At 63.6% G+C, this 49,901-nt stretch carries 55 protein-coding genes and 2 tRNA genes; 37 read left to right on the forward strand and 20 right to left on the reverse strand.

Annotation, left to right across the window (positions count from 1 at the left end):
• The 7 genes from hpf to ACKUUH_RS05230 form a co-directional block, all read right to left on the reverse strand.
• On the reverse strand, positions 1-256 hold a 256-nt coding region (hpf, locus tag ACKUUH_RS05200; RefSeq protein ID WP_407948812.1), incomplete at its 3' end, for a ribosome hibernation-promoting factor, HPF/YfiA family.
• A 331-nt stretch (positions 257-587) separates the two neighbouring features.
• Positions 588-2,123 carry an RNA polymerase factor sigma-54 gene (gene rpoN / locus ACKUUH_RS05205; protein ID WP_407948813.1) on the reverse strand — a complete coding sequence of 512 codons (1,536 nt, stop codon included), beginning with the start codon at positions 2,121-2,123 and terminating at the stop codon, positions 588-590.
• Positions 2,124-2,151: 28 nt separating this feature from the next.
• On the reverse strand, positions 2,152-2,955 hold the full coding sequence (gene lptB / locus ACKUUH_RS05210) for an LPS export ABC transporter ATP-binding protein (protein ID WP_407948814.1): 804 nt from the start codon (positions 2,953-2,955) through the stop codon (positions 2,152-2,154).
• A 92-nt stretch (positions 2,956-3,047) separates the two neighbouring features.
• Positions 3,048-3,617, reverse strand: coding sequence for a lipopolysaccharide transport periplasmic protein LptA (gene lptA, locus ACKUUH_RS05215; protein WP_407948815.1), 570 nt, complete (start codon positions 3,615-3,617; stop codon positions 3,048-3,050).
• Positions 3,614-4,330 carry an LPS export ABC transporter periplasmic protein LptC gene (lptC, locus tag ACKUUH_RS05220; protein WP_407948816.1) on the reverse strand — a complete coding sequence of 239 codons (717 nt, stop codon included), beginning with the start codon at positions 4,328-4,330 and terminating at the stop codon, positions 3,614-3,616. Before lptC ends, lptA begins: the two co-directional genes overlap by 4 nt.
• Positions 4,331-4,451: 121 nt before the next feature.
• Complete coding sequence (locus ACKUUH_RS05225) at positions 4,452-5,063, reverse strand: ribonuclease D (RefSeq protein WP_407948817.1); 612 nt, start codon at positions 5,061-5,063, stop codon at positions 4,452-4,454.
• A gap of 67 nt (positions 5,064-5,130) precedes the next feature.
• Positions 5,131-5,217 (reverse strand) — tRNA-Leu (locus ACKUUH_RS05230).
• Between the two features lie 174 nt (positions 5,218-5,391).
• On the opposite strand from ACKUUH_RS05230, the gene ACKUUH_RS05235 reads away from it, so the two are divergent.
• The 4 genes from ACKUUH_RS05235 to queG are packed head-to-tail and all read left to right on the forward strand — an operon-like array spanning position 5,392 to position 8,642.
• Entirely contained in the window at positions 5,392-6,399 is a 1,008-nt protein-coding gene (locus ACKUUH_RS05235; protein ID WP_407948818.1) for a complex I NDUFA9 subunit family protein, read from the forward strand.
• Positions 6,400-6,404: 5 nt separating this feature from the next.
• A complete protein-coding gene (gene cueR / locus ACKUUH_RS05240) occupies positions 6,405-6,818 on the forward strand; it encodes a Cu(I)-responsive transcriptional regulator (protein WP_407948819.1) in 414 nt (137 codons plus the stop codon).
• Positions 6,819-6,838: 20 nt separating this feature from the next.
• Complete coding sequence (locus ACKUUH_RS05245; RefSeq protein ID WP_407948820.1) at positions 6,839-7,516, forward strand: glutathione S-transferase family protein; 678 nt, start codon at positions 6,839-6,841, stop codon at positions 7,514-7,516.
• Positions 7,497-8,642, forward strand: a complete 1,146-nt coding sequence (gene queG / locus ACKUUH_RS05250; RefSeq protein WP_407948821.1) for a tRNA epoxyqueuosine(34) reductase QueG — start codon at positions 7,497-7,499, stop codon at positions 8,640-8,642. The genes ACKUUH_RS05245 and queG overlap by 20 nt, the downstream gene beginning before the upstream one ends.
• Here the strand turns inward: queG and ACKUUH_RS05255 are convergent.
• Complete coding sequence (locus ACKUUH_RS05255) at positions 8,627-9,388, reverse strand: hypothetical protein (RefSeq protein ID WP_407948822.1); 762 nt, start codon at positions 9,386-9,388, stop codon at positions 8,627-8,629. The genes queG and ACKUUH_RS05255 overlap by 16 nt on opposite strands.
• Before the next feature lie 60 nt (positions 9,389-9,448).
• On the opposite strand from ACKUUH_RS05255, the gene ACKUUH_RS05260 reads away from it, so the two are divergent.
• Positions 9,449-10,327, forward strand: a complete 879-nt coding sequence (locus tag ACKUUH_RS05260; protein ID WP_407948865.1) for an SDR family oxidoreductase — start codon at positions 9,449-9,451, stop codon at positions 10,325-10,327.
• Positions 10,328-10,414: 87 nt separating this feature from the next.
• Positions 10,415-10,813, forward strand: coding sequence for a hypothetical protein (locus ACKUUH_RS05265; protein ID WP_407948823.1), 399 nt, complete (start codon positions 10,415-10,417; stop codon positions 10,811-10,813).
• A gap of 135 nt (positions 10,814-10,948) precedes the next feature.
• On the opposite strand, the gene ACKUUH_RS05270 is transcribed toward ACKUUH_RS05265, so the two are convergent.
• Positions 10,949-11,740: an alpha/beta hydrolase gene (locus ACKUUH_RS05270; protein WP_407948824.1), complete on the reverse strand. Its 792-nt coding sequence runs from the start codon at positions 11,738-11,740 to the stop codon at positions 10,949-10,951.
• A gap of 53 nt (positions 11,741-11,793) precedes the next feature.
• Here ACKUUH_RS05270 and ACKUUH_RS05275 point away from each other — a divergent pair, with 53 nt between their 5' ends.
• The 3 genes from ACKUUH_RS05275 (at position 11,794) to infC (ending at position 14,051) form a co-directional block, all read left to right on the forward strand.
• Positions 11,794-12,984 (forward strand): glycosyltransferase family 4 protein, encoded by a 1,191-nt coding sequence (locus ACKUUH_RS05275; RefSeq protein ID WP_407948825.1) that lies wholly within the window; start codon positions 11,794-11,796, stop codon positions 12,982-12,984.
• On the forward strand, positions 12,981-13,340 hold the full coding sequence (locus ACKUUH_RS05280; RefSeq protein WP_407948826.1) for a hypothetical protein: 360 nt from the start codon (positions 12,981-12,983) through the stop codon (positions 13,338-13,340). The genes ACKUUH_RS05275 and ACKUUH_RS05280 overlap by 4 nt, the downstream gene beginning before the upstream one ends.
• A 189-nt stretch (positions 13,341-13,529) precedes the next feature.
• Positions 13,530-14,051, forward strand: a complete 522-nt coding sequence (infC, locus tag ACKUUH_RS05285; RefSeq protein WP_407948866.1) for a translation initiation factor IF-3 — start codon at positions 13,530-13,532, stop codon at positions 14,049-14,051.
• A 58-nt stretch (positions 14,052-14,109) separates the two neighbouring features.
• Here infC and ACKUUH_RS05290 read toward each other — a convergent pair whose 3' ends face one another.
• On the reverse strand, positions 14,110-15,063 hold the full coding sequence (locus ACKUUH_RS05290) for a glycerophosphodiester phosphodiesterase family protein (protein ID WP_407948827.1): 954 nt from the start codon (positions 15,061-15,063) through the stop codon (positions 14,110-14,112).
• 246 nt (positions 15,064-15,309) lie between these two features.
• On the opposite strand from ACKUUH_RS05290, the gene ACKUUH_RS05295 reads away from it, so the two are divergent.
• The 3 genes from ACKUUH_RS05295 (at position 15,310) to ACKUUH_RS05305 (ending at position 17,612) form a co-directional block, all read left to right on the forward strand.
• On the forward strand, positions 15,310-15,573 hold the full coding sequence (locus tag ACKUUH_RS05295; protein ID WP_407948828.1) for a hypothetical protein: 264 nt from the start codon (positions 15,310-15,312) through the stop codon (positions 15,571-15,573).
• Positions 15,574-15,743: 170 nt separating this feature from the next.
• A complete protein-coding gene (locus ACKUUH_RS05300; protein WP_407948829.1) occupies positions 15,744-16,994 on the forward strand; it encodes an LLM class flavin-dependent oxidoreductase in 1,251 nt (416 codons plus the stop codon).
• Between the two features lie 183 nt (positions 16,995-17,177).
• On the forward strand, positions 17,178-17,612 hold the full coding sequence (locus ACKUUH_RS05305) for a MarR family winged helix-turn-helix transcriptional regulator (protein WP_407948830.1): 435 nt from the start codon (positions 17,178-17,180) through the stop codon (positions 17,610-17,612).
• Here the strand turns inward: ACKUUH_RS05305 and ACKUUH_RS05310 are convergent.
• Positions 17,609-18,964 carry a 4Fe-4S ferredoxin gene (locus ACKUUH_RS05310; protein ID WP_407948831.1) on the reverse strand — a complete coding sequence of 452 codons (1,356 nt, stop codon included), beginning with the start codon at positions 18,962-18,964 and terminating at the stop codon, positions 17,609-17,611. The genes ACKUUH_RS05305 and ACKUUH_RS05310 overlap by 4 nt on opposite strands.
• Before the next feature lie 222 nt (positions 18,965-19,186).
• Here ACKUUH_RS05310 and ACKUUH_RS05315 point away from each other — a divergent pair, with 222 nt between their 5' ends.
• Entirely contained in the window at positions 19,187-19,702 is a 516-nt protein-coding gene (locus ACKUUH_RS05315; RefSeq protein ID WP_407948833.1) for an I78 family peptidase inhibitor, read from the forward strand.
• A gap of 4 nt (positions 19,703-19,706) precedes the next feature.
• Here ACKUUH_RS05315 and ACKUUH_RS05320 read toward each other — a convergent pair whose 3' ends face one another.
• The 3 genes from ACKUUH_RS05320 to ACKUUH_RS05330 are packed head-to-tail and all read right to left on the reverse strand — an operon-like array spanning position 19,707 to position 20,795.
• Positions 19,707-20,234 carry a VOC family protein gene (locus tag ACKUUH_RS05320; protein ID WP_407948834.1) on the reverse strand — a complete coding sequence of 176 codons (528 nt, stop codon included), beginning with the start codon at positions 20,232-20,234 and terminating at the stop codon, positions 19,707-19,709.
• An 11-nt stretch (positions 20,235-20,245) separates the two neighbouring features.
• Positions 20,246-20,563 carry a CcdB family protein gene (locus ACKUUH_RS05325; RefSeq protein WP_407948835.1) on the reverse strand — a complete coding sequence of 106 codons (318 nt, stop codon included), beginning with the start codon at positions 20,561-20,563 and terminating at the stop codon, positions 20,246-20,248.
• A gap of 10 nt (positions 20,564-20,573) precedes the next feature.
• Positions 20,574-20,795: a type II toxin-antitoxin system CcdA family antitoxin gene (locus ACKUUH_RS05330; protein ID WP_407948836.1), complete on the reverse strand. Its 222-nt coding sequence runs from the start codon at positions 20,793-20,795 to the stop codon at positions 20,574-20,576.
• 233 nt (positions 20,796-21,028) lie between these two features.
• Here ACKUUH_RS05330 and rpmI point away from each other — a divergent pair, with 233 nt between their 5' ends.
• The 8 genes from rpmI (at position 21,029) to lepA (ending at position 29,763) form a co-directional block, all read left to right on the forward strand.
• Complete coding sequence (gene rpmI, locus ACKUUH_RS05335) at positions 21,029-21,229, forward strand: 50S ribosomal protein L35 (RefSeq protein ID WP_322314159.1); 201 nt, start codon at positions 21,029-21,031, stop codon at positions 21,227-21,229.
• A gap of 29 nt (positions 21,230-21,258) precedes the next feature.
• Entirely contained in the window at positions 21,259-21,615 is a 357-nt protein-coding gene (gene rplT, locus ACKUUH_RS05340) for a 50S ribosomal protein L20 (RefSeq protein WP_322314160.1), read from the forward strand.
• Between the two features lie 211 nt (positions 21,616-21,826).
• On the forward strand, positions 21,827-22,918 hold the full coding sequence (gene pheS / locus ACKUUH_RS05345) for a phenylalanine--tRNA ligase subunit alpha (protein ID WP_407948837.1): 1,092 nt from the start codon (positions 21,827-21,829) through the stop codon (positions 22,916-22,918).
• Entirely contained in the window at positions 22,915-25,350 is a 2,436-nt protein-coding gene (gene pheT, locus ACKUUH_RS05350) for a phenylalanine--tRNA ligase subunit beta (RefSeq protein WP_407948838.1), read from the forward strand. The genes pheS and pheT overlap by 4 nt, the downstream gene beginning before the upstream one ends.
• A 30-nt stretch (positions 25,351-25,380) precedes the next feature.
• A complete protein-coding gene (locus ACKUUH_RS05355; RefSeq protein ID WP_407948839.1) occupies positions 25,381-26,193 on the forward strand; it encodes an ion transporter in 813 nt (270 codons plus the stop codon).
• A gap of 65 nt (positions 26,194-26,258) precedes the next feature.
• Complete coding sequence (locus tag ACKUUH_RS05360; protein WP_407948840.1) at positions 26,259-27,059, forward strand: alpha/beta fold hydrolase; 801 nt, start codon at positions 26,259-26,261, stop codon at positions 27,057-27,059.
• A gap of 4 nt (positions 27,060-27,063) precedes the next feature.
• A complete protein-coding gene (locus tag ACKUUH_RS05365; protein WP_407948841.1) occupies positions 27,064-27,888 on the forward strand; it encodes an enoyl-CoA hydratase-related protein in 825 nt (274 codons plus the stop codon).
• Positions 27,889-27,960: 72 nt separating this feature from the next.
• Positions 27,961-29,763, forward strand: coding sequence for a translation elongation factor 4 (gene lepA / locus ACKUUH_RS05370; protein WP_407948842.1), 1,803 nt, complete (start codon positions 27,961-27,963; stop codon positions 29,761-29,763).
• Between the two features lie 74 nt (positions 29,764-29,837).
• Here lepA and ACKUUH_RS05375 read toward each other — a convergent pair whose 3' ends face one another.
• Positions 29,838-30,134: a hypothetical protein gene (locus ACKUUH_RS05375; RefSeq protein WP_407948843.1), complete on the reverse strand. Its 297-nt coding sequence runs from the start codon at positions 30,132-30,134 to the stop codon at positions 29,838-29,840.
• Positions 30,135-30,326: 192 nt separating this feature from the next.
• Between ACKUUH_RS05375 and ACKUUH_RS05380 the strand changes: the two genes are divergently transcribed.
• Positions 30,327-30,416 (forward strand) — tRNA-Ser (locus ACKUUH_RS05380).
• Between the two features lie 207 nt (positions 30,417-30,623).
• Here ACKUUH_RS05380 and ACKUUH_RS05385 read toward each other — a convergent pair.
• Positions 30,624-31,193 carry a TadE/TadG family type IV pilus assembly protein gene (locus ACKUUH_RS05385; protein WP_407948844.1) on the reverse strand — a complete coding sequence of 190 codons (570 nt, stop codon included), beginning with the start codon at positions 31,191-31,193 and terminating at the stop codon, positions 30,624-30,626.
• Between the two features lie 10 nt (positions 31,194-31,203).
• A complete protein-coding gene (locus ACKUUH_RS05390; protein ID WP_407948845.1) occupies positions 31,204-31,779 on the reverse strand; it encodes a TadE/TadG family type IV pilus assembly protein in 576 nt (191 codons plus the stop codon).
• 195 nt (positions 31,780-31,974) lie between these two features.
• On the opposite strand from ACKUUH_RS05390, the gene ACKUUH_RS05395 reads away from it, so the two are divergent.
• Positions 31,975-33,216 (forward strand): vWA domain-containing protein, encoded by a 1,242-nt coding sequence (locus ACKUUH_RS05395; protein WP_407948846.1) that lies wholly within the window; start codon positions 31,975-31,977, stop codon positions 33,214-33,216.
• Between the two features lie 70 nt (positions 33,217-33,286).
• Here the strand turns inward: ACKUUH_RS05395 and ACKUUH_RS05400 are convergent, their stop codons facing one another.
• Positions 33,287-33,769, reverse strand: a complete 483-nt coding sequence (locus ACKUUH_RS05400; protein ID WP_407948848.1) for a pilus assembly protein N-terminal domain-containing protein — start codon at positions 33,767-33,769, stop codon at positions 33,287-33,289.
• Between the two features lie 205 nt (positions 33,770-33,974).
• Here ACKUUH_RS05400 and ACKUUH_RS05405 point away from each other — a divergent pair, with 205 nt between their 5' ends.
• From ACKUUH_RS05405 to ACKUUH_RS05450, 10 genes are all read left to right on the forward strand, one after another.
• Positions 33,975-34,724 carry a Crp/Fnr family transcriptional regulator gene (locus ACKUUH_RS05405; RefSeq protein ID WP_407948850.1) on the forward strand — a complete coding sequence of 250 codons (750 nt, stop codon included), beginning with the start codon at positions 33,975-33,977 and terminating at the stop codon, positions 34,722-34,724.
• Positions 34,725-35,105: 381 nt separating this feature from the next.
• Positions 35,106-35,279 carry a Flp family type IVb pilin gene (locus ACKUUH_RS05410; RefSeq protein ID WP_407948851.1) on the forward strand — a complete coding sequence of 58 codons (174 nt, stop codon included), beginning with the start codon at positions 35,106-35,108 and terminating at the stop codon, positions 35,277-35,279.
• Positions 35,280-35,577: 298 nt separating this feature from the next.
• Complete coding sequence (locus ACKUUH_RS05415) at positions 35,578-36,084, forward strand: prepilin peptidase (protein WP_407948852.1); 507 nt, start codon at positions 35,578-35,580, stop codon at positions 36,082-36,084.
• A gap of 70 nt (positions 36,085-36,154) precedes the next feature.
• Positions 36,155-36,910 carry a Flp pilus assembly protein CpaB gene (cpaB, locus tag ACKUUH_RS05420; protein ID WP_407948853.1) on the forward strand — a complete coding sequence of 252 codons (756 nt, stop codon included), beginning with the start codon at positions 36,155-36,157 and terminating at the stop codon, positions 36,908-36,910.
• Between the two features lie 14 nt (positions 36,911-36,924).
• Complete coding sequence (locus tag ACKUUH_RS05425; protein ID WP_407948854.1) at positions 36,925-38,397, forward strand: type II and III secretion system protein family protein; 1,473 nt, start codon at positions 36,925-36,927, stop codon at positions 38,395-38,397.
• A gap of 18 nt (positions 38,398-38,415) precedes the next feature.
• Positions 38,416-39,105: a CpaD family pilus assembly protein gene (locus tag ACKUUH_RS05430; RefSeq protein WP_407948855.1), complete on the forward strand. Its 690-nt coding sequence runs from the start codon at positions 38,416-38,418 to the stop codon at positions 39,103-39,105.
• Positions 39,105-40,430 carry a CpaE family protein gene (locus tag ACKUUH_RS05435; RefSeq protein WP_407948856.1) on the forward strand — a complete coding sequence of 442 codons (1,326 nt, stop codon included), beginning with the start codon at positions 39,105-39,107 and terminating at the stop codon, positions 40,428-40,430. The genes ACKUUH_RS05430 and ACKUUH_RS05435 overlap by 1 nt, the downstream gene beginning before the upstream one ends.
• Before the next feature lie 16 nt (positions 40,431-40,446).
• The gene (locus tag ACKUUH_RS05440) at positions 40,447-41,907 is read left to right on the forward strand and encodes a CpaF family protein (protein WP_407948857.1); all 1,461 of its coding nucleotides are present in this window, start codon (positions 40,447-40,449) and stop codon (positions 41,905-41,907) included.
• Positions 41,908-41,916: 9 nt separating this feature from the next.
• Positions 41,917-42,903, forward strand: coding sequence for a type II secretion system F family protein (locus tag ACKUUH_RS05445; RefSeq protein WP_407948858.1), 987 nt, complete (start codon positions 41,917-41,919; stop codon positions 42,901-42,903).
• Positions 42,904-42,941: 38 nt separating this feature from the next.
• A complete protein-coding gene (locus ACKUUH_RS05450) occupies positions 42,942-43,892 on the forward strand; it encodes a type II secretion system F family protein (protein ID WP_407948867.1) in 951 nt (316 codons plus the stop codon).
• 76 nt (positions 43,893-43,968) lie between these two features.
• On the opposite strand, the gene ACKUUH_RS05455 is transcribed toward ACKUUH_RS05450, so the two are convergent.
• A complete protein-coding gene (locus tag ACKUUH_RS05455; protein WP_407948859.1) occupies positions 43,969-44,928 on the reverse strand; it encodes a tetratricopeptide repeat protein in 960 nt (319 codons plus the stop codon).
• Positions 44,929-45,137: 209 nt separating this feature from the next.
• On the opposite strand from ACKUUH_RS05455, the gene ACKUUH_RS05460 reads away from it, so the two are divergent.
• The gene (locus ACKUUH_RS05460) at positions 45,138-46,250 is read left to right on the forward strand and encodes a TAXI family TRAP transporter solute-binding subunit (RefSeq protein ID WP_407948860.1); all 1,113 of its coding nucleotides are present in this window, start codon (positions 45,138-45,140) and stop codon (positions 46,248-46,250) included.
• 25 nt (positions 46,251-46,275) lie between these two features.
• On the opposite strand, the gene ACKUUH_RS05465 is transcribed toward ACKUUH_RS05460, so the two are convergent.
• Complete coding sequence (locus tag ACKUUH_RS05465; protein WP_407948861.1) at positions 46,276-46,956, reverse strand: glutathione S-transferase family protein; 681 nt, start codon at positions 46,954-46,956, stop codon at positions 46,276-46,278.
• 101 nt (positions 46,957-47,057) lie between these two features.
• Here ACKUUH_RS05465 and ACKUUH_RS05470 point away from each other — a divergent pair, with 101 nt between their 5' ends.
• From ACKUUH_RS05470 to ACKUUH_RS05480, 3 genes are all read left to right on the forward strand, one after another.
• Positions 47,058-48,434 carry a leucyl aminopeptidase family protein gene (locus tag ACKUUH_RS05470; RefSeq protein WP_407948862.1) on the forward strand — a complete coding sequence of 459 codons (1,377 nt, stop codon included), beginning with the start codon at positions 47,058-47,060 and terminating at the stop codon, positions 48,432-48,434.
• Between the two features lie 88 nt (positions 48,435-48,522).
• Positions 48,523-48,894, forward strand: a complete 372-nt coding sequence (locus ACKUUH_RS05475) for a MarR family winged helix-turn-helix transcriptional regulator (protein WP_407948863.1) — start codon at positions 48,523-48,525, stop codon at positions 48,892-48,894.
• The gene (locus ACKUUH_RS05480; RefSeq protein WP_407948864.1) at positions 48,891-49,760 is read left to right on the forward strand and encodes an NlpC/P60 family protein; all 870 of its coding nucleotides are present in this window, start codon (positions 48,891-48,893) and stop codon (positions 49,758-49,760) included. Before ACKUUH_RS05475 ends, ACKUUH_RS05480 begins: the two co-directional genes overlap by 4 nt.
• Positions 49,761-49,901 lie beyond the last annotated feature (141 nt).

Genomic DNA, 49,901 nt, shown 5'->3' on the forward strand with positions numbered 1-49,901 from the left:
GTTTTTCAAGCCGTTCCAGCGCGGCATCGAAAGAGGCATAGACCTCCGTCGCAACGCCCTGCGCATTGACGCGCAGGCCCGAGCTCAGATGCGCCGAACAATCGGCGCGGAACTCGTAGCCCTGCTTGGTGAACGTAACCGTGCCGTCGACAGGCCGGTCGAAATACTTCGTGATGGCGGCCTCGAGACGTTCGACCGCGTGGTTGCGGAGTGCATCTCCCACGTCGAGATGATGACCGCTTACCTGAACTTGCATGAAAGACCTTCCTGGGCCCACTACGCTACAACAGACGGTTGCCGAAACGGTTCGGCCTGACTTTCGCCCCTCTTGCGGGACGACCGCATTTTCAACGCAGCCCATACTCTACGTCGGATATGGGCGTTCGAATTTGCCATTGTACATGCCGCCGGAGCGGCTCAACCCACCGCCTCACCACCGGGTACGAGAGCCCCGGGGGCGCTTGAGCGCGTGGAAACTAGTTGGCCCTATCATGGGTGTCAACCGCATGCCTGAGAAAGCGTTAAAACCCTTATCTTTCAAGAAGATATAGGTCGCAGGCAGGGCCCGGAAAGGGGCCCGGCAAGACTCAGGCGTAGGCCTTCTTCTCGCGCCGGCGCTGCACCGAAGAGGGAATATTGAGTGCTTCCCGGTACTTGGCGACCGTGCGCCGCGCGATGTCCACGCCCTGGCCTTTCAGGATGTCGACAATGTTGTCGTCGGAGAGGACCGCGTCGGGCCGTTCGACGTCGATCAGCTCCTTGATGCGGTGGCGGACGGCTTCGGCCGAATGCGCCGCGCCACCCGACGAGGAAGCGATGGAGGAGGTGAAGAAATACTTCATCTCGAAGATGCCGCGCGGCGTCGCGATGTATTTGTTCGCGGTGACGCGGCTGACCGTCGACTCGTGCATCGAGATCGCCTCGGCGATCGTCTTGAGATTGAGCGGCTTCAGATGCTGGATGCCGTGCACGAGGAAGGCATCCTGCTGGCGCACGATTTCGGAAGCGACTTTCAGGATGGTGCGGGCGCGCTGATCGAGGCTCTTCACCAGCCAGTTCGCATTGTTGAGGCATTCCGAAATATAGGCCTTGGCGCTCGCATCGCCCGAAAGCTTCGAGACTTCCGCATAGTATTGCTGGTTGACCAGCACGCGCGGCAGCGTTTCGGAGTTGATTTCGACGGCCCAGCTGCCATCGGCGCGCGCGCGAACGAAAACATCCGGCACGACGGGGACGACAGGCTCGCCGCCAAAGGCGAGGCCCGGCTTCGGATTGCACAGGCGGATGTCCTCCACCATGCAGGCGATGTCTTCGCGGTCGGCGCCGGTGATCTTCATGAGCTGGTCGAAGTCGCGCCGGGCGAAAAGTTCGAGATGGTCGAGAAAGAGCTGCATCGCGGGATCGAGCCGGTCGCGCTCGGCAAGCTGCAGCGCAAGGCACTCCTTCAGGTTGCGCGCGCAGACGCCTGTCGGCTCGAAGGTCTGCAGCACCTGCAGCACCGCCTCGACATCCTCGACATCCGTCCCCAGACGCTCGGCGACTTCGGCGACATCCACGACGATGTAGCCCGCCTCGTTCACCTGGTCGATCAGATAGGCGCCGATCATGCGGTCGCCCGCCGTCTTGAGCGCCATGTTCATCTGTTCGGTGAGATGCTCGGTAAGGGTCGCTTCGCGCGTCAGCGTCGCTTCGAGGCTGAATTCGCCGTCGGAGCCTGCGCCGCCGCTGCCGCGCACGCTCTGCCAGTCGGATGACGTCTGGCCGGGCGTTGCCGCCGCCGCATCGTTCTGCGCGTCGCTGCGGCTTTCATCGGCATAGACGTTGTCGTAGTCGGTATCGAGGTCGCCGTCGCGGCCGGGCAGCGGTCCGTCGTCGCTGAGCGTGAGCGAGGTTTCGGCGGAGATGACTTGTTCGCGTTCGCCCTCATGGGCGTCGCGCTCCTCGCTGCGTTCGGCGGGCTCGGCGGCGCCGGGCTCGAGCAGCGGATTGCGCTCGAGTTCCTGTTCGACATATTCGGCAAGTTCGAGATTCGACAGCTGCAGCAGTTTGATTGCCTGCTGGAGTTGGGGCGTCATGACCAGGGATTGCCCCTGGCGAAGCTCGAGTCTCGGTGCTAGTGCCATGCCTCTGTCAGCCCCCTACACTCACTCACTACAGGCTGAACCGTTCGCCGAGATAAAGCCGCCGCACATCCTCGTTGCCGACGATGTCGGAGGGATCGCCCTCCATCAGCACCGTGCCGTCATGGATGATGACGGCGTGGTCGATGAGTTCGAGCGTCTCGCGCACGTTGTGGTCGGTGATGAGCACGCCGATGCCGCGATCCTTCAGATGAGCGACGAGGTCGCGGATGTCGCCGATCGCGATCGGATCGATGCCGGCAAAGGGTTCGTCGAGCAGCATGAAGGAAGGCTGCGTCGCGAGCGCACGCGCGATCTCGACGCGGCGGCGTTCGCCGCCGGAAAGCGCGATGGCGGGCGTGCGGCGAAGATGGGTGATCGAGAATTCGGCGAGCAGGTCGTCGAGTTCGGCTTCGCGGCGATCGCGGTCGGGTTCGACGACCTCGAGCACGGCGCGGATGTTCTGTTCGACCGTGAGACCCCGGAAGATCGAGGCTTCCTGCGGCAGATAGCCGACGCCACGGCGCGCGCGGCGATACATCGGAAGATCGGTCACGTCGTGCCCGTCGAGCAGGATCGTGCCGTAGTCGGGCGAAATCAGCCCGGTGATCATGTAGAAGACGGTGGTCTTGCCTGCGCCGTTCGGCCCCAGAAGACCGACCGCCTCGCCGCGCTGGACATGGAAGCTGACGCCACGGACGACGGGACGCCCCTTGAAGCTCTTGCCGATTTTCTCGACCCAGAGCCCCGGATTGTCGGCAACGAGATGCGGTCCGCCCTGGCTTTCAGCCGCTGCGGTCTCGCCTCTTCCGATTGTCCCCGTTTCGCCCGTCATCAGGACCCCATCACTTCATTAATGCCATGAAACGTCACTTGGCATTAAAATTGTATGAAGTGAAAGGATTAACCAAGACTTCTTTCGAAAAATCACTCCGCCGGGGACTGGGAGCGGGGCTGGAAGAGCCCCTTGACCCGCCCGGTTCCGCCATTTTCGCTGCCGGTGACGCGGGCCTGACCGCTGTCGAGATTGACGGAAAGGCGCGAGCCGCGGATGACATTTTCACCCTGCCGGAGCACGACCGAATTGCCCATTTCGATCTGGCGCGTGGCGACCATGTAGTTCGCCCATTCGCCGCTCGCGGTCTGGTTGTCGGGCGCGGAGACGAGGACATTGCCGGAGGCGGCGATCTTCTGGATGCGCGCGCCGCCCGATTGCCCGCTGGCGTAATGGACGGTGATCCGGTCGGCCTTCATCCGGATATCGCCCTGAACGACGCGGACATTGCCGGTGAAGGTCGCGGTCTGGTTCGTGTCCTGGACTTCGAGCGCATCGGCCTCGACCTCGATCGGCTTGTCGGGCTCGTTGCGGAAGCCGCCCAGCGCGCCGCCTTCCTGCGCCGTGGCGGGCTGGCCGAAGAGCAGGCCCGTGAGAAGAAGCGCGAACGCCGCCGCCGCATATCCGGTTTTCGGCTGGCCGGTTTTTGAATGGGCTCTCACTCTTCTTCCCCCTGGCTCGGCTGATCCGGCAGGATCAGCATTTTCACATTGCCGTCGAAGCGAAGCACCTGCATCGCATGGTCGGCGCGCATGCGGTCGGCGCGCAGCGTACCGAGGGGGCCGTGCCCCTGCACCTCGGTCTCGCTTTTGAGCGTTCCCTCGCTGAAATCGATCGTCGCCTCTTCGCCATGCATTTCGTAGCCCCAGGTCGTGAAGATATCGATCTTCTGCGTGAGGTCGAGCATCTGCGTTTCGGAATTGTACCGGCCCCGGGAGGCGGTCAGCGACAGCCAGTCCGTCTCGCCTTCCATCTTCACATCGGCCTGAATGTTCTCGAAGGTGACAAAACCGGGCTCCGAGGGGTCCTGCGTCGCATTGTCGGCGGTGACGAGATAGGGCGAGCCGTCGCCCGTCACGCCCGCGACGCGGGGGCTGACCATGCGCAGGTCACTCGGCTGCGTGTCGATTTCGCGGAAGGCGACGTCGAGATCGCCCTTGCGGTCGAAAACGCCCGAATAGAAGAGGATGAGGCCGAGAAGAAGCAGCGCGCCAAGCGGCAGCACGATCTTCATCAGCGAGACGAAACGGCTATAGCGCCCTTCGCGGCGCTCGGTGCGCCCGCGCGCGGGGGGCACCTGTCCGGCGGATGGCGGCGCTGGCCTTCTGCGGGCCGTTCCGGCGCCGGCTGTCTCGTCGCCGGGTCGCTCGCTCATATTCTGTCGCTCCAGGGTCGATGAACCCGCCGCTGCGGGCCGCCAGTATGCGCGTATACGCCATAATACGTCAACGAAACTGCCGGAAAACCGCCGGGGCTGCGCCGCGCAGGAGGAGGGGTCAATGGGCGAAGATGTCTTCTTCCGGCCAGCCGGCGAGGTCGAGGGCGGCGCGGACGGGCAGGAAGGCGAAGCAGGCCTTGGCGAGCTCCATGCGGCCCTCGCGGGCGAGCATTCCGTCGAGCACGGATTTTACCTCGTGGAGGTAGAGAACGTCGGACGCGGCATAGGCAAGCTGGGCTTCCGTGAGGTCGCGGGCGCCCCAGTCCGAGCTCTGCTGCTGCTTCGACAGGTCGACATTCGCCAGTTCCTTCACCAGGTCCTTGAGCCCGTGGCGGTCGGTATAGGTGCGCACGAGCCTGGAGGCGACCTTGGTGCAGTAGACGGGCGAGGTGACGACGCCGAGATAGCGCTGCAGCATGGCGACGTCGAAGCGCGCGAAGTGGAAGATCTTGAGGACGTTCTGGTTGGCCATCAGCGCGCGGAGATTGGGCGCGTTGTAGGTGCCCCGGTCGAGCTGCACGACATGGGCATTGCCGTCGCCCGCCGAAAGCTGAACCACACAGAGCTGGTCGCGCTCGGGGTTGAGCCCCATCGTCTCGGTATCGACCGCGACGCTCGCACCGAAGTCGAGGTCTGCCGGAAGATCGCCCCTGTGCAGCGTGACCGCCATGTTCGGGCTCCGCTTGGTCCCCTGACGGGGATTGGGAGCGGCGGGCGGAACCGCCGCGGGAAAGGAATGGTGCCCAGGAGAAGACTCGAACTTCCACGCCCTTGCGAGCGCCAGCACCTGAAGCTGGTGCGTCTACCAATTCCGCCACCTGGGCACGTGCGCAGTTGCTTAAATAGGGGGCGAGGCAATGTCAATGGAGGAGGCGCGCGCCAAGCGTGTTCGCCCGCTCTTTGCCGCGCCGCCCGCATAGGCTATCAAGGGAGGGATTTCAGGGCTCCGGCGGAAAAGAGGAGCCCGGCGGGGCGTTGAGAGCGAAAGGCGAGGCCAGATGAGCGTGGATAGCGCGGACCGGGAAATGATGAAAAGCGCGCGGCCGGCGGGCGGCATGGTGACGGTCTTCGGCGGTTCCGGCTTTCTCGGCCGCCACATCGTTCACGCGCTGGCGCGGCGCGGCTACCGGGTGCGCGTGGCGGTCCGCCGCCCGAACGATGCGCATTATCTGCGCCCGATGGGCGTGGTGGGCCAGGTGGAACCCGTGCAGGCGAATATCCGCGACGAGGCTTCCGTGCAGGCGGCGGTCGCGGGTGCGGTCGCCGTTGTGAACCTCGTCGGCATCATGAACGAGAGCGGCAAGCAGACCTTCGAGGCGGTGATGTCGGAAGGCGCGGGCCGCATCGCGCGCGCCGCCGCTGCGGCCGGCGTGCCGGCACTCGTCCACATCTCGGCGATCGGCGCGGACGAGGAAGGCGCGTCCGAATATGCGCGCGCCAAGGCGGCGGGCGAGAAGGCGGTGCGCGCGGCTTTCCCGGATGCGGCGATCGTGCGGCCTTCGATCGTCTTCGGGCCCGAAGACAGCTTCTTCAACCGCTTTGCCGGCATGGCCCGGCTTTCTCCCGTGCTGCCGCTGATCGGCGGCGGGACGATGCGCATGCAGCCCGTCTATGTGAAGGACCTTGCCGAGGGCGTGGCGCGGATCGTCGAACGCGACGGCACGGGCGGCATGGTGTACGAATTCGGCGGGCCGGAAAGGAAGACCTTCCGTGAACTGATGGAACTGCTGCTGGTGAATATCGCCCGCAAGCGCGTCCTGCTGCCGATCCCGGTATTCGCGGCGAAGGCAATGGCCTTCTTCACGCAGTTCATTCCCAATCCGCCGCTGACGCCCGACCAGGTGCGGCTTCTCGGCATCGACAATGTGGTGAGCGAGGCGGCGGAGGCGGAAGGCCGCACGCTCGCCGGACTTGGCGTCCGGGCGACGGCGATGGAAATCGTGCTGCCGACCTATCTTTACCGCTTCCGTCGTGGCGGACAGTTCGAGCGCATCAACGCGAGCTGAGAGACATGAATATCGGAGAGGCGGCAGCCCGCTCCGGCGTGCCTGCCAAGACCATTCGCTATTACGAGGACATCGCGCTGATCGAGAGCGCGGATCGCACGGCGAACGGTTACCGCGCCTATTCGCAGGAAGACGTGCATACGCTGCGCTTCATCGCCAGCGCCCGCTCGCTCGGCTTCACGGTGGCGCAGTGCCGCGACCTGCTCGCGCTCTATCGCGACCGCGAGCGTTCCAGCGCCGATGTGAAGGCGATTGCCGCGAACCATGTGGCGGAGATCGACGACAAGATCGAGGGCCTGCGCGCCATGCGGGCGACGCTCTCGACACTCATGCGCAAATGCCACGGGGACGATCGTCCCGAATGCCCGATCATCGAGGAACTCGCCGCAGGAAGCGCCCCCGAAACCGACAAGAAATAACAAGCAAACCCCGCGAGCCCATGCGCCAGCTTTACCATCTGCCGATTTCCCCCGCCTGCCGCAAGGTGCGCCTGGTCCTGGCCGAAAAGGGCCTCGACTTCGAACTCGTGGAAGAGCGCGACTGGGAACGCCGCGACGACTTCCTGATGCTGAACCCGGCGGGCGAGGTGCCCGTGCTGGTGGAGGAGGGCGAGCCCATTTCGGGTGCAACGCCCATTGCGGAATATCTGGAAGAGACGGCGCCCGACGTGAAGCTTCTGCCGGAAGAGCCGCTGGCGCGCGCGGAAGTGCGGCGCCTCGTCGACTGGTTCGACCGGAAATTCGCCGCGGAAGTGTCGGACGGTCTCATCTTCGAGAAGGTGACGCGGCGCTTTCTCAGCGCGGCGGATGGCGGCGGCGCGCCGGACATGATCGTGGTGCGCGCCGCGCTTCACAACCTGCGCTACCATCTCGACTACATCTGCTACCTGATGGAGGAGCGGAACTGGCTTGCGGGCGAGACGCTGACGCTTGCCGATCTCACGGCGGCCGCGCATCTCTCCTGCCTCGACTATGTGGGCGATGTGCCCTGGGCGCAGTATCCAGGCGCGAAGGACTGGTATGTCCGCATCAAGTCGCGCCCCGGCTTCAGGGGGATCCTCGCCGATCATGTGGCCGGCATGCCGCCGCCGAAACTCTATGCCAATCTCGACTTCTGATCCGAAAGACCTGACGGCACTGCGCGGCGATCTCGTCACGCGCGCGAGGGAAGCGGGCTTCGACGATATCGGCATCGCGCGTGCCGATGCCCGCGCCGACCTTCCGGAACGATTGCAGCACTGGCTCGGCCTCGGGCGTCATGGCGGCATGGGCTGGATGGCGGAGACGGCGGAACGCCGAGCGGCCCCGAAGACGCTCTGGCCCGACGCAAAATCGGTCGTGATGCTGGCGATGAATTACGCGCCGGAGAGCGATCCCCTGGAGGCGCTTGAGCGGCGCGACCGCGCGGCGATCTCGGTCTATGCGCAGAACCGCGACTACCACGACCTCGTGAAAAAGAGGCTGAAGCAGGTCGCGCGATGGCTCGCGGAGACGAGCGGCGCGGAGGTGAAGGTCTTTGTCGATACGGCGCCCGTGATGGAAAAGCCGTTCGCGCAGGCGGCTGGTCTCGGCTGGCAGGGCAAGCACACCAATCTCGTGTCGCGAAAACTCGGCTCCTGGTTCTTCCTCGGCGCGATCTTCACGACGCTCGATCTTGCCGCGGACGAGCCCCATGCCGACCGCTGCGGCGAGTGCCGCCGCTGCCTCGACATCTGCCCGACAAGGGCCTTCCCCGCGCCCTATGAACTCGATGCGCGGCGCTGCATTTCCTACCTCACCATCGAGCACAAGGGGCATATCGCACGCGAATTCCGCGAACCCATGGGCAATCGCATCTATGGCTGCGACGACTGCCTCGCCGTCTGCCCCTGGAACAAGTTCGCACATCGCACGCGCGAGGACGCATTCCATGCGCGCGAGGAATTGCGCGCACCGCTTCTCGCCGAACTGGCGCGCTTCGACGATCCCTCGTTTCGCGCGTTCTTTTCAGGGTCGCCCGTCAAGCGGATCGGCCGCGACCGCTTTGTGCGGAACGTGCTGATTGCGATCGGGAATTCCGGGCAAGCCGCGCTCGCGGAAGAGGTGCGTGCGCTGCTCGGCGATCCCTCGCCGCTGGTGCGCGCCATGGCGGTCTGGGCGTTCGGGCGGCTGGCACCCGATGAGGTGCGCAGCATTGCGGGGGCGGCGCTCGAAAAGGAAGAAGATGAAGACGTGCGCGGCGAGTGGCGCTACTGGCTCAGATAATGCGCGGCAGCAAGCGCCGCCGGATCGTCCGCGCGGCCCGTTTCCTTGGCGTATTTCACTGCATTCGACCAGTCGCCCCAGGCGCTTGCCTTGTCGCCGAGCGCCTTGTGCACGAGGCCGCGCTCGAGCAACGCATCGAGACTGTGGGGATTGAGTTCGACCGCGTGGTTCGCATCGACCAGCGCGGCGCGCGGGTAGCCTAGGGTGCGGTTCGCCGCCGAGCGAATGAGCATGGCGGCGGTGAAATTCGGATCGAGCGCCAGCGCTTCGGCCGCATCGTCGCGCGCACCTTCCCATTTCCCCGCAAGCGCCTTCACCCGTGCACGTCCCTCGTAGAAGTCCGGCTTGTCCGGCGTGCGCGCGATGGCGTTGTCATAGGCGCGGATCGCGGGTTCGTATTCGCCGCCAAGCACCCAGGCATCGCCGGCCTGTGCATAAATGTCGGAGCGCATCGCATCGCCGGCGCGCAGTAGCCGCTCGGCGAGATTGAAAAACGCATCGCCCGCTTCCGCCGGGCGCCCGAGCTGCATCAGGGCGAGCGCTTCGCAATGCGTGCCGCCGGCTTCCGTCTCGCCGCGCTGGCGTTTCAGCGTCTTCGCCATGTCGAGCGCCGCCGCCGCATCGCTCTCGACAAGGGCGACGCAGGCTTCATAGCTCGCGGGGTCTGCGGGCGTCTCTTGCGCCGACGCCATGACCGGTGCAAGAACGAAAGGGAGGATAAGAAGAAGGGCGGACGGGTTTTTCATGGCGCACAGCCTCGCCCCGGCGCATCCTTCTTGCAAGTATTAAAGAAAGGCAAGGAAGCGATGGCGGGTGCCGGAAAACTCTTCTGCTTCGGTTGCGGCTACAGCGCGAAGATTTTTGCGCGGCGGCTCGCTGCGCGCGGCTTCGCCGTGGCGGGCACCTGCCGGACGGAGGAGGGAGCCGGGCGGTTGAGGGCGGCGGGGATCGAACCGTTTGTCTTCGCCGACGGAAAGCCGCTGGAGGCCCCCGAAACGGCGCTTCAGGGCACGACGCATCTTCTGGTTTCCACCCCGCCGACGGAGGCGGGCGATCCCGTTCTCGCCGCGCATCGGGGCGCGCTTGCCGCGCTCGCGCCGGAAATTCGCTGGGCCGCCTATCTTTCGACCACGGGTGTTTACGGCGACCGGAAAGGGGAGTGGGTGACGGAAGAAACACCGCTCGACCCGAATGTGACGCGCAGCGACCGGCGCGCCTCGGCCGAGCGCGAATGGCAGGCGCTTGCGCGCGAAAGCGGGCTGCCGCTGCACATCTTCCGGCTTGCGGGCATCTACGGGCCTGGCCGAAACCAGCTTCAGGGCGTGCTCGACGGCACGGCGAAGCGCATCGTGAAGGAAGGGCAGATTTTCTCGCGCATCCATGTGGAGGATATCGCCAATGTGCTCGAAGCGTCGATGGCGAAGCCCCGCCCCGGCGCGATCTATAATGTCTGCGACGACGAGCCCGCCCCCGCGACGGATGTCGTTGCCTATGCGGCGGAACTGCTGGGACGGACGCCACCACCCGAAATTCCCTTCGAGGAGGCCGCGCTGTCGCCCATGGCGCGGAGCTTCTACATGGCCTCGCGGCGCGTTTCCAACGCGCTTGTTCACGACGAGCTTGGCGTCGCGCTTGCCTATCCGACCTACCGCGAAGGATTGAAGGCGCTTTTGAAGACGCCATGACTTGAAGACGCTATGACGCAGGCCATTCTGCCGCAGCGCGGCAGGCCCGCACCTCGTTATAATCGCTGAAATTTTCGGGAGGCATCCATGACCCAACACTACCACGCCGTCGTCTGGATCGATCACCACGAGGCGCGCATCCTCGATTTCAACGCGGATGAGGCCGAGGCCGGCAAGGTGACGCCAAAGAACAAGGCGACGCGCAAACATGCGCAGTTCACCGGACGCGCGAGCTGGCGTCAGTCGGAAGATGCGGACTTCTTCGACGAGGTCGCGGACAAACTTGCCGGCGCGGGTGAAATCCTGATCGTGGGTCCGGCCAATGCGAAGTTCGGTTTCCTGAAGCGGTTGCAGGCAAAGCACGGCGCCGTCGCCGGGCATGTCGTCGGCATCGAGACGGTCGACCATCCCTCCAACACCGAACTTCTCGATTACGCACGGGCTTATTTCCGCAAGGCCGACCGCATGCTGCCTCAGGTGGATTGAGGCGGTAACAATGCTGTTCTCTTCATCGTCATGACCCGCTTTATGCGGGTCATCCACGTCTTTGCGGCATGTGCCCTTAAGAAAGACGTGGATGGCCCGGACGAGCCGGGCCATGACGTCCTTGTTTGGGTGCTCCTACCCCTCCACCTCCTCCAGCAGCGCCTCGACCGTCCGGATGAGGCGGGCGAGGTCCGCCGGTGTCGAGAGGCGGTGATCGCCTGACTTCGAAAGATCGATCGTCACGTCCTCGCTCGAGAGCGTCTCGACGAGGCGCATGGCGTGCTGCCACGGCACGTCGGCATCCTTCATGCCCTGCAGGATGCGAACGGGGCAGGCAAGCGGGATCTGTTTGCCGAGGATGAGGTGCCGACGTCCTTCCTCGATGAGCCTCATCGTGATCTCGTAAGGTTCGTCCGCATAGTCAGACGGCTCGCGATAGAGCCCGTCGCGCGAGAGTGTGTCCCTCACTTCCTGCGAAAACGACTTCCACATCAGTTCTTCGGTGAAGTCGGGCGCGGGCGCGATGAGGACGAGACCCTTCACGCGTTCGGGACGGGCGAGCGCGCAGAGCAGCGCCACCCAGCCGCCCATGCTGGAGCCGATCAGCACCTGCGGGCCTTCCGCCAGCGTATCGATGGCGGCGAGTGCGTCGTCGAGCCAGCGGCCGACGGTCGCTTTCGCGAAATCGCCGGTGGAGGCCCCATGCGCGTAATAGTCGAAGCGCAGGAAGTGCCGCTGCGCGGTCCTCGCCCATTCGGCGAGCGCGCTCGCCTTCGTGCCCGTCATGTCCGACTTGAAGCCGCCGAGCCAGGTGAGGCCGGTGGGCAGGGGAGATGCGGGGCTCTCGATCAGCCAGGCGATTTCCTCGCCCGTGCTGCCGTCATGGCCGGGGCGCGCGAGCTTGCGGGGAGAAGGGCTGTCGGTCATTGTCTGATACTTCGTTTTCAAATCCGACACGCATCCAACAGGGATTCCCCGGCTTGGCCAACCCTTTCGAAAACCTGGACCCGCGCCCTGTCATCCTTCAGGTCGTGCCCGCGCTCGAAACCGGCGGCGCGGAGCGCACCACGGTCGATGTCGCGCGCGCGGTCGTGGCGGCGGGCGGGCGCGCCATCGTTGCGAGCCGGGGTGGGCGCATGGTGCCTGAGCTTGCCGTTTGCGGCGCCGAACATGCCGACATGGCGGTGCATTCGAAGAACCCGGTGGTGATGGGGCTCAATGTCGAGCGCCTTGCGCGGCTCATCGAGCGCGAGGGCATCGGCCTCGTTCACGCGCGGTCGCGGGCGCCGGCCTGGAGCGCGCTCGCGGCGGCGCGGCGGGCGAACGTGCCATTCGTCACCACCTATCATTCGCGCGTGCATGAAAAGCCGCGCCTCAAGGTCTTCTACAATTCGGTGATGGTGCGCGGCGATGCCGTGATCGCGAATTCGAACTATACGGCCGCGAACATTCGCAGGGTCCATGCGCCGGAGGACGGCCGCATCTTCACCGTGCCGCGCGGCATCGACATCGAGGCCTATGCAACCGTGACGCCGTCGCGGATCGAGGCGCTGGCGCGGCGCTGGGGCATCGGCGAAAATCCGGGCACGGTCTTCGTGCATGCGGCGCGGCTCACGCGCTGGAAGGGGCAGACGGTCGCGATCGAGGCGGCGCGGCTGCTCGTTGCGCGCGGCATGGAGGATTTCATGCTGCTCATCGTGGGCGATGCGCAGGGCCGCGATGCCTATGCGGGCGAACTCGAAGCGGCGATTGCCGAGGCGGGGCTCGGGGCCCGCGTGCGTCTCGCCGGCCATGGCGAGGACATGGCGGCCGCCTATGCGCTTTGCGATGCCGTGCTCTCACCTTCCATCGAACCGGAGCCCTTCGGGCGGACGGCGGTGGAGGCGCAAGCCGCATCCCGCCCCGTCATCGTGTCGGATGCGGGCGGGCAGCAGGAGACCGTGATCGAGGGGCGGACGGGCTTCCGCGTACCCCCCGGGGATGCGGAGGCGCTCGCCGACGCCATGGCGAAGCTGATGGCGATGGGGCGGGAGGCGCGCGCGGCCATGGGCGCGGCGGGGCATGAAAACGCCAGGACGCATTACTCGGTCGAGGCGATGTGCGGCGCGACGCTCGAGATTTATGCCCGGCTGATCGCGCGGAACCGGGCCGGCGGGCCGGGGACGAGGTGAGCGAAACCGTCATCGCGATCTGGCTGGGCGGCAGCGGCGTCTCCCATGCGCGCGACGAAATCGCGGCGATCCGTGAGGGCCACCCCGCCGCCAGCCTCATCCTGCTGACGACGCCCGAAGGCCGCCGCGCGCTCGGGAGCTTCGCCGGAACATGCTGGGAGGATGGCGCGGCGAAGGGCGCTTCGGCCTTTCTCGCCCGGGCGCGGCGCTTGTCATGGGCGTCGGCGGCCCATATCTACGATCTCGAAGTGAGCCGTGTGACGCGCTTTCTGCGTTTCTGTGTGTGGCCGAGGCCACAATGGCATGAAAGAGCGCCTCCGGGCGTGCCTGGAGAAGGAACGCTGCCCCTTTCTTGACTTGCGGCAGGCGGCCTTCAAATCTATAGCTGTGGCTCAATTGTCTGGAGGGTGTCCGGGTGGACACCGTCGGGAAGCAGGCGAGGGAACGCAAATGCCGCTGGAGCGTGCTTGCGTCACCGCCCTTTTCCCGAGCGCGATCAGGCGGCCGGACCGGCAGAAGGAGAAGTGTTCATAGCTCGCAGACCGATGCAGGCGCCGCCCACGAAAGAGGGCCCGCGCATAAACGACATGATCGATGAGCCGACCGTGTTGCTCATTGACGCCGAGGGCGAAAAGCGCGGCGTTATTCCCACCGACGAAGCGATCCGCATGGCTGAAGAGGCCGGGCTGGATCTGGTTGAGGTATCGCCCAACGCGAAGCCTCCCGTGTGCAAGCTTCTCGATTACGGGAAATTCAAATATCAGGCCCAGAAGAAGGCCAACGAGGCGCGCAAGAAGCAGAAGACCGTCGAGGTCAAGGAAATCAAAATGCGCCCCAACATCGACGTGCATGACTACGACGTGAAGATGCGCTCGATGCTTCGCTTCTTCGAGGAAGGCGACAAGGTAAAGGTCACGCTTCGCTTCCGTGGCCGCGAAATGGCGCATCAGGAACTCGGCATGCAGCTCCTGAACAAGGTCAAGGAGCAGGTGGAGGAGATCGCGAAAGTCGAACTCTATCCCCGCCTCGAAGGCCGTCAGATGATCATGGTGCTGGCGCCGAAATGAGGCAGCCGCATCGAGGATGAGGAAAGGCCCGGCTCTGCCGGGCCTTTTTCGTTTCCGGTCAGGCAAGCGCCTTCGCGAGCCTGTCCGGCCGGTCGGTGAGGATCGCCTCGACGCCAAGTGCGGCCAGCCGCTTCATCTCCGCTTCCTCGTCGACCGTCCAGCAGGAGACGGCAAGACCGAGTTCCCTCGCAAGCGCCGCATTCGCGGGCGTCACGTCGCCATGCCAGGCAAACCAGCCATCGGCCGGACCGGCGGCGATGGCGCGCAGCATGCGCTCGGCGAAGGTTGCGCCCGTCTGCAGGCGCCAGTCATAGCCGTTCGCCCATGGCGCGCCCGCGGCGGAGGCCTTGCGGATGAGATCGTCCTCCGAGCCCGGCTCGTCGCGCTGGGCGGAAGCATCCTCCGGATCGACCTGAAAGAAGGGCAGCGTCGTGAAGGCATTGAGGATCGACGGTGCGATCTCCTTCGCACGGGCGAGCGCACGCCAGTCGAAGGAGACGAAGGTGACCGTTTCCTCGAGACCGTGTTCGCGGGTGAGCGCGACGGCGGCGTCCGCGAGTTCGCGCGGATCGGCGGACTGCGAAAGATCGAGCAGCGCCGTCTTCAATTCGACATAGAGACGGAAGTCCGGCTTCGCCTTCTCCTTCACCAGCGCATAGACCTCGGCGAGAAGCGGAATGCGCTCGCCGTCGGCCGGCACCTGATCGGGATAGCGCGCGCCATAGCGCGCACCCGGCCGCAACCGGCCGATGTCGTAAGCCCGCATCTCGTCATGGGTGAGGTTCTTGAGGAGCGGCGTCGGCCGCGTGAGCCACGCGCCGTCGGGCCCGCGCGCGATTGCCGGTTTCAGGCTTTCGTCGTGATGCACGACGAGTTTGCGATCCTTCGAGAGATGTATGTCGAGTTCGATGCCGTCCGCGCCTGCGGCAATTGCGCGCGTGAACGCGGCCATGGTGTTTTCCGACCAGAGCCCCGCGCCGCCGCGATGGGCCACATGTAGTGGCGTCCGCATTGATCTCCTCCATTAAAACCGGTCCGGAATGGTGCCGCGCGGGCCGCGCAGGCGCAACGGGCGTCACTATTGTTTTGCAGAGCCTTTGTAGCTTGTGTGTATCGTCTGGCACATCCCTGTTTCGTGATGTAGTCTCGTTTTCAGACACAAGATCGACGGGAAGTGCCGTTCTCAAGAGCGCTTCCGGAGGGGATCGAAACGCTGAAGCCGAAGGCACTTGAGTGTCCGCGAAAGGCCGGTGAGCGAATGTCTGTTTTTGAATTCTGGCGGCGTCTTACGGGCCGCACACGCCACAAACGCTCATTCTACGAGTCGCAGGAGGTGATGCGCCGTGCCGTCGAGCTGACCGGCCCGGTCGATATTCGCCTGCATTCGGACGAGGAACTGCGCTGCATTCTCGAAACGGATGACAGCGCGGTGCGCTGCGAGGCCGCCAAACGGGAGCTGGAACTCCGCGCCGCACGCCGCAGTCATCACCCTGACGGTGCGGTGCCGAGCGGCTTTCATTGATCGAGCATCTGCGGCCAACCCAAGGCTGACGCGACGGCAAGTGCGCCCGGTGTCGGCAATATTCGCCGCGCGCCGCTTTGCCGATTACACTCTCCCATCGAAAAACGAAACAGGCGTCCCGCGGAAGTTTGCTTTCGCGCAAGGACGCCGGAAAACGGGGAGAGCGATCCATGAAATTCGGAGTGTTCTACGAACTGCAATTGCCGAAACCCTGGAACGAGGGCGACGAGCATCGTCTGTTCCATGAAGCGCTTGAGCAGATCGTGCTGGCCGACCGTCTGGGCTACGACCACGCCTGGGAGGTGGAGCATCACTTCCTCGACGAATATTCGCATTCGTCGTCGCCGGAAGTTTTCCTCGCGGCGGCCGCTTCCGTGACGAAGAACATTCGCCTCGGCCACGGCATTCGTCAGGTGATCCCGAACTACAATCATCCCGCCCGCACGGCGGAAGGTCTCGCAACGCTCGACATCATGTCGAACGGGCGCGTGGAATTCGGCATCGGCGAGGGCGCGACGCGCCTCGAACTTGGCGGCTTCAATATTCCCGCGAAGGAAAAGCGCGCCATGGCGATCGAGGCGGGCGAGCAGATCGCGAACATGATGGTGCTCGATCCCTATCCGGGCTTCGAGGGTCAGTATTTCTCCATGCCTTGCCGCAATGTGCTGCCGAAGCCGGTGCAGCGCCCGCATCCGCCGATGTGGATGGCCTGCACGAACCGCGACACGATCCGCGTGGCGGCATCGCTCGGCGTGGGCGCGCTCGCTTTCTCCTTCGTCGATCCGGAAGAGGCGAGGAACTGGTCGGAGATCTATTACGGCATCATCAAGTCTGAGGAGTGCCGCCCCATCGGTCACACGGTGAACGCGAACATCGCCATGGTCTCGAACTTCTCGTTGCACGAGGACCGTGAGGAAGCGATCCGCCGCGGCCATGAGGGCTTCGAGTTCTTCGGCTATGCGCTGAACGCGCTCGTCGCGCATGACACGGTGCCCGGCCGCACCGACATGTGGGGCGACTACATCAAGGCGCGCGGCAACCGCACGCAGGAAGTGATCGACGCGGCAAAGCGCGCCGAGGCGATCGCAACCGGCATCGGCACGCCCGACGATATGCGCGCGCATTTGCGCGCCTTCCAGAATGCGGGCGTCGACCAGGTGATCTTCATGCAGCAGGCCGGCCGCAACAAGCACGAGCATATTTGCCAGTCGCTCGAACTTTTCGCCAAGGAAGTCATGCCGGAGTTCAAGGCAGAGCTTGCGGCGCGCGAAGCGAAGAAACAGGCCGAGCTCGCGCCCTATATCGAGGCGGCGCTGAAGCGCAAGAACTGGATGAAACCGCTCGAGGACCATGAGATCCCCCTGGTCCAGGCGTCGGTGAAAAAGGCCCAGGTGAACCAGAGCACCAGCGCAGCGGAGTAGGAACGGGGCCGGCCGCGCCTTGCGCGGCCAGATGCATATGAAACCCGGCCGCGTCTTGCGCGGCCAGATGCATATGAAACCCGGTCGCGTCTTGCGCGGCCAGATGCATATGAAACCTGGCCGCGTCTTGCGCGGCCGGGGCTGCCCGCATAACGTGTATCTACACATGAAGCGGGTGCAGGCATGAGCGAGACGGTCACCGAACAGGAAGTGCGCGAGAATTGCGCCGCGCTCCGCACGCGCATGGCGGCGCGGAAGCTGACGCGGACCTATGACAAGGCGCTGCGCCCCGTCGGCCTCAAGATCACCCAGTTCACGCTGCTGATCGCGGTGGAGGAAGGCAGCGCGAAGTCGCTCACCGCGCTTGCCGACATGCTGGCGCTCGAGCGCTCGAGCCTCGTGCGCAATGTGAAGCTGCTGGAAGAGGACGGGTTCCTCGAATCGGCGCCGAGCGGCGAGGGCCGCTCGCTCGGGCTCCGCCTCACAAAGGCGGGACGGAAGAAACTCACCCAGGCGCTGCCGCTCTGGCGCGAGGCACAGACGCAGGTGGAGGACGCGCTGGGAGCGAACTGGCCCTCGGTGAAGAAATCGCTGCACCAGTTGATCGCGAAAACCTAATCCACCCTGTAGACAGGGAAGCAATCGCGGATGGCCTGCGCCTTGGCGATGTCGCCTGTCAGCGTCGCGCCGTGTTCGGCAACGGCTTCGGCAAGCGACACGCCATCCCTGAAGATCGCCTGCAGCGTCCGCCAGTCGAGCGTGAGCGAGGCATCGAAGGCGGCGGGCGCCTTGAAATCGATTTCGACATGCGAGGCATGGACGCGCACAGTTGCCGGCATGGGCCCGTGGTCGGAGATGGTGAGCGCGAGCGTCGCGTCGAGCCCGCGCGCCTTGCGGCGTTGAAATGTGAGTGTCAGGCCGAAGAGGAAGGAGAAGGGATCTGCGGACGGGATATTGTAGTCGACGACCTTCACCTCTTTCGTCTTGAGGCGTTTCGGCACGCTGTCCTCGGCGTCGGAATTCTTCAGCACATAGACGATTTCGGGTTTGGCGAGCAGCGGATCGAGAAGGCGTTTGCGGTATTCGACCTTGTCGTCCATGTAAGGCCCGAGCACATCGGAGCCTGCCGGGCAGACGCTCAGGCAATAGGCCGCCTTGTAGCCCGGCTTGAAGGAAAGACTCTGCCACATGGAGACGCTTTCGCCGGGCGGCACGCGCGCGTCGTAGTCGTCGGCGTCTTTCGCTTCCACGACTTCATGCACCCAGTCGGTGAAACCGCCCATGAACTCGCGGTAGTTGTGGGTGTAGCAGGCCGAGAAGTTGAAGCTGCCATCCATGCCGATCGCTTCCACCGGGCAGACGGCGACGCAGAGCTTGCAGTCGAGGCAGGGGGCGTAGTCGAGCGGTGCCGAGACGTCGTCGAGGACACGGTCGATGACGATGGTGCCGAGCAGGATGAAGCTGCCGAAGCGCGGATGGATGACATTGCGGTGAAGCCCCATGCGCCCCAGCCCCGCCGCTTCCGCAATCTGCTTGTGCGAGATGACGCGCATGCCCGCCGGATAGGCCTGCGCTTCCATCGGGAAGGCGGCCGCCGGGTTGACCGCGCCGACGCCCATATTCTCAAGGCGGCGCACGGCGCGTCGCGCGACATGGTTCACCTCGTCATAGGTCTGGTGGAACTCCTCGTTCACGACCGAGCGGACGGAGGTTCGCACCGTGTCGCGGTTCATGCGGATGACGAAGCTTATGAGCGTCTGCGCACCGGGGAGCAGCGCGGCGATCCATGCCTGCTGGCCGGCGATGGCGGGATTTGAAACCGCGACGAAGCCGCAATCGTCCGCACCGCAATCGAGCATCAACGCGCGCAAGCTCGCGGATGTGAGCGGCTGGCTTTCCGCCGCACGGTTTGCGCGCCAGCGCGCCACGTCGGGATGTTCCTCGCTGCCCGCTACAAGATCGTGCGCCATATCCGGCCTCCTCTGGGTTTCATGAAAGTGTATATACACTATCGAGAAATGGATTCAAGAGGCCCCGGGTTCCATCATGGAACCGATTGGCCGCAGTGGTGTTTTATGGAAAGCGGCGCGTGCCATGGCGGCAGGTACCGCCATCGAAATGCCTGAAAGCGGGGGCTTTCTTCAAAATCAGGCATTCGTGCCGGAGACAGCTCACGACAACGGGAGAGAGACATGACTTTTTCGCTCAAACACCTGCTCGGCTCGGTGGCGATTGCCGCGCTGGTGACGGTTGCGGCCTGCGACCAGAACGAAGAGGAAAAGGCTGCCGACGCGACGGCGGAGGAAGCGCCCGCCGTGGACAATGCCGTTCCGATGACGGCGGAGCCCGGCGCGGTAGACAGCGCCATGCCGGAAGGCGACATGCCTGACAGCAGCATGCCCGGGAGCGAGATGGATGAAAGCGACATGTCCATGGGCGAGGAAGCGGCGGCCGAAGGCGCGGATGCCGAAACCATCACCGGTGCGGCCGACGAAGCCGCGGCCGGTTGCCAGTCGGCTGCCGATGCGCTCGGCGTCTGGACCGGCAAGTCCTATGACGAAGCCAAGGGCGATATCGAGGCAGGCGAGGGCGTGGCGACGATCCGGGTGATCCGTCCCGATCAGGCGGTGACGCAGGACTTCCGACCCGACCGGCTCAATGTCGAACTCGACGCGGAAGACAAGGTCACGCGCATCTATTGCGGCTGAGGGATTATTTGACGGGGCGGACCGGGTCCGTCCCGTCCCAGCCGATGGCGGCCTTGCGGATATGCTCGAAGAACTTGCCCTTCGCGCCGCTGATGTCGGACATCTCGATCACGGTACCGGGATGCGTCTCGGTGTCGAAATAGACGAAGCGGCCCTGCGGCCCGCCGATCTGCCCCTCATGGCCGACCTTGAAGCCCGCGGCGAGCGCGCGGTCGTATTGCGCCTGATAATCGGTCGTCCACCAGGACATATGCTGCAGGCCTTCGCGGCCGGCATTCAGGAAATCCATGTACATGGACGGCGCATCGTTGCGCTGCTGGATGAGCTCGATCTGGAGATCGCCCGTATTGCCGAGCGCGATGCTCATTTCGACAGGCGAAGGCTCGCCGCGATAGGTGAACCAGTCGCACTTCACCCGGTCGATGTAATAGAAGGGCCCGACGCCCATCACTTCCGTCCAGTGCTTCAGCGCCGCCTCGATGTCGCGCACGACATAGCCGTTCTGGCAGACTTTTCCGAAAAAGCGGCTCATGGGTGTCTCCGTCAGATACCGGTCACGAGGAAATCGACCGCGGCGATGATGTTGTCGCGCCGCTCCGCGAGCGACATTACGATATCGTCGCCGAGAAAGGAGGAGGAGATACCGGCGATTTCGAGCGTGGACAGGACGAGCTTCCGTCCCTCGATATCGAAAACCGGATTGAGGCGCGACATCGGCACCTCCACTCGCGACAAGGGAATGAGCGGCGCGACAACACGCAGTGCGCGCGTTTGAATCTGGTCATGCTGGAGCTGCAGAAAGTAGGGAATGGCCTCGCGGCTGGCCGCATGTCTATTCCGGTAGACGTCGAATTGCGCCATTCAGATTTCCTCAGAAGCGGCGTAGCCCGTCGCTCCATACACCGTCTCGCTCGATCCGGCGGTTGAAGGCTTCTATGGCGTCGCGGTTCTCCTCCACCCAGCGCCGCTGTTCTTCCTCGCGGGTCTTTTCCCGGAGGACCTCTTCGAAGGTCGCGGACAAGTTGAGGTCCATCTCCTTCGCCCTGGCGAGGAGGTCCGCATCGACCGAGAGATTCACGGCTTTCTTTGGCATGCGCATAGACTATGCGCATAAATCATGCGCATCAAGCCTGCGCATGAGCCGGAAGGGGCGCCGGGCGCTTGACGCGCCGGACTTTTCCCTTATAAATCCGCGCCTTCGGGGCGGGCCGGCCTGTAGGGCATGCCGTGACCGCCCGTAATGCCAAGACCCGGACCCGCAACCTGCCGAATTCTTCAATGAATTCAAGGTCTTCAATAGCGGGTTCCCAAAACACGGAGAGCAAAATGCCCAAGCTGAAGACCAAAAGCGGGACCAAGAAGCGCTTCAAGCTCACCGCTTCAGGCAAGGTCAAACGCGGTCAGACCGGCAAGCGCCATGGAATGATCAAGCGGACCAACAAGCAGATCCGGAACAAGCGCGGGACGACGGTCATGGCGGATGCCGATGCCGCCCGCGTGCTTAAAAACTTCATGCCTTACGCGTGAACCGGAACACCTGAAGAGGAGCTGAACACATGTCGCGCGTCAAACGGGGTGTTACCACCCATGCCCGGCACCGCAAGATCATCAAGAAGGCGAAGGGCTATTACGGCCGCCGCAAGAATACCTTCCGCACGGCCAATCAGGCCGTCGAGAAGGCCGGCCAGTATGCCTATCGCGACCGTCGCACGAGGAAGCGCAACTTCCGCGCGCTCTGGATCCAGCGCATCAACGCCGGTGTCCGCGAATACGGCCTGACCTATTCGCGATTTATCGACGGCCTCGCCAAGGCTGGCATCGAGGTGGACCGCAAGGTTCTCTCCGATCTCGCCATCCATGAGCCCGAGGCCTTCAAGGCTCTGGTCACCCAGGCGCAGGCGGCCCTTCAGTAAGCTGAAGGCGCTTCCATCGCAGCCAGAGCCGGTCACCCGTCCGGGCTCCGCATGGAAGCATGCGTGCCGCTCTCGGGGGTGAGGCGGATCGCCGGTCGATAGCATCGTTCGCACGCCGTTCGCTCATGTCACCCGAGAGCCTGCCGGAAGGCAGGCATCGGGCGATATGAGAGAATACGTTTTCGCGAAACGATCAGAAGCCGGTGAGAAGATGACCGACAGCGCCGATCTCGAAAAACTCGAAGCGGAATTCGCCGTGGCGATAGCCGATGCGGTGGATATCGACACGCTCGAAGCCGTGCGCGTGGCCGCGCTCGGCAAGAAGGGCCGCGTCTCCGACCTGATGAAGGGGCTGGGCGCCATGTCGCCCGACGAGCGCAAGGAAATGGGGCCGCGTCTCAACGGCCTCAAGGACCGGCTGACGGACGCCCTCGCCGCGCGCAGGGATGCGCTGCACGAGGCGGCGCTGGAAGCGCGGCTGGCAAGCGAGAAGATCGACGTGACGGCGCCCGTCCGCGCCAGCGCGCTCGAGACGGGCCGCATCCATCCGCTTTCCCAGGTCTGGGACGAAGTCGTCGCGATCTTCGCCGATATGGGTTTTGCCGTGGAACAGGGCCCGGACATCGAGACCGACCATTACAATTTCGGCGCGCTGAATTTCCCCGAAGGCCATCCCGCGCGAGAAATGCACGACACGTTCTATTTCGAGCCGGATGCGAGCGGCGCGCGCAAGCTGCTGCGCACGCATACGAGCCCCGTGCAGGTGCGCACCATGGAAGCGGGCGAACCGCCGTTCCGCTTCATCTGTCCCGGCCGCACCTATCGCTGCGACAGCGACCAGACGCATACGCCGCAATTCCATCAGATCGAGGGTCTCGTCGTCGATGAGTCGACGCATCTCGGTCACCTCAAATGGACACTGGAGGAATTCCTGCGCGCCTTCTTCGAAGTGGAGGGCGTCGAGCTTCGCATGCGCCCGAGTTTCTTCCCGTTCACGGAACCCTCGATGGAAGTCGATGTGCGCTGCGCGCGCCTCGGCAATGAAATCCGCATTGGCGAGGGCGACGACTGGCTGGAGATTCTCGGCTGCGGCATGGTTCATCCGAACGTGTTGCGTTCGTCCGGGATCGACCCGGAAAAATATCAGGGCTTCGCTTTCGGCATGGGGATCGACCGCCTTGCCATGTTGAAATACGGCATCCCCGATCTGCGCGCTTTCTTCGAGAGCGATCTGCGCTGGCTGAAACATTACGGCTTCGCCGCGCTCGATGTGCCGACGCTCGCGGGAGGGCTCTCGTCGTGAAGTTCACTCTCTCCTGGCTGAAACAGCCGCTCGAAACAAACGCTTCGCTCGACGAGATCGTCGAGAAGCTGACCATGCTCGGCCTCGAGGTCGAAGGCGTGGAAGACCCGGCGAAGAAGCTCTCGGTCTTTTCGGTCGCGAAGGTGCTGGAAGCAGGCCCGCATCCCGATGCCGACAAGCTGCAGGTGCTGAAGGTCGAGGCGCTGGTCGAGGGCGAAGTGAAGCAGTTGCAGGTCGTCTGCGGTGCGCCGAATGCGCGCGCGGGGCTCACCGGCGTCTTCGCACCGCCCGGCGCCACCATCCCCGTGAGCGGCATGGTGCTGAAGCCGACGAAGATCCGCGGCGTCGAATCGAACGGCATGATGTGTTCCGAGCGCGAACTCGAACTCTCGGACGAGCATGAAGGCATCATCGACCTGAAAGGCGAGTGGAAGGTGGGAACGCCGGCCGCCGAAGTGCTCGGGCGCAACGACCCGGTGATCGAAATCGCGATCACACCGAACCGGCCGGACTGCCTTGGCGTCCATGGCGTCGCGCGCGACCTCGCCGCCGCGGGTCTTGGGCGCCTGCGCGAAGGCGACCTTTCGCCGGTCAAGGGCACATTCGAAAGCCCGGTCGGCATCGAGCTCGATTTCCCGGCGGAAGCGGCAAGCGCCTGCCCGGTTTTCGCAGGCCGTCTCATTCGCGGCGTGAAGAACGGCCCGTCGCCCGAATGGCTGCAGAATTGGCTGAAGGCGGTAGGCCTTCGTCCGATCAACGCGCTTGTCGACATCACGAACTTCATCTCGCTCGACCGCGCGCGTCCGCTGCACGTCTACGACGCCTCGAAGCTCAAGGGCAACATCCGCGCGCGTCTCGGCCGGAAAGGCGAGACGCTCATCGCGCTCGACGGCAAGTCCTATGACGTCGAGCCGCATTACTGCGTCATCGCCGACGACGAGAAGGTGCTGGGCTTCGGTGGCGTGATGGGCGGCGAGGCATCGGGTTCGACGGAAGAAACCGTCGATGTCTTCGTGGAAAGCGCCTACTTCGATCCCTACCGCACCGCGCGGACAGGCCGCGACACGGGCATCGTGTCGGACGCACGCTATCGCTTTGAGCGCGGTGTCGATCCGCAATTCGTTCTGCCGGGCCTCGAACTCGCGACGAAAATGATCCTTGAGATGTGTGGCGGCGAAGCGTCGAACGTCGTTGTTGCGGGCAAGGTGCCGGACACGACAAAGATGATTAATTTCGATCCGGCACGCATCGAAAGGCTCACAGGCCTCTCGCTGATGAAGGCGGAAGCCGCGAACATTCTCTCCGCGCTCGGCTTCGGCGTGACGGATGCAGGGCATGCGCTCTCCGTTTCCGTGCCGTCCTGGCGGCCCGACATCGACGGTGAAGCCGATCTCGTCGAAGAGGTCGTGCGCGTGCACGGTCTCTCGGAAGTGAAGTCGGTTGCACTGCCGCGCCTTCATGCGGTCGCGAAGCCCGTGCTTTCGCCGCGCCAGCGCCGCGAGCGCAACGCTCGCCGCGCGCTCGCCGCGCGTGGGCTCGTCGAGGCCGTCAACTGGTCCTTCATCTCGGAGCGCGAAGCCGAACTTTTCGGTGGCGGTAACGCCGCGCCCGCGCTGAAGCTCGCGAACCCCATCTCCGCCGAAATGAGCCATATGCGGCCGAGCCTGCTTGCGGGTCTCATCGCCGCGGCGGGGCGCAACATGGCGCGCGGGGTTTCGGATATCGCGATGTTCGAAGTCGGCCAGCAATTCGAGAGCGACGAACCCTCGGGTCAGGTGCTGGCGGCAAGCGGCATCCGCCGCGGCACGGCGCGCCCGCAAGGCGCCGGCCGTCACTGGCAGGGGAAGAGCGGTCCGGTCGAGGCGATGGACGCGAAGGAGGACGCCGTCGCGCTGCTCTCCGCGCTTGGCGCACCGGTTGCGAGTTTCCAGATTTCGGCCGATGCGCCCTCCTGGTATCACCCCGGCCGCTCCGGCGTCTTCCGTCTAGGACCGAAAAATGTCATCGGTTATTTCGGCGAACTTCATCCGCGCATCCTCGGCGAGATGGATGTCGCGGGCCCCGTCGTCGCTTTCGAGATTTTCCCCGACGCGATTCCCGAGCCGAAGCGCAAGGCCACGCGTGCGAAGCCGCCGCTTGAACTCTCGGATTTGCAGCCGCTTCGCCGCGACTTTGCCTTTGTCGTGGCGGAAGGCGTGACGGCGGATCAGGTGATCCGCGCGGCGCGCGGCGTCGACAAGAAGCTGATTGCGGACGTCTCGCTGTTCGACGTCTTCGAGGGCGGCTCGCTCGGCGAAGGACAGAAGTCGCTCGCCATCGAGGTGACGCTGCAGCCCGTCGAAAAGACGCTGACGGATGAGGAAATCGAGGCGGTGTCGAAGCGCATCGTCGCGGCCGTCGAAAAGGCAACGGGCGGGACGCTCAGAAGTTAGTCTTCAAGCTTTCCAGCCGGAGGAACGGCGATGCACCGTCTGAGATTGTGGCTGGACAGGCAACTCGTCGAAAACTCCTGGCCTCACGGTGGTTTCTCGCCACTGAACTGGTTCATCTTCGGGGTGATCCTGTTCAGCGCGGCGCTCTTCGCAGCGGAAACAGAGCCGCTCGCGTTGGAGCATTACCCCGAATTCCTTCATGTCGCGAACAGGATCGTTCTGCTCATTTTCGCTGTCGAGTTTGCATTGAGGCTCTTCGCGGCGGGAGAAACGCACGACCTGAAGGGGCTCTCCGCCCGCGCCGCTTATGCCGGACGTTTCTGGCTCTTCATAGACTTTCTGGCTTTCGGTCCGGAGCTCATTCTCCTCGCGCTTCTTTATGCCGGCGCCGATCTTCCGTTGACGCTGGCGGGTCTTCGAACGATCCGGCTGCTTCGTCTCCTCAAGCTCATTCACTTCCTGCCGGGCGGCAGGCTTGTGTCCGAAGTCCTGGGCGAGGTCGCGCCGCAGCTTCTGGCGACCCTGATCACCGCGCTTGGACTGATCTATCTCGCGGCCGTCCTCATCTACTATGCCGAAGGCGCGGTAAATCCGGAACATTTCGGCAGCGTGGGCCGGGCGCTCTGGTGGAGCGTCATAACGCTGACAACGGTCGGTTATGGCGACGTCTACCCCGTAACGGTTCTCGGCCGCATTCTGGCCGGCATGCTGGCGCTCGTCGGCGTCGGTATCGTCGCGCTTCCGACGGGCATCATCGCGGGCGCTTTCATGGAGCGGTTGCAGAACGAGCGCGCAAGGCAGGCTGGCCGCCGGATCAGGCCTCGCAGCGAGCATGAAAACTGACCGGGTTTGCTGTCATCGCCCTCTCTGGCGCAAGATGATCTCGACGAAAACGGTAGGGGCAGGGGATGACATTCACATCCTATGAGTTTCGCAGAACAGACGGTGCCGGCCGGGCGGTCACGCTGGCAGGCCGTGCCATCGGCCCCGAGAACGGGCGGCAAATCGTCATGCTCGCTTCGCTCGGCCGTCCGGGAAGCGACTTCGATGAAGTTGCAGCGATGCTGGCGGGTGCGGGCTATCGCGTGACGTTGCCGGAGCCGCGCGGCATCGGCGGCAGCGAAGGGCCGATGGAAGGGCTGACGCTGCACGACCTTGCGGAGGATGTGGCTGCAGTGATCGAGACGCAGACGACAGCGCCGGTGACGTTGATCGGCCATGCCTTCGGAAATCGCCTCGCGCGCACGACAGCCGCCGATCGTCCCGAACTCGTTGCCCGCGTGGGACTGCTGGCTTGCGGCGGCCTCATCGAAATGCCGGAAAAGGCGCGCAAGGCGCTGATCGGCTGCTTCGACGAAAGTCAGTCACCGGACGAGCACATCGAATGCGTGCGCTACGGTTTCTTCGCGAAGGGCAATGATCCGGAAGTCTGGCGGAGCGGCTGGTACCGGCAAGTCATGCGGATGCAATCCTTCGCCGTGCGCACGACACCCGTGGAAGACTGGTGGGAGGCGGGCGGGCAGCCGATCCTCGTCGTGCAGGCTCTGGAAGATGCGATCGCGCTCTCCGCAAACGCGCATGACCTGAAGAAACGTCTCGGTGAGCGCGCGACTTTGGCCGAGCTGCCGAACGCCGGCCATGCCATGCTGCCGGAGCAGCCCGCGCGCATCGCCGAGATCATCCGCAATTATATTGAAGCGGCGGAATAGGCCCATGGAACTGAAGACGATCCGCTATGAACTGACGGACGGCATCGCGACCGTCACGCTGTCGCGCCCGAAGCGCCGCAACGCCTGGACGGGCCGGATGCACACGGAATATCGCTGGGTGTTGGCTGAAGCCGACCGCGACCCGAAGGTGCGCGTCATCGTGGTGACGGGCGATCCGGAGGGCGGCGCTTTCTGCGCGGGTGCCGACATGGCCGCTCTCGAAGGTCATTCGGAGAAGGGCCGCTACGACAGCGGGACGACGGACGATATCGCGAAGCCGGGCTATGGCATCGCCGACGAGTTCGATGCGACCTTCGCCTATCATTTCGGGCTGACGAAACCCGTCATTGCAGCCATCAACGGCGCGGCGGCGGGCGTCGGTCTCGTGCTTGCCGCCTTTGCCGATCTGCGCTTCTGCGTGCCCGGCGCAAAATTCACTGCCGCCCATGGCCGCTTCAACTTCCCGGCCGAGTTCGGGCTCTCCTGGGTGCTGCCCCGGATCGTCGGTCTCACCCATGCGAACGACATTTTGCTGTCGAGCCGTGTCTTCACCTCGGAAGAGGCGATGGAGATGGGGTTCCTCAACAAGCTGCTGCCGGCCGGCGAACTCATGCCGCATGTCATGGAATATGCGAGGAAGATGGCGGACGGCGTCTCGCCGGGCTCGCTCCGGGAGACGAAACGACAGGTTTACACGGACCTCCATCGGGACGCCGCCTCGGCTGTGATTGCCGCCGAGCGGTTGCTGGAGGAAATGATCAAGCACCCCGACTACAAGGAGGGGGTCAAGGCCTGGATGGAGAAGCGCCGGGCCGAGTGGCAGGGGTGAGGGCTTGAAAGGCCCCAATTGGCTTGCACCCCGGCCAGTGCTATATGGGCGCCTGTTAACACAGCAGGCCCCATGACCGACCTTTCCCATATCCGCAATTTCTCGATCATCGCCCATATCGACCACGGCAAGTCGACCCTTGCCGACCGGCTGATTCAGCTCTGCGGCGGCCTTGAGGCGCGCGAGATGAAGGAGCAAGTGCTCGACAGCATGGATATCGAGCGCGAGCGCGGCATCACCATCAAGGCGCAGACCGTGCGCTTGGAATACAAGGCCCGGAACGGCGAGACCTATGAGCTGAACCTCATCGACACGCCCGGCCATGTCGACTTCGCCTATGAGGTGAACCGTTCGCTCGCCGCCTGCGAGGGCTCGCTCCTCGTCGTCGATGCGAGCCAGGGCGTGGAAGCGCAGACGCTCGCCAACGTCTATCACGCGCTCGACGTGAACCATGAAATCGTGCCGGTCCTCAACAAGATCGACCTGCCGGCGGCGGAGCCCGCGAAGACGCGCCAGCAGATCGAGGATGTGATCGGCCTCGACGCATCGGAGGCGGTCGAGATTTCCGCGAAGAGCGGCATCGGCATCCCGGACGTGCTGGAAGCCATCGTCAACCGTCTGCCGGCGCCCAAAGGCGACCAGTCGGCGCCCCTGAAGGCGATGCTCGTCGACAGCTGGTACGACGCCTATCTCGGCGTCGTCGTTCTCGTCCGCATCATCGACGGCGAGCTGAAGAAGGGCCAGCGCGTCAAGATGATGAAGACGGGCGGCACCTATACGATCGACCAGGTCGGCATCTTCAAGCCGAAGAAGGAAGCGGTCGCGAGCCTCACGCCCGGCGAGATCGGCTATTTCACCGCTTCGATCAAGGAGGTCGCCGACACGCGCGTGGGCGACACGGTGACCGAGGAAAGGCGGCCCTGCGCCGCCGCGCTGCCGGGTTTCCAGCCGGCGCAACCTGTCGTCTTCTGCGGTCTCTTCCCGGTGGACGCCGCCGAGTTCGAAGATCTCCGCGAGGCGATGGGCAAGCTGCGGCTCAATGATGCGAGCTTCGAATACGAGATGGAAACCTCCGCCGCGCTTGGCTTCGGCTTCCGTTGCGGCTTTCTCGGCCTGTTGCATCTGGAAATCGTGCGCGAGCGGCTCGAGCGCGAATTCAACATCGACCTCATCACCACGGCGCCGTCTGTCATCTATCAGCTGCACATGGTGGACGGATCGATAAAGGAAATGCACAACCCGGCCGACATGCCGGACCCGACGCGCATCGACCATATCGAGGAGCCTTGGATCAAGGCGACGATCCTCGTGCCCGACGAATATCTGGGCGCGGTGCTGAAACTATGCGAGGACCGGCGCGGACATCAGGTCGATCTCACCTATGCGGGATCGCGCGCCATGCTCGTCTACCGCCTGCCGCTCAATGAGGTGGTGCTCGATTTCTACGACCGTCTGAAATCGGTGAGCCGCGGCTATGCAAGCTTCGACTACCAGATCGAAGGTTACGAGCCGGGCGAGCTTGTGAAGATGTCGATCCTCGTGAACGAGGAACCGGTCGACGCGCTCGCAACTGTCGTGCATCGCTCGCGCGCCGAGCAGCGCGGCCGCGTCATGTGCGAGAAGCTGAAGGAACTGATCCCGAAGCACCTCTTCAAGATTCCGATCCAGGCGGCTATCGGCGGCCGCGTTGTCGCGCGCGAAACGATCTCGGCCATGCGCAAGGACGTAACGGCGAAGTGCTATGGCGGCGACATCAGCCGCAAGCGCAAACTTCTGGACAAGCAGAAGGAAGGCAAGAAGAAGATGCGGCAGTTCGGTCGCGTCGAGATTCCGCAGGACGCCTTCATCTCCGCGTTGAAGATGGATGCGAACTAGGCAGCTTTCCCGCCTGTCGGAAAACAAAAAGGCCGCCCCGAGGGGCGGCCTTTTGCAATGGTACTGGCTTGTGCCTAGTCCGCACGGCGGAGCAGAGCGATAAGGCCCGCGAGCACGATACCGATGATGCCGAGAACGCCCCATGCGGGGAAGCCCATCACGGCGTCGAGCGGATTTTTCAGGCCCTCCGGCGCATTGGCTCCCGCCCAGCTAACGAAGCCGTCGCGGCTCCCCTCATGCACCAGCCCCCACAGGGCGCTGAACGACCGCATCGTGACTTCGCCGCTCTCGAGCGAAAGCAACGCGTCCGATCCCAGCGCCATCAAGGCAGCGACGATGAAAAGAAATCCAAGCAGCCTGAAAACGACCATGGCACGAGCCCCCCAGCCCCAACGCAGTGATTAAGAAACGAACGCCGGAACGGTAGCCGGATCGAGTGTGCCAAACAAGCACAGTTGTAAAAGTCGGCTGGCGGATCAATGGCCTAGCCCCGCTTTCTCCGGTTGATTCAAGGTTTTTGTCGCGTATAGTGCCGCCGCGTTCGCCTGCTCAGCAGGCGCTCCGGAGGGGTGGCCGAGTGGCTGAAGGCGCACGCTTGGAAAGCGTGTATACGGGAAACCGTATCGAGGGTTCGAATCCCTCTCCCTCCGCCAGCCGATTTTTCCTTTTTGATCAACGAGTTGTCGGAAAATAACCTGTGCCGCCCCATGGCGGCGCGGCCGGGCCATGTTTGTCTGGCATCGCGGATGGCGGTTGCGGCCGCAAGCGGCGGCCTTCGCTGCGGCAGATTTGATACAGCAACCCCGCAAAACATGGTTAATGCGGAGCTGGCTCGCTGATCAGAGTATCCAAGAGGGGGATCAGTTCGTGCGGCCGACCTGAGAGGCGCGGCGCGGCTTCAGATAGGCCGTATCGGTGAAGGTGATCTCTTCCGTCACCGTCTGGCTGATCGGCGAAGAATACTGATAGGTGACTTCCGCCACGATGACGCTCGTGCCGGGGCTGGTAAGTCCTGCCGGCAGGCTCACGGTGGATCCGACCGCAAGGGCCGGCCCCTGATAGCCGTCGCTCCAGGCGACCTTGTTCACACCGCTCGAATTGGCGACCACGCTCGAGATGCGGATCGACAGCGGCGTCGTGCTGAAGGGTCTGAGAATGGCGGAACTCGCGGCGAAAATATCGCTCATGTCGGAATCGCTGACGGACATCGCCTGCGCGGTGATGTCGGCGGCGGAATAGGCGACGGAGGTCACGCGCCGGTTTGCCGTCAACATGTGCGACGTCTCGATCGCGCCGAAATAGAAGGCGATCATCAGCGGAAAGATGAGCGCGAATTCGACGGCGGCGATGCCGGCACAGTCGATGAAAAGCCGCTGGAGTCTCTGCGATTTGCGTGCGACGCGTTTGACAGCCGATTTTGGTGCGAACATCGATCGACCCTCAACTCGTCGGCAGAACGTTGCCGAAGGGCTCGTTACGGAATGCAATGGCTGAGGCGATAACCCGCCCGCCGCCTTCGAGATTCGAAAGGCCAACCATGCCGGGGCTGACGATGCCATAGGAATAGTAGACGTTCACAAGCACGATATCGCCAGCATTGCCGGGCTGGAAAACGGTGCTGTCGACGATGTTTCCGTCCTCGTCGACCAGCGGCGGATAGGACACGCTGCCGAAGGACGTGAAATTCCGGACATCGATGCGGAGGTTCGCCTGACAGTCGTTGATCAGTGTCAGTTCGCCGCAGACATAATCCTTGAACTGAGCTTCGGTCATGCCGCTCGCCTGGACCTGGCCGGTCCGGATCAGGCGACCGGCTTCCGATACCACACTGTCGAGGTTCGCCGTGGCGAAGTAGAGGATACTGACCTCGACCATAGCGAAGAGAAGGGCAAAAAAGGGAACGGCAAGCAAGGCGAACTCGACCGCCGTCGCGCCGCTGTCGGCACGGGCGAAGCGGCTCCAGCGGCATCGCGGGAGATGCGCTCGACGGGCCGGTCCTCGATGTTGCTTGCTCATGGGTTACCTCGCGCCGAAGCGCCGCTCTGGCGCAGCCTTCTTGATACCGCTTTGTGCCTTACCAAAAGGTAACCGCCGCTGTTCCGGCCCGGCCCGATTCATTCCTTCTTAACGGGCGGCACCTAAAACGAACGGGTGCGTATTCTGCCGCGCCGGGCGCGAGCCCTGTCCGGCACCCAAGGGCGGATAATGTCCATGAGGTCCCTTAAAGCTCTGTTTCGCAGATTCCGGACGGACCGTCGGGGCAATTTCGCCACGATCTTTGCGCTTTCGGCCATCCCGCTTGTCGTTGCCGCGGGTGCGGCGATCGATATCTCGCGCGCCTATATCGTTGAAAATCGGCTGAATGCAGCGCTCGACGCTGCGGCGCTCGCCGTCGGCGGGGCCACGGGCAAGACGCAAGCGCAGCTTGAGGAAATCGCACAGGCCTATTTTGACGCGAATTATCCGGCCGAGAAGCTCGGCGTTCCGGGCGCCGTCATGGTCGTTCAGAGCGGCAGCGATGTGATCCTGACCGCCAGCGCCGAACTGCCGACATCCCTGATGGGAATCGTGGGGATCGATACGCTTTCCGTCGGCGCCTCGTCGCAGGTAACGCGACAGGGACGGAAGCTCGAGCTTGCGCTGGTCCTCGACGTGACGGGTTCGATGTCCAGCGGTGGTCGAATGACCGCGCTCAAGGACGCGGCGAAGCTGCTGCTCCAGATTCTCGAGGATTCCGGAGCCCCTGAAGGCGAAATCAAGGTTTCGATCGTTCCCTTCGACACGGCGATCAACGTCGGCAAGAGCAACAAGAACGAGTCCTGGCTCAAATGGACCTATGAGGCGCGGGACACAAGCTCGTGGTGGGGTGGCCTGACGACGGTGAAGGTCAAGAGCAATAAATGGAAGGGCTGCGTCATAGATCGGGACCAGGACTACGACACGCAGAATACGATCCCGACATCGAGCGACACCACCAAATATCCCGCCGACGGCGACAGCTGTAACATCCCGGAAATCCTGCCGCTGACGGAGAACTGGACAACGCTGAATTCCAAGATCAACGAGCTGGACCCGAACGGCAATACCAACACCACGATCGGTCTTGCCTGGGGCTGGAACATGCTGACGCCGGGGCATCCCCTGTCGACGGCGGCAGCGTCTGCCGACGATCTCGACAAGGTGATTGTGTTCCTCACCGACGGTCAGAATACCGAGAACCGGTGGACGAAGTCCGGCGGTTCCATCGACGACAGGACCGAAGAGGTCTGCGACAACATGAGGGCGGCCAGCATCAAGGTCTATACGATCCGTACCATCCAGGGTAACGCGACGCTCCTGAAGAACTGCGCCACCAAGCCGGAGATGTATTTCGACGTTACGCAGACGAGCCAGCTCACCGAGGTATTTACCTCCATTGCCATGGCTCTCTCGAACCTGCGCATCAGCCGCTGACGGAATCAAACACCGGAAATAGAAAGGCCGCCTTCCGGGCGGCCTTTTTCGCGCAGGAAAAGCTGGAGCGTTATTCCTCGGACGGTGCCGACAAGGCCGGATTTCCCTGGGCCGCACCGAGGCTCGTGCTCATCGCGCCGGCCACCTGCTTCATGATGGCGTCGAAGTCCTCTGGATTGTCGCCAACGGACGGAACGCGCTCGCAGCGCGGCGTGCAGTTGTACGAGAGCTGCCCGGTACCGCGCGTCAGTGTAACGGTGGAAGCGTCCTGCGCGATCACGCTCACGTCAATGTTGAGGATGACATTTCCATCGCTGTCGGTCGCGACGAGACTGGTAGTGCCGAAGCTGCGGCCCATCACATAGACGAGCTTGGAGCCTTCGACGCTCACATCCGCGATTGCCGGATTGCCGACCATGATCGTGGAAACCGGCTTGGCCAGGTGAAGGGCCTTGGTCTGGTTCATCTCCACCTTGAAAGTCTCGGCCTGCGCGGCGCCTGCGAGGAGGACCGCGCAACCCGCACCGAGAGCCGCGGCGACGACGCGACCCACGGCAGTCTTCTTTATCCGGTAAGCACGCATATTGCTGCTGCCTTCCTTGGGGCATGGATGGGGACGCGAAAAGCGCCGATTGCCCTCAACACTAGGTCCAAGGAGTAAAGGATCTGTTGACCGTAAGGGGTGTGCAGGAATTTAACGGGAGATTAAACGCCGTCCCCTAGGCTCCATCGTCGGTCGTCGAGGGAGTAAAAGACAGATGGAACAAGGGGTGCAAGCCGGACAGGAGATCGCGCCCGATCACACGCGTTCCCTCGCCGGTATCCAGATTCTCTCCTCGCTGCACCAGCGCGAACTCGCCCTTCTTGCTGTCGAGTGCGAATGGCGGCCCGTTTCCCGAAATGACATTATTCTCAATCTCGCTCAGGGCGGCGGCTTGGACGGCGTGGTCTTCGTTGTCGAAGGCTCGGTCCGCCTCGCGCGCAGCATGGGCAGCGCCGGGCGCATTGCCTATACCGACGTCGATGCCGGCGGACAGTTCGGAGAAATGGCTGCTTTCGGCGTAACCGAAACCGATCTCACGGCCGTTGCGCGGGAAGACGGCCTGATCGCCACCTTGCCCGAAAGCCGTTTCCTCGAACTTCTCTCCCGCGAAGAGTCGGTGTCGCGGGCGCTCCTCTGCCAGTATGCCCGTCTTCTGCGCGAAAGGGAGACAGGGGCCCCGCCTTCCGATGCGGGCAATCGTCAAGACGAAGGAACGGGCGCGCAGCGCGTATACAGAGAATTGCTCTCACTCGCCGAGCCGCACCGCGACCCGGAAGGTGGCGAGTGTCTGCGCATTGACCGGCTGCCACGCCACAGGGCCCTGGCGGCTCGCGTCGATACGACGGAGGAGACCGTTGCCAGGGCGATTGCCGAGCTGGTGCGCAGGGGCATCGCCAGCCGCGATTATCCGGGACTTGTCGTCACCGACGAAGCGGCCTTCCGGTCGCTGTGTGAGACGGCTTGAAAGAACTTTCCGAGGCTGAAAATGCCGACGATCAAGTATGCGGGAAGTAGAGGCTGGACCCGCGCATGGGGCGCCTTCTCCGTAGCCAAATCCTCAAAGCGGATTAACCTCGAATTAACGACGTTATAAGGCTTTTCTCATCGATGTTTTGTTCACCTGCGGGGGACTGTTCCTGGGATATCGTTCGGGCACAGTAATTTCTCCATGAATACAGAAATTACATTTAAAGTGTTAGTAAAACTGGTTGTAGTTTTAGAGTATTCGTTAGCAATTGAGTAAGGGTGCTCCGCTAATCTCGCCTCCAGTCCGAAAGGGCGCCCGGCGGTCTTCACGTCCGCAAGGGTTGGTGCTGTCGACAGTCAAATATTCAAGGAGGCTTGTATGAGCCAGTTTTTGAAGTCTTTTGCGAAGAACGAGTCCGGTGCGACGGCCATCGAGTATGGTCTTATCGCCGCCGGCATCGCCGTCGTGATCATCACGGCGGTCCAGCTCGTCGGAACGAACCTTACCGCGACGTTCAATGAAGTCGCCGCGGCGGTGAAGCCCGCCGAGTAATACCCGCCCTCGACACGAGGTCCGGCCTTGTGGGCCGGGCTCGTGGCATCTCACGAAAACAAAGCCGCCGGACATGTTTCGTGTCTGGCGGTTTTCTTTTTCCTCTTTCGACCTTTGAAAACGCCAAGGTTTGGAAAACATTGCGTTTTTGACCGGACGGACCCCGGATTCCGCCTCACTTTGGAGCGTCCTTTACTCCAAATTTACGGTCATTGCCCACTATCGGTTTTATACGAGGAGGCATGGGGCCTCTCGTCCGGGGCCTGAGTGCCCCCGAGGAAACCGGGCGTCTTCCGTGATGAGCATGTTCCTTCTCGCCGTCTTCCCTCTCGCCATGATCTTCGGCGCGTTGTGGGATCTGACGACGATGACCATCCCGAATGTGCTGACCGTCGCGCTTGCCGCGATGTTTGCCGTGCTTGTTCCGTTTGTGGGGTTGTCGCTGCAGGAGATCGGTCTTCACGTGGCAGCCGGTGTGCTGATGCTGCTCGTGGGCATGGTCTTCTTTGCCTTCGGATGGATCGGCGGCGGCGATGCGAAATTCGTGGCGGCGACGGCGCTTTGGATCGGGATGAGCGATCTGCTCATCTATCTCCTCTGGGCCTCGATCTTCGGCGGTGCGCTGACGCTGTTCATCCTCTTCTTCCGCACCCTGCCGCTGCCGTTCTTCATGCAGCGCCGGGAGTGGATTGCGAGACTGCACGATCGCAAAGGCGGCATTCCCTATGGCATCGCGCTCGCTCTCGGCGGGTTGATGATTTTCCCGCAGACCGTCTGGTTTGCGACTGCGGCACACGTCGCGTGATTTGGCCGCGTGATTTGAACGAAGCGGGGTCCGCGCAAGGGCGGGATCGCGAAACGAAAGGATTGGGCAAGTGAACGCCGCACGCATTGGAGTTCTGGTTCTGGCGATCGTCGCCGCGGGCCTCGCGGCGTTGCTGGCCCGCGGGCTCATGTCCTCGGATACCGAGCAGCCCGTGACGCAAGTAGTCGAGGAACCGACCTCGGAAGTCCTCGTCGCCGTCAACAATCTCGATGTCGGTCAGCGCGTTTCGGCGTCGGACCTGCGCTGGCAGCGCTGGCCGGAAGCCGCAATGAACTCGGCCTACATCTCCCGCACGCAGAAGCCGACGGCGATCGAGGAATTCACCAACAGCGTGGCCCGGAGTGCCGTACTGAGCGGAGAACCGGTAACCGCCGAGAAGCTCGTGACGCTTTCCGGCGCGGGTTTCATGTCCGCGCTGATCGAACCCGGCATGCGGGCCGCGGCCATCGCCATCACGCCGGAAACGAGCGCGGGTGGCTTCATCCTGCCGAACGATCGGGTGGACGTCGTCGACGTCGAGAAGGGACAGACCCTTCTGCGCAACGTTCGCGTTCTCGCGATCGACCAGCGCTTTAATGAAAAGGCCGGCGAACAGGTGGTCGTCGGCCGCACGGCAACACTTGAGCTCACACCGGCGCAGGTCGAGCTCGTCGCTGTTGCCCAGTCCGATCGGCCTTTGTCGTTGTCCTTGCGCAGCATGGCCGACAGCGAGTCGACGGCGGCGGACGATACGACGCGTAATTTGGGCGGATCTGTGGTGAAGGTTGTGCGCTACGGCACCACGCAGTCTGTGCGTGTGAAGTAGGCGAGGGATTGGGCATGAACAGGATGTGGAACAAGCTGAAGGCGGGTAACGCCGCAAGGAAAGTCCGGCCCGGCCGGGCCGCCGCCGCGATCCTTTGCGCGCTTGCTCTCGCTCTCACCCCGGTAGGGGGAAGCTTGCATGCCGGCGATGCGCGCCTCGTCAAGATCGACCAGGGCGGTATGGGGCAGGCCTCGCGCAGCATTGTGCTCGGCCTGAACAAGGCGGCTATTGTCGAACTGCCCGTGGCGGCGCGCGATGTGCTCGTTTCCAACCCGGCGATCGTGGACGCGGTGGTGCGCACCAACAAGCGGACTTACCTCATTGGTCTCGCCGTCGGCCAGACCAACGCATTCTTCTTTAATGAAAACGGCCAGCAGATTCTCAATCTTGAAATCCGCGTGGCGCGAGACCTGACCGGCCTGCGCGACTCGCTGCGCCAGTATTTCCCCGGCGCACGGATCGATGTCGAGTCAATCAACGACCATATCGTTCTCTCCGGCATGGTGGCGAACGCAAGCGAGGCCAGCAAGGCCCAGGATCTCGCGGCTCGCTACATCGGTGTCGACAAGGACAACGTCCTCAACATGCTCGGCATCGAAGGCAAGGAGCAGGTGATGCTCAAGGTGACCGTTGCCGAAATGCAGCGCAGCGTCATCAAGCAGCTTGGCGTCGATCTGTCGAGCGCCGCCGATTTCGGCGACTTCGCGCTTCGGCTTGCGACATCCAACTCGTTCAGCGTCCAGGGCGGGTCGCTTGGCGGTCTCTCGACGGAGGGCACCGGCTTCACCAGCGGTAACGACAGCATCGAGGGCGCTCTGCGCGCGCTTGAGCGCGACGGCATCCTGCGCACGCTTGCCGAGCCGAACCTGACGGCGATTTCGGGGGAGTCGGCGAAGTTTCTCGCCGGTGGCGAGTTCCCCGTTCCGACCTCGCGCGATCGCGACGGCAACGTACAGCTTGAATTCAAGCCCTTCGGTGTCGGCCTGAACTTCACGCCGGTCGTCTTGAGCGAGGGCCGTATCAGCCTGCGGATTTCGACGGAGGTGAGCGAGCTCTCCTCGGACGGAGCGTTCGTCCTGCAGGGGGTCAGCGGCGATGGCGTTACGGTGCCGGGCCTCAAGGTGCGCCGCGCCGAGACGACGCTTGAGCTGCCGAGCGGCGGCTCGCTGGTGATGGCCGGTCTTCTCTCCGATACGACCCGGCAGAACATCGACGGGGTGCCGGGCGCGAAGGATGTGCCCGTTCTCGGCCAGCTCTTCCGCAGCCGGGACTACCAGAAGAACGAAACGGAGCTCGTCGTGATCGTGACGCCTTATCTCGTCGATCCGACGTCCCGCAAGAATCTCGTGCTGCCGACGGACGGTTATGCGCCGGCAAGCGATATGGACACGATCCTGATGGGCAAGCTGAACGCAACCTATGGCACGCGTGGCGCCGTACCCGGCAAGGAAACGCTGCAGGGGCCTGTCGGCTTCGTTGTGGACTGAGCGCGAAGGATGAATGAAATGGCAAAGCTGATCGTCAGGAATGCTGCCAGGGGTATCGCCGTCGCGCTGGCCGCGGGTCTCGCGGGTTGCGGTGGCTTCAATGGCATCGAGGACGCCCAATACGACGCGAATTACACGCACCCGATCTCGGTTGAGACAGATGTCGCAACGCTCAATGTCGGTGTCGTCGCCGGCCAGCCCGGCCTGGCGCCGTCCGAGCGCAGCGCAATCGAAGCGTTCGCGGCCGCTTATCGCCAGCGCGGTCACGGACCTCTCACCATCTCGACGCCTTCGGGTTCGCCGAATGCAGGCGCTGCGGCCGTCGCGCTGAGCGATGTCCGCGACATCCTGGCTGAAAACGGTGTGACGAGCCTCGCCTACACGCCCTATCGGGCGTCGGGCGCCGACAATGACGCGCCGTTGATCCTGTCGTTCAAGCGCTATGTGGCGAAGCCCACCGCCTGCGGCGACTGGAGCATGGACTACGCCTTCGATCCGGCGAACCGTCTGCCCCCCAATCATGGCTGCGCGACACAGAACAATCTCGCGGCGATGGTCGCCGATCCGGCAGATCTCGCCGGCCCAAGGATAATGACGCCAGCCGATGCGGGACGCCGCAACACAGTGCTCGAAAAGTACCGTGCCGGCGAGCCAACAGCGACCCAGCGCACCGAGCAGGACTCGGGCGCTGTGAGTGAGGTGGAATAATGAGCAATCTCGCACGCAAGGAGCCGACGGTCGAAGCGCCGCCGATGCCCGCACCCGCACCCGAGGCGCCACCGCTTGCGCAGTCCATGGCCACCGCCGGGCCGGAACCGGAATCGCTCGCCGTGATGAAGCCCGTCCCGCGCATCACCATCCACGCCTTCTGCGAACAGCCGGCCACGGGCAGTGCCATTCAGCGCGCCGGTGAGGATCGTCGGCTCGCAAAAGCGCATCTCACGGTGCACATGGGCGGCATTCCGGCGGCAATCGAGCAGTATCAGCAGTCCGCTACCCCGAACCTCATCATGGTAGAGGCGCGCGCGGGCGGAGACAGCCTCTTTGCTCAGCTGGGCGCACTCGCCGAAGTCTGCGACGCCGGTACGAAGGTCGTCGTCATTGGGCACATGAACGATGTCTCGCTCTACCGCGAGATGATCCGCCAGGGCGTGAACGAGTACCTTGTCGCGCCGCTTCGTCCCATTGGCGTGATCGAAGCGATCTCGCGTCTCTATATCGACCCGGATGCGCCGCCGATCGGCCGCACGATTGCGTTCATCGGCGCCAAGGGCGGTACGGGCTCGAGCACCATCGCGCACAATGTCGGCTGGTGCATTTCGAGCGGGATGGACGAAGACGTCATCATCACCGACATGGACCTGCCTTTCGGCACGGCCGGGCTCGATTTCAACCAGGACCCCGCGCAGGGCATCGCCGATGCGCTGACGGCGCCTGAACGTCTGGACGATGTCCTGCTTGACCGCCTTCTGGTGAAGTGCTCGGATCGGTTGAGCCTTTTTGCGGCACCGGCCATACTCGATCGCGACTTCGAGATGGATGCAGACAGCTGCGAGAGCGTCCTCGATATCGTGCGCGCGGGTGTTCCTTGCGTCGTCGTCGATCTGCCGCATGTCTGGGCACCGTGGACGCGGAAGGTTCTCCTCGCCGCCGATGAAATCGTCATCACGGCGACACCGGACCTCGCGAGCCTTCGCAACGCAAAGAACATTCTCGATCTGACGCGCCAGGCACGGCCGAACGACAACGCCGCACATATCGTGCTGAATCAGGTCGGTATGCCGAAGCGCCCCGAGATCCCCGTGAAGGATTTCGCCGAGGCGGTCGGCACCGAGGCGACGCTTGTTCTTCCGTTCAATCCGGGGCTCTTCGGCATGGCCGCGAATAACGGCCAGATGGTCGAGGAACTGGAACCCAAGGGAAAGACGGCCGACGGCTTTCGTTTCCTGGCTCAGCAGCTTTGCGGCCGCGAGGTTCGGGCGCCGAAGGTCACCAAGCCGGGTCTGTTCGGCTTTCTCTCCCGCAAGGGATAACAGGAGGTAGCGTATCGTGTTTGGAAGGCGGACCGAAGGCCAGGCAGTTCCGCGCAAGCCCGCACCGGCACCCGCCTCCAGGCAGGATGCGCCGCCGCCGGCTGCCTCCACTGCGCCCAAGGCCGGGCCACAGAAACCCGCGCCCGTGAAGCCTGCGCCCGCGGCGAAGCCTGCCACCCCTGCGCGCGCGAGCGACCATCGCTCCGAGAGCTACTATCAGATCAAGACGACGATCTTCAACGCGCTCATCGACACGATCGATCTCACGCAGCTTGCGCAGCTCGATGCGGAGAGCGCGCGCGAGGAAATTCGCGATATCGTCAACGAAATCCTCTCGATCAAGAACGTCGTCATGTCGATTTCCGAGCAGGAAGCCCTGCTGCAGGATATCTGCAACGACGTCCTTGGATATGGCCCGCTGGAGCCACTGCTTGCCCGTGACGACATCGCGGACATCATGGTCAATGGCTGTGAGCGGACCTTCATCGAAGTCAACGGCAAGGTAGAACTCACCGGCGTTCGTTTCCGCGACAACAGCCAGCTGATGAACATCTGTCAGCGTATCGTGAGTCAGGTTGGTCGTCGCGTCGACGAGTCGAGCCCCATCTGCGACGCGCGCTTGCCTGACGGCAGCCGCGTGAACGTCATTGTCCCGCCTCTCTCGATCGACGGACCGGCGCTCACCATCCGAAAGTTCCGCCGCGACAAACTCACCATGAACGACCTGGTGCAGTACAATTCCATCTCGCAGGAAGGTGCGGAGGTTCTGGGTATCATCGGCAAGGTGCGATGCAACGTGCTGATCTCCGGTGGTACGGGTTCGGGCAAGACGACGTTGCTCAACTGTCTTACCGGCTTTATCGACACCGACGAGCGCGTCATCACCTGCGAAGACGCCGCTGAACTGCAGCTTCAGCAGCCTCATGTGGTGCGCCTCGAAACGCGCCCGCCAAATCTCGAAGGGCAGGGTCAGGTCACGATGACCGAACTTGTCCGCAACTGCCTGCGTATGCGTCCCGAGCGCATCATCGTCGGCGAAGTGCGCGGCCCGGAGGCCTTCGACCTCCTCCAGGCCATGAACACCGGCCACGACGGCTCCATGGGCACCCTCCATGCGAACAGCCCGCGCGAGGCTCTTTCTCGCCTCGAGAGCATGATCACGATGGGCGGCTACCAGCTCCCGTCTAAGACGATCCGCGAAATGATCTGCGGTTCGATCGACGTGGTCATTCAGGCGGCGCGTCTGCGCGACGGTTCGCGCCGTATTACGCACATCACCGAGGTGCTCGGTACGGAAGGCGACGTCATCATTACCCAGGATCTCTTCGTCTACGATATCGAGGGCGAAGACGAGACCGGCCATATCATCGGAAAGCACAAGTCGACCGGCATCGCGCGTCCGTCTTTCTGGGATCGTGCGCGCTACTACAATCAGCATCATGCCCTCGCGGCCGCGCTCGACCGCGCCCAGGGTTAGGGAACCGGTATGTCGTCCACGTTGATCATCTTCGCGATTGCCATACTCGCGGCGCTCTGCATCGGCGCCGTCGGCTTTGTGTTTGTCGGCGGTGAATCGAAATCACAGCAGCGCGTTGCGCGGGTGACGAGGGCGGGAAACGCGCGCCTCGCGACCGCTGCCGACAGCGACGTCGACAATAGCGAAAAGCGTCGAAAGCAGATGCAGGAGACGCTGAAGACGCTGGAAGATAAACAGAAGGAACAGAAGAAGCGCATCCCTCTGAAGACGCGCATCGAGCGCGCCGGTCTCGATATCGAGCCGCGGATTTTCTATATCGCAAGTGTGGTTTGCGGACTCGTGGTGATGCTCGGCCTCAAGTTTGCCGGTCTTGCTCTTTTCATAGCACTGCTCGGGGGCTTTGCCGCCGCGTTCGGCCTGCCGCGCTGGGTGCTCTCCTATCTCATGAAGAAGAGGCAGAAGGCGTTTACCGAGGAATTCGCCAATGCGATCGATGTGATCGTCCGCGGCGTGAAATCGGGCTTGCCGGTGAATGACTGCCTGAAGATCATCGCAACCGAGTCGCCGGAGCCTATTCGTACCGAGTTTCAGGGGATCGTTGAGGGGCAACGTGTCGGTGTTACGCTGGAACAGGGGCTTGAAAAAATATACGAACGAATGCCTCTTCCAGAGGTGAACTTCTTTCAGATCGTGCTTTCGATCCAGCAGAAGACCGGCGGCAACTTGTCTGAAGCGCTGGGAAATCTGTCGAAGGTACTTCGCGAACGCAAGAAGATGCGTGCGAAGATTCAGGCGATGTCCCAGGAAGCCAAGTCGTCGGCCGCCATTATCGGCGCTCTGCCGCCCGGCGTCATGCTGCTGATCTACTTCACCTCGCCTGATTATATGACTGTGCTGTTCACCACCACGCCGGGCAACATGATCATCGCGAGTGGCCTGATGTGGATGGGCATTGGCATTCTGGTCATGAAGAAGATGATCGACTTCAAGTTTTAGGGATACTGAAAGTGGCCTTCTTCGAGTTCATCGAAAGCATGTTCAATGTTGAGAGCGCCGTGATGCTCCTGACGGCGCTTGCCGCTTTCGCGACCATCCTCACTCTGACCGCTCCGCTGATGAACACCGACAGGCTTGGCACGCGCATGAAGCTTGTTTCGACGGAACGAGAGGCGATGCGTGCCCGTGCCCGCGAGGCTCTGGCGCAGGAAAAGACGCGGCTTCGCCAGGTGCCGACGATGGGTTTCAAGAAGCGCGTCGTCGAGATGTTTGCTCGGGGCAATATGCTTGAAAACGCGGAAATCAAGAGCAAACTGCGGCAGGCGGGCTTTCGTGGTCCCGGGCCGATGTATACCTTCATCTTCTTTCGCTTCGTGATGCCGCCGATCCTCTTCGCCGTCACCCTGCTTTATCTCGTCTTCCTGAACGATTTCGGTCTGCAGCCGATGGCGCGTTTCGCTGCCTCCTGCGCCGCTGCCTTTGTGGGCTTCTATCTGCCCAACCTCTTCGTCGAAAACGTCATAGCCCACCGCCAGGACTCGATCCGCAAGGCCTTTCCGGACGCACTCGACCTTCTTCTGATCTGCGTCGAATCCGGCATGTCGATCGAAGCGGCATTCCAGAAGGTTGCCGCCGAGATTGGTGAAGAGTCGGTCGAGCTCGCGGAGGAGCTGGGCCTGACGACCGCCGAACTCTCATATCTGCAGGAGCGGCGCATGGCTTATGAAAACCTCGCCACGCGCACAGGCCTGCCAGGCGTCAAGGCGGTGACGACGAGCCTTATCCAGGCCGAACGCTACGGTACGCCGCTCGGCCAGGCGCTCCGCGTCATGGCGCAGGAGAACCGTGACATGCGTATGGCGGAAGCCGAGAAGAAGGCGGCAAGCCTTCCGCCGAAACTCACCGTCCCGATGATCGTGTTCTTCCTGCCGGCACTCTTCGGCGTCATCCTGGGACCGGCCATCATCAAGGCGACCTCTACGTTCTGAGTGCAGCAGACGACCTACGAGAAAGGCGCCTGTGTTTCCACAGGCGCCTTTTCTGTCTAACGAAGGGTCGGTTTGTTCAGCGCAGTGAGACGCTGGTTTCGGGCGGCAGCGAGGAAACCTGATCGGTCTCGGAGGATTTCGCCTTTGTCTCCGGCGGCGAAACTTTCGGTGACGCGGGCTTGTCGTCAAGGGTCTCCATCTGCTTCCAGAGTGCAGGTTGGGAAAGCATGGCGCGAAGATAGGCCATGTTGCTGTCGGCAACATTCGGCGGGAGATCCGCGCGGGCGAGCCGTTCGGCCTCGTCGAAGTTGCCCTTCAAGCCCAGGACGATCGCCAGATTCTGCCGCGCATAGGCATCGCCCTTCTGGTCGGCCACAGCCTTGCGGAGCATTCGTTCGGCGGTGTCGAGATCGCCCGTCAGCGCGTGGGACAGGCCCAGATTTGTGAGCACCGAAGGATTGTCCGGCGAAAGGTTCAGCGCCTTGCCGTAGTGGCTCTTTGCCTCGTCATAGCGGCCCATCTGGTCGAGGGTCACGCCGAGAGCCGACTGGATCGTCCAGTCCTGCGGTGCGGTCGCCGCCGCTTCGGTCAGCATGGTATAGGCTTGGTCGGGCCGGCCGCTGGCAGTCAGTGCCTTTCCGAATTCCGAAAGAACGTCTGTATTCTGCGGCGCCTTGATCTGCGCGCGCTGCATGACGGTGAGCGACTGCTCAAGCGAACCGATCTGCCGGAGCGCCTTGGAGTAATGTACGGCGACGCCGGTATCGTTGGGCGAGCGTTCGTATAGTGCGCCCCAATAGGCGGCCGCGGCGACATAGTCCTGCGTCTTGGTGCTTTCGACCGCCGCTTCCCGCAGGGCAGGCTCGTCGATCCGGGCCTGCGCGGCGTCTCTGGCGTTGAGTTCGGTCCCGGCGCCGGCGCCAGTACCCGCCGAAGAGCAGGCCGCGAGCGCGAGAGCGGAGCAGAATGTTGCCGCGACAGCGAGGCCGCGCCTGTGGGCGGCGGGTCGCGAGGTCTGATCGGCGAATGGCTTCATGATGGCATATCCCGGTCCATGGCTTCCGGAGGCCCCCGACGATGTCGGGCAGGGCCATGCTGTGAAGTGATTTTCGGGGAGAGCCGTCAAGAAAGGATTAATTATAAGATCGGACTGATTTGGCGGATTTCCGGCTCCTTGGTCTTTTTTGTTCCGCATTGCCGTGCTGGGATTGGTTTATGGAAATTGGGCAGTGGAAAGAACGGGCAGTGCAGCTGGCGGAGAGGGGGCGTGAAATCGCATCCAGAATCTCCGCGCGCAATCTGGCCATATCCATCGGCGTGGGGGTGGTCGCCGCTCTCGTGCTCCTGTTCTACCTGCGGCCGCCGGCAAGCCTCGAGGAGGCTCCGGAAACGGTCACCTTTTTCCAGATCGGCACGGGCAGTCCGGGCGACGAATATTTTGCCGTTGGCGAGCGGCTGGCGGCGGCCATCAGCCGCCCGCCGGGCTCGCCGCGCTGCGAACGCGGTCTGCCTTGCGGCGTTGCGGGCCTCGTCGCGGTGGCGAAATCTTCTCCCGGTCCCGTGGCGAATGTTCGCGCGGTGAGTGCGGGCAACTACGATTCCGCTCTCGTCGCCGCGCCCGTTCTCGATCTTGCGACGCGCGCCGAAACGCCCTTCCGCGGCGAGAAACCGATCCGCAATCTCCGCGCGATTGCCGGCGTCTATCGCGAGGCGCTCTATCTCATCGCAAGCCGCAACGCGAATGTCGCTTCCATCGCGGACCTCGAGGGCAAGCGCGTTTCCGTCGGCACGCCCGGTTCGGGCACGCGCGAGGCAGCGCTTCCAGTGCTTGCGGTACATGGGTTGGGCCGCCGCACCGTGACGCTCTTCGACTATGATGCGGAGGCGGCCGCGGAACTCATGCTGCGCGGTCAGCTTGACGCGTTCTTCCTTGTCGATGCTCTGCCGTCGGTGGAAATCGCGAGCCTTGCCGATCGCGGCTCGATCGTCATTGTACCGATCGAAGGCGAGGGAATGGAGCAGCTCACACGGCCCGGTGCGAATTTCCAGCCGCTGGAAATTCCCGACGGCATCTATCGCTTCGTGCCCGCGACGAAGACGCTCGGCGTCTCGATGATATGGGTCGTGAACGAAACGGCCGATGCCGATCTCGTCTACCGCATCGTGAATGCGCTCTTCTATGAGGGCAATCATGTGCTGCTGAGCAGCCCTGCCTTGCCCGGATTGCTGCCAGGTGAGAAAGGCGAGGAGGAAGGTCTCGCGATTGCGTCGCTGCCCGTACCGCTGCATGAGGGCGCGGCGCGCTACTTCCGGGAAGCGGGGATATTGTTGCCGGAAGACGGGGATAAAACCCCCTGACTGTCACCGGAATGTCATCGAAACGTCACAGATTTTGCTTCGCCGTTTCTTCCATTTCCGCACCCCTCAGCCAGTCCTGCATGGAGGGCAGCGTCATGATGGCATTCATATAGGCGCGGACCGTACCGTCGTCGCCGAGAGCCTCGAGGTCGACATCGTAGGTCGCGAAGCGCGTCACGACCGGGGCATACATGGCGTCGGTCACGCTGAAGCGGCCGAAGAGGAAGCCCTGGTCCTCCACCGCCTGACGCCCGAAGCGGACCCGCAACCCGCGCCACAGTCCGACGATGTGCCGGGCATCGGCAAGCGCCTCCTCCGTCTGCCCTACGCCGGGATGCTTTTCGAGCACGGCCATGGGCATCTCGCGGCGAAGGTTCTGGAAACCGGAATGCATCTCCGCCGCCGCGCTGCGCGCGAGCGCACGCGCAAGCGCATCGGCGGGCCAGAGCGCCTTCGCCGGGAAGAGATCGGCGATGGTCTCGCAGATCGCGAGCGAGTCCCCGATGACGGCCCCCCGCCACTTGAGCGCCGGCACGAAACCCGTTGGCGAATGGACGAGGATCTGCGCCTTGGTGTCCGTCTGGCGCAGCCGGATCGAGGTCTCGGTGAAGGGGATGCCGGCCTGCCGCATCAGCAGCCAGGGACGCAGGCTCCAGCTCGACCAGTTCTTGTCGCCGATGACGAGTTCGAATTCGCTGCCGGTCATGCTGCCCCCTGTCTCCACAAGTGTGGCCGTTGCAGGCCTTACAGCCACTCTATAAGGTTCCGAGCCAGCAAAATCACGTCTTTCCTCCGAAGGGAGCGCCCGTGCTCGACATCTTCATCACCGACAAGGATGCGGCGGCAACGCCGGTCTGGCTGATCCGCACGGGCGAGGCGGAAGCCTGGTGCGCGACGCATGCGGGCCCCGGCGCCGCGTGGGTCACGACCTCGGGATTCAAGGGCGAGGCGGGCAAGGTGCTGCTTCTGCCGGACGGCTCGGGCGGCCTTGCGGGCGTCCTGCTCGGCCTCGGCGATGGCGCGGACCCCTTCGTCGCGGGTGCGCTGCCCGCATCGCTCCCGGCGGGCGACTACCGCCTTGCGGGCGAAATGCATGGCGACGTCTCGAAGGCGGTCTTCGCCTTCGCGCTCGGCACCTATCGCTTCACGCGCTATTCGGGCAGCGCGCGCGAATGGCCGCGGCTCGTCCTGCCGAAGGGCGTCGACGGCGAAGAGGTGAGCCGTCTCGCCCGCGCGACTTTCCTTGCGCGCGATCTCATCAACACGCCGGCAGGCGACATGAGCCCCGCCGACCTCGCGGCGGCGGCGAAGGAAGTCGCTGCGGCGCATGAAGCTTCCTTCTCCGTGATCGAGGGCGACAATCTGCTGACCGAAAACTATCCGATGGTCCATGCCGTCGGCCGCGCAGCTGCCGTCGCACCGCGCCTCATCGACATGCGCTGGGGCAGGGAAGGCGCACCGAAGGTCACGCTGGTCGGCAAGGGCGTCTGCTTCGACACGGGCGGCCTCGACCTGAAGCCCTCAAGCGCCATGCTGCTCATGAAAAAGGATATGGGCGGCGCCGCCTGCACGCTCGCGCTCGCACAGGCCCTCATGGAGGCGAAGCTCGATATCCGCCTGCGGCTGCTGATCCCCGCCGTCGAGAACAGCGTCTCCGGCAATGCCTTCCGGCCGGGCGACATCCTGAAGAGCCGCAAGGGCCTCACCGTCGAGATCGGCAATACCGATGCGGAGGGCAGGCTCGTGCTCGCCGACGCGCTTGCGGAAGCCGACAGCGAGGCGCCCGACCTCATCATCGACATGGCGACGCTGACCGGCGCGGCTCGCACCGCGCTCGGGCCCGACCTGCCACCCTTCTATACGGATGACGACGCGCTGGCAGACGAGATCGCGGTCTCCGCCGAGGCCATGTCCGATCCGCTCTGGCGCATGCCGCTCTGGAGGCCCTATGACGGCTGGCTCGAAAGCAAGATCGCGGATGTGAACCACGTCTCGGACGGACCCTTCGCCGGTTCCATAACCGCCGCGCTCTTCCTGCGCCGTTTCGTCGAAAAGGCGCAGGCTCATGTGCATTTCGACATTTACGGCTGGGCGCCCAAACCCAGGCCCGGCCGCCCCGTGGGCGGCGAGGCGCAGGGCATTCGCGCCCTCTACCACCTTCTGATGCGCCGCTACGGCGCCTGAGGCTTGCCCCAGCGTAAACGCGAGCTAGACTGATCCGGGCCCGGAACGGAGGTGACGGGTGGGGATCATGGCAGCGCTGGGGGAGGCTATGCCGGATTTAGCATATGGGGGGAACCCGGAGTTGAAGCCCGTACAGGCTTTGTCTCTGTGGCACGACGTCGTTCTGCAGTCGGTCCGCAATGACGGGCCCGACCTTTCGTCGAGGCAACTGGCGATCATGTTCACCGTCTATCTCGACCCGCCGCCGCATACGGTTCGAGGCCTCGCGGCCGCTCTCGACGTTTCGAAACCCGCCGTCACGCGGGCGCTCGACACGCTGGGCAGCCTCGATCTTCTGAAGCGGTCGCGCGACGAGGCCGACAGGCGCAACGTGCTCGTGTTGCGAACGGTGAAGGGCACGGGCTTCATGCAGGAATTCGCGGACCTGATCGTGCGGTCGTCGCGAGGTCTTGTTGCATGAGCCGCGAGCGCGGTCCGGATCATCGCCTCAACGCCTATCGCGACGATCTCGCGGCCGCGCATCTGCGTGGCGAGGTGAACGCCCCGCGCTTCGTGGAGGGCGCGGACCGCATCGTGCGCGCGCCCGTCCTGCCGCTGCTGCGCCGCCCGGAGCCCGCCGCGCCGATGGATACGCAGCTTCTCTACGGCGAGACCTTCCGCGTCTATGAAGAGAAGAGCGGCTGGGCCTGGGGCCAGTCGCTGCTCGACGATTATGTCGGCTATGTCGAGGCGAAGGAACTTGTCTCCCGCCCCGCCACGCCGACGCATACGGTCGCAGCGCTGCGCACCTTCATCTATCCAAAGCCCGACCTGAAGACGCGGCCCGCCATTCCGCTTTCCATGAACGCGAAACTCAAGATCACCGGCGCGCGCGGCAATTTCAGCGAACTCGATACGGGCGGCTGGGTCTTCACCGCGCATCTGGCCGCTGCCGGTGCGCATGTCCGAGATTTCGTTGCCGTCGCCGAGGAGTTCACCGGCGTGCCCTATCTCTGGGGCGGACGCGACAGCATGGGGCTCGATTGCTCCGGCCTCGTGCAGATGTCGCTGGAGCGCGCCGGTATCGCCTCGCTCCGCGATACCGACATGCAGGAGGCGACGCTCGGCGAGGCGCTTCCCGAGCCCATCGACTTCACGAAACTCGCGCGCGGCGATCTCGTTTTCTGGAAGGGGCATGTCGGCATCATGGTGGATGCCGAGCGCATGATCCACGCCAACGCCCATCACATGCGCGTCGCCGTGGAACGCCTCGACATCGCCATGTCGCGCATCGCCCGCTCGGAGGCGGGGCATGTGACGAGCATTAAAAGGCTTGTGAAGCGGTAGGGCGTTTCGCAGTCGAGACAAAAACAACGATGTCATCCCGGGAATAAATCCCGGGATGACACCACTGCTGTCCGGTTTAAATTTTTCCGGGCTGGTTCAAGGCTATGACTTTGCGAGCGAAACGCCTGTTCGCCAGCACTC

Source organism: Parvibaculum sp., assembly GCF_045863935.1.
Classification (GTDB): domain Bacteria; phylum Pseudomonadota; class Alphaproteobacteria; order Parvibaculales; family Parvibaculaceae; genus Parvibaculum.

Coding starts and splice junctions, on each gene's coding strand:
- rpoN (WP_407948813.1), bottom strand. CDS start 2,123: ATGGCACTAGCACCGAGACTCGAGCTTCGCCAGGGGCAATCCCTGGTC.
- lptB (WP_407948814.1), bottom strand. CDS start 2,955: ATGACGGGCGAAACGGGGACAATCGGAAGAGGCGAGACCGCAGCGGCT.
- lptC (WP_407948816.1), bottom strand. CDS start 4,330: ATGAGCGAGCGACCCGGCGACGAGACAGCCGGCGCCGGAACGGCCCGC.
- ACKUUH_RS05225 (WP_407948817.1), bottom strand. CDS start 5,063: ATGGCGGTCACGCTGCACAGGGGCGATCTTCCGGCAGACCTCGACTTC.
- ACKUUH_RS05235 (WP_407948818.1), top strand. CDS start 5,392: ATGAGCGTGGATAGCGCGGACCGGGAAATGATGAAAAGCGCGCGGCCG.
- cueR (WP_407948819.1), top strand. CDS start 6,405: ATGAATATCGGAGAGGCGGCAGCCCGCTCCGGCGTGCCTGCCAAGACC.
- ACKUUH_RS05245 (WP_407948820.1), top strand. CDS start 6,839: ATGCGCCAGCTTTACCATCTGCCGATTTCCCCCGCCTGCCGCAAGGTG.
- queG (WP_407948821.1), top strand. CDS start 7,497: ATGCCAATCTCGACTTCTGATCCGAAAGACCTGACGGCACTGCGCGGC.
- ACKUUH_RS05255 (WP_407948822.1), bottom strand. CDS start 9,388: ATGAAAAACCCGTCCGCCCTTCTTCTTATCCTCCCTTTCGTTCTTGCA.
- ACKUUH_RS05260 (WP_407948865.1), top strand. CDS start 9,449: ATGGCGGGTGCCGGAAAACTCTTCTGCTTCGGTTGCGGCTACAGCGCG.
- ACKUUH_RS05265 (WP_407948823.1), top strand. CDS start 10,415: ATGACCCAACACTACCACGCCGTCGTCTGGATCGATCACCACGAGGCG.
- ACKUUH_RS05270 (WP_407948824.1), bottom strand. CDS start 11,740: ATGACCGACAGCCCTTCTCCCCGCAAGCTCGCGCGCCCCGGCCATGAC.
- infC (WP_407948866.1), top strand. CDS start 13,530: ATGCAGGCGCCGCCCACGAAAGAGGGCCCGCGCATAAACGACATGATC.
- ACKUUH_RS05290 (WP_407948827.1), bottom strand. CDS start 15,063: ATGCGGACGCCACTACATGTGGCCCATCGCGGCGGCGCGGGGCTCTGG.
- ACKUUH_RS05295 (WP_407948828.1), top strand. CDS start 15,310: ATGTCTGTTTTTGAATTCTGGCGGCGTCTTACGGGCCGCACACGCCAC.
- ACKUUH_RS05300 (WP_407948829.1), top strand. CDS start 15,744: ATGAAATTCGGAGTGTTCTACGAACTGCAATTGCCGAAACCCTGGAAC.
- ACKUUH_RS05305 (WP_407948830.1), top strand. CDS start 17,178: ATGAGCGAGACGGTCACCGAACAGGAAGTGCGCGAGAATTGCGCCGCG.
- ACKUUH_RS05310 (WP_407948831.1), bottom strand. CDS start 18,964: ATGGCGCACGATCTTGTAGCGGGCAGCGAGGAACATCCCGACGTGGCG.
- ACKUUH_RS05315 (WP_407948833.1), top strand. CDS start 19,187: ATGACTTTTTCGCTCAAACACCTGCTCGGCTCGGTGGCGATTGCCGCG.
- ACKUUH_RS05320 (WP_407948834.1), bottom strand. CDS start 20,234: ATGAGCCGCTTTTTCGGAAAAGTCTGCCAGAACGGCTATGTCGTGCGC.
- ACKUUH_RS05325 (WP_407948835.1), bottom strand. CDS start 20,563: ATGGCGCAATTCGACGTCTACCGGAATAGACATGCGGCCAGCCGCGAG.
- ACKUUH_RS05330 (WP_407948836.1), bottom strand. CDS start 20,795: ATGCCAAAGAAAGCCGTGAATCTCTCGGTCGATGCGGACCTCCTCGCC.
- rpmI (WP_322314159.1), top strand. CDS start 21,029: ATGCCCAAGCTGAAGACCAAAAGCGGGACCAAGAAGCGCTTCAAGCTC.
- rplT (WP_322314160.1), top strand. CDS start 21,259: ATGTCGCGCGTCAAACGGGGTGTTACCACCCATGCCCGGCACCGCAAG.
- pheS (WP_407948837.1), top strand. CDS start 21,827: ATGACCGACAGCGCCGATCTCGAAAAACTCGAAGCGGAATTCGCCGTG.
- ACKUUH_RS05355 (WP_407948839.1), top strand. CDS start 25,381: ATGCACCGTCTGAGATTGTGGCTGGACAGGCAACTCGTCGAAAACTCC.
- ACKUUH_RS05360 (WP_407948840.1), top strand. CDS start 26,259: ATGACATTCACATCCTATGAGTTTCGCAGAACAGACGGTGCCGGCCGG.
- ACKUUH_RS05365 (WP_407948841.1), top strand. CDS start 27,064: ATGGAACTGAAGACGATCCGCTATGAACTGACGGACGGCATCGCGACC.
- lepA (WP_407948842.1), top strand. CDS start 27,961: ATGACCGACCTTTCCCATATCCGCAATTTCTCGATCATCGCCCATATC.
- ACKUUH_RS05375 (WP_407948843.1), bottom strand. CDS start 30,134: ATGGTCGTTTTCAGGCTGCTTGGATTTCTTTTCATCGTCGCTGCCTTG.
- ACKUUH_RS05385 (WP_407948844.1), bottom strand. CDS start 31,193: ATGTTCGCACCAAAATCGGCTGTCAAACGCGTCGCACGCAAATCGCAG.
- ACKUUH_RS05390 (WP_407948845.1), bottom strand. CDS start 31,779: ATGAGCAAGCAACATCGAGGACCGGCCCGTCGAGCGCATCTCCCGCGA.
- ACKUUH_RS05395 (WP_407948846.1), top strand. CDS start 31,975: ATGAGGTCCCTTAAAGCTCTGTTTCGCAGATTCCGGACGGACCGTCGG.
- ACKUUH_RS05405 (WP_407948850.1), top strand. CDS start 33,975: ATGGAACAAGGGGTGCAAGCCGGACAGGAGATCGCGCCCGATCACACG.
- ACKUUH_RS05410 (WP_407948851.1), top strand. CDS start 35,106: ATGAGCCAGTTTTTGAAGTCTTTTGCGAAGAACGAGTCCGGTGCGACG.
- ACKUUH_RS05415 (WP_407948852.1), top strand. CDS start 35,578: ATGAGCATGTTCCTTCTCGCCGTCTTCCCTCTCGCCATGATCTTCGGC.
- ACKUUH_RS05425 (WP_407948854.1), top strand. CDS start 36,925: ATGAACAGGATGTGGAACAAGCTGAAGGCGGGTAACGCCGCAAGGAAA.
- ACKUUH_RS05430 (WP_407948855.1), top strand. CDS start 38,416: ATGGCAAAGCTGATCGTCAGGAATGCTGCCAGGGGTATCGCCGTCGCG.
- ACKUUH_RS05435 (WP_407948856.1), top strand. CDS start 39,105: ATGAGCAATCTCGCACGCAAGGAGCCGACGGTCGAAGCGCCGCCGATG.
- ACKUUH_RS05445 (WP_407948858.1), top strand. CDS start 41,917: ATGTCGTCCACGTTGATCATCTTCGCGATTGCCATACTCGCGGCGCTC.
- ACKUUH_RS05450 (WP_407948867.1), top strand. CDS start 42,942: ATGTTCAATGTTGAGAGCGCCGTGATGCTCCTGACGGCGCTTGCCGCT.
- ACKUUH_RS05455 (WP_407948859.1), bottom strand. CDS start 44,928: ATGAAGCCATTCGCCGATCAGACCTCGCGACCCGCCGCCCACAGGCGC.
- ACKUUH_RS05465 (WP_407948861.1), bottom strand. CDS start 46,956: ATGACCGGCAGCGAATTCGAACTCGTCATCGGCGACAAGAACTGGTCG.
- ACKUUH_RS05475 (WP_407948863.1), top strand. CDS start 48,523: ATGCCGGATTTAGCATATGGGGGGAACCCGGAGTTGAAGCCCGTACAG.
- ACKUUH_RS05480 (WP_407948864.1), top strand. CDS start 48,891: ATGAGCCGCGAGCGCGGTCCGGATCATCGCCTCAACGCCTATCGCGAC.